General features: G+C 67.9%; 53 protein-coding genes (1 of these 53 cut by a window edge). 24 read left to right on the forward strand and 29 right to left on the reverse strand.

What is annotated here, in order from left to right; translation table 11 throughout:
- Positions 1 to 155 precede the first annotated feature (155 nt).
- From Q0Z44_RS00005 to Q0Z44_RS00015, 3 genes are all read left to right on the forward strand, one after another.
- The gene (locus tag Q0Z44_RS00005; RefSeq protein WP_298008262.1) at positions 156 to 500 is read left to right on the forward strand and encodes a DUF2845 domain-containing protein; all 345 of its coding nucleotides are present in this window, start codon (positions 156 to 158) and stop codon (positions 498 to 500) included.
- Positions 501 to 827: 327 nt separating this feature from the next.
- The gene (locus Q0Z44_RS00010; protein ID WP_298008264.1) at positions 828 to 1823 is read left to right on the forward strand and encodes a substrate-binding domain-containing protein; all 996 of its coding nucleotides are present in this window, start codon (positions 828 to 830) and stop codon (positions 1821 to 1823) included.
- On the forward strand, positions 1820 to 5008 hold the full coding sequence (locus Q0Z44_RS00015) for a response regulator (protein ID WP_298008266.1): 3189 nt from the start codon (positions 1820 to 1822) through the stop codon (positions 5006 to 5008). The genes Q0Z44_RS00010 and Q0Z44_RS00015 overlap by 4 nt, the downstream gene beginning before the upstream one ends.
- 18 nt (positions 5009 to 5026) lie before the next feature.
- Here Q0Z44_RS00015 and Q0Z44_RS00020 read toward each other — a convergent pair whose 3' ends face one another.
- From Q0Z44_RS00020 to Q0Z44_RS00060, 9 genes are all read right to left on the reverse strand, one after another.
- Positions 5027 to 5368, reverse strand: a complete 342-nt coding sequence (locus Q0Z44_RS00020) for a hypothetical protein (RefSeq protein WP_298008268.1) — start codon at positions 5366 to 5368, stop codon at positions 5027 to 5029.
- Between the two features lie 121 nt (positions 5369 to 5489).
- A complete protein-coding gene (locus Q0Z44_RS00025; protein WP_298008270.1) occupies positions 5490 to 6107 on the reverse strand; it encodes a MarC family protein in 618 nt (205 codons plus the stop codon).
- Positions 6108 to 6130: 23 nt separating this feature from the next.
- On the reverse strand, positions 6131 to 7054 hold the full coding sequence (locus Q0Z44_RS00030; RefSeq protein ID WP_298008272.1) for a DMT family transporter: 924 nt from the start codon (positions 7052 to 7054) through the stop codon (positions 6131 to 6133).
- Between the two features lie 25 nt (positions 7055 to 7079).
- Positions 7080 to 8555 (reverse strand): DcaP family trimeric outer membrane transporter, encoded by a 1476-nt coding sequence (locus tag Q0Z44_RS00035; protein WP_298008274.1) that lies wholly within the window; start codon positions 8553 to 8555, stop codon positions 7080 to 7082.
- A gap of 36 nt (positions 8556 to 8591) precedes the next feature.
- A complete protein-coding gene (locus tag Q0Z44_RS00040) occupies positions 8592 to 9335 on the reverse strand; it encodes an amino acid ABC transporter ATP-binding protein (protein ID WP_298008276.1) in 744 nt (247 codons plus the stop codon).
- The gene (locus Q0Z44_RS00045) at positions 9332 to 10117 is read right to left on the reverse strand and encodes an amino acid ABC transporter permease (RefSeq protein ID WP_298008278.1); all 786 of its coding nucleotides are present in this window, start codon (positions 10115 to 10117) and stop codon (positions 9332 to 9334) included. Before Q0Z44_RS00045 ends, Q0Z44_RS00040 begins: the two co-directional genes overlap by 4 nt.
- Positions 10118 to 10135: 18 nt before the next feature.
- Positions 10136 to 10912 (reverse strand): ABC transporter substrate-binding protein, encoded by a 777-nt coding sequence (locus Q0Z44_RS00050; protein WP_298008280.1) that lies wholly within the window; start codon positions 10910 to 10912, stop codon positions 10136 to 10138.
- A gap of 138 nt (positions 10913 to 11050) precedes the next feature.
- On the reverse strand, positions 11051 to 11977 hold the full coding sequence (rocF, locus tag Q0Z44_RS00055; protein ID WP_298008282.1) for an arginase: 927 nt from the start codon (positions 11975 to 11977) through the stop codon (positions 11051 to 11053).
- Positions 11974 to 13068 (reverse strand): ornithine cyclodeaminase, encoded by a 1095-nt coding sequence (locus tag Q0Z44_RS00060; protein WP_298008286.1) that lies wholly within the window; start codon positions 13066 to 13068, stop codon positions 11974 to 11976. The genes rocF and Q0Z44_RS00060 overlap by 4 nt, the downstream gene beginning before the upstream one ends.
- A gap of 123 nt (positions 13069 to 13191) precedes the next feature.
- Between Q0Z44_RS00060 and Q0Z44_RS00065 the strand changes: the two genes are divergently transcribed.
- Positions 13192 to 13617, forward strand: coding sequence for an Lrp/AsnC family transcriptional regulator (locus tag Q0Z44_RS00065; RefSeq protein WP_298008289.1), 426 nt, complete (start codon positions 13192 to 13194; stop codon positions 13615 to 13617).
- Between the two features lie 66 nt (positions 13618 to 13683).
- Here Q0Z44_RS00065 and Q0Z44_RS00070 read toward each other — a convergent pair whose 3' ends face one another.
- From Q0Z44_RS00070 to Q0Z44_RS00095, 6 genes are all read right to left on the reverse strand, one after another.
- Positions 13684 to 14238 (reverse strand): hemerythrin domain-containing protein, encoded by a 555-nt coding sequence (locus Q0Z44_RS00070; protein WP_298008292.1) that lies wholly within the window; start codon positions 14236 to 14238, stop codon positions 13684 to 13686.
- 99 nt (positions 14239 to 14337) lie between these two features.
- Entirely contained in the window at positions 14338 to 15069 is a 732-nt protein-coding gene (locus tag Q0Z44_RS00075; RefSeq protein ID WP_298008294.1) for a hypothetical protein, read from the reverse strand.
- 118 nt (positions 15070 to 15187) lie between these two features.
- The gene (locus tag Q0Z44_RS00080; protein ID WP_298008297.1) at positions 15188 to 15883 is read right to left on the reverse strand and encodes a hypothetical protein; all 696 of its coding nucleotides are present in this window, start codon (positions 15881 to 15883) and stop codon (positions 15188 to 15190) included.
- A gap of 299 nt (positions 15884 to 16182) precedes the next feature.
- Positions 16183 to 16875, reverse strand: coding sequence for a hypothetical protein (locus tag Q0Z44_RS00085; protein ID WP_179950617.1), 693 nt, complete (start codon positions 16873 to 16875; stop codon positions 16183 to 16185).
- Between the two features lie 199 nt (positions 16876 to 17074).
- Positions 17075 to 17539 (reverse strand): DUF1854 domain-containing protein, encoded by a 465-nt coding sequence (locus Q0Z44_RS00090; RefSeq protein WP_298008302.1) that lies wholly within the window; start codon positions 17537 to 17539, stop codon positions 17075 to 17077.
- A gap of 18 nt (positions 17540 to 17557) precedes the next feature.
- Positions 17558 to 19852, reverse strand: coding sequence for an ABC transporter ATP-binding protein (locus Q0Z44_RS00095; protein WP_298008304.1), 2295 nt, complete (start codon positions 19850 to 19852; stop codon positions 17558 to 17560).
- 139 nt (positions 19853 to 19991) lie between these two features.
- Here Q0Z44_RS00095 and cphA (Q0Z44_RS00100) point away from each other — a divergent pair, with 139 nt between their 5' ends.
- From cphA (Q0Z44_RS00100) to modC, 4 genes are read left to right on the forward strand one after another with little or no spacing between them, the layout of a single operon-like run.
- A complete protein-coding gene (gene cphA / locus Q0Z44_RS00100) occupies positions 19992 to 22193 on the forward strand; it encodes a cyanophycin synthetase (RefSeq protein WP_298008306.1) in 2202 nt (733 codons plus the stop codon).
- A gap of 36 nt (positions 22194 to 22229) precedes the next feature.
- On the forward strand, positions 22230 to 24806 hold the full coding sequence (gene cphA / locus Q0Z44_RS00105; RefSeq protein ID WP_298008309.1) for a cyanophycin synthetase: 2577 nt from the start codon (positions 22230 to 22232) through the stop codon (positions 24804 to 24806).
- A 19-nt stretch (positions 24807 to 24825) separates the two neighbouring features.
- On the forward strand, positions 24826 to 25524 hold the full coding sequence (modB, locus tag Q0Z44_RS00110; protein ID WP_298008311.1) for a molybdate ABC transporter permease subunit: 699 nt from the start codon (positions 24826 to 24828) through the stop codon (positions 25522 to 25524).
- 7 nt (positions 25525 to 25531) lie between these two features.
- Positions 25532 to 26614, forward strand: coding sequence for a molybdenum ABC transporter ATP-binding protein (gene modC / locus Q0Z44_RS00115; protein WP_298008822.1), 1083 nt, complete (start codon positions 25532 to 25534; stop codon positions 26612 to 26614).
- On the opposite strand, the gene Q0Z44_RS00120 is transcribed toward modC, so the two are convergent.
- Positions 26589 to 27242, reverse strand: coding sequence for a TetR/AcrR family transcriptional regulator (locus Q0Z44_RS00120; RefSeq protein ID WP_298008315.1), 654 nt, complete (start codon positions 27240 to 27242; stop codon positions 26589 to 26591). The two genes, modC and Q0Z44_RS00120, sit on opposite strands and share 26 nt — an antisense overlap.
- A gap of 116 nt (positions 27243 to 27358) precedes the next feature.
- On the opposite strand from Q0Z44_RS00120, the gene Q0Z44_RS00125 reads away from it, so the two are divergent.
- Positions 27359 to 27985: a hypothetical protein gene (locus Q0Z44_RS00125; protein WP_298008318.1), complete on the forward strand. Its 627-nt coding sequence runs from the start codon at positions 27359 to 27361 to the stop codon at positions 27983 to 27985.
- On the opposite strand, the gene Q0Z44_RS00130 is transcribed toward Q0Z44_RS00125, so the two are convergent.
- Positions 27948 to 29129: a cyclic nucleotide-binding domain-containing protein gene (locus tag Q0Z44_RS00130; RefSeq protein ID WP_298008321.1), complete on the reverse strand. Its 1182-nt coding sequence runs from the start codon at positions 29127 to 29129 to the stop codon at positions 27948 to 27950. The genes Q0Z44_RS00125 and Q0Z44_RS00130 overlap by 38 nt on opposite strands.
- A 240-nt stretch (positions 29130 to 29369) precedes the next feature.
- Here Q0Z44_RS00130 and modD point away from each other — a divergent pair, with 240 nt between their 5' ends.
- Entirely contained in the window at positions 29370 to 30218 is an 849-nt protein-coding gene (modD, locus tag Q0Z44_RS00135; RefSeq protein ID WP_298008324.1) for a ModD protein, read from the forward strand.
- Between the two features lie 31 nt (positions 30219 to 30249).
- On the opposite strand, the gene Q0Z44_RS00140 is transcribed toward modD, so the two are convergent.
- From Q0Z44_RS00140 to Q0Z44_RS00155, 4 genes are all read right to left on the reverse strand, one after another.
- Positions 30250 to 30930, reverse strand: a complete 681-nt coding sequence (locus Q0Z44_RS00140; RefSeq protein WP_298008327.1) for a PEP-CTERM sorting domain-containing protein — start codon at positions 30928 to 30930, stop codon at positions 30250 to 30252.
- Between the two features lie 23 nt (positions 30931 to 30953).
- Positions 30954 to 33140 (reverse strand): phosphocholine-specific phospholipase C, encoded by a 2187-nt coding sequence (locus tag Q0Z44_RS00145; RefSeq protein WP_298008330.1) that lies wholly within the window; start codon positions 33138 to 33140, stop codon positions 30954 to 30956.
- Positions 33141 to 33282: 142 nt separating this feature from the next.
- On the reverse strand, positions 33283 to 33837 hold the full coding sequence (locus Q0Z44_RS00150) for a PEP-CTERM sorting domain-containing protein (protein ID WP_298008333.1): 555 nt from the start codon (positions 33835 to 33837) through the stop codon (positions 33283 to 33285).
- Between the two features lie 54 nt (positions 33838 to 33891).
- Positions 33892 to 35130: a M20 aminoacylase family protein gene (locus Q0Z44_RS00155; RefSeq protein WP_298008336.1), complete on the reverse strand. Its 1239-nt coding sequence runs from the start codon at positions 35128 to 35130 to the stop codon at positions 33892 to 33894.
- Positions 35131 to 35293: 163 nt separating this feature from the next.
- On the opposite strand from Q0Z44_RS00155, the gene Q0Z44_RS00160 reads away from it, so the two are divergent.
- Positions 35294 to 35602: a polyhydroxyalkanoic acid system family protein gene (locus Q0Z44_RS00160; protein ID WP_159098871.1), complete on the forward strand. Its 309-nt coding sequence runs from the start codon at positions 35294 to 35296 to the stop codon at positions 35600 to 35602.
- Between the two features lie 3 nt (positions 35603 to 35605).
- Here Q0Z44_RS00160 and Q0Z44_RS00165 read toward each other — a convergent pair whose 3' ends face one another.
- The gene (locus Q0Z44_RS00165; RefSeq protein WP_298008343.1) at positions 35606 to 35872 is read right to left on the reverse strand and encodes an acyl-CoA-binding protein; all 267 of its coding nucleotides are present in this window, start codon (positions 35870 to 35872) and stop codon (positions 35606 to 35608) included.
- 155 nt (positions 35873 to 36027) lie between these two features.
- On the opposite strand from Q0Z44_RS00165, the gene Q0Z44_RS00170 reads away from it, so the two are divergent.
- The 12 genes from Q0Z44_RS00170 (at position 36028) to Q0Z44_RS00225 (ending at position 46416) form a co-directional block, all read left to right on the forward strand.
- Positions 36028 to 36960 carry an ABC transporter ATP-binding protein gene (locus Q0Z44_RS00170; protein WP_298008346.1) on the forward strand — a complete coding sequence of 311 codons (933 nt, stop codon included), beginning with the start codon at positions 36028 to 36030 and terminating at the stop codon, positions 36958 to 36960.
- Positions 36957 to 37730 carry an ABC transporter permease gene (locus tag Q0Z44_RS00175; protein WP_298008349.1) on the forward strand — a complete coding sequence of 258 codons (774 nt, stop codon included), beginning with the start codon at positions 36957 to 36959 and terminating at the stop codon, positions 37728 to 37730. The genes Q0Z44_RS00170 and Q0Z44_RS00175 overlap by 4 nt, the downstream gene beginning before the upstream one ends.
- 36 nt (positions 37731 to 37766) lie before the next feature.
- Complete coding sequence (locus Q0Z44_RS00180; RefSeq protein ID WP_298008352.1) at positions 37767 to 38015, forward strand: BolA family protein; 249 nt, start codon at positions 37767 to 37769, stop codon at positions 38013 to 38015.
- Positions 38016 to 38152: 137 nt separating this feature from the next.
- A complete protein-coding gene (murA, locus tag Q0Z44_RS00185) occupies positions 38153 to 39451 on the forward strand; it encodes a UDP-N-acetylglucosamine 1-carboxyvinyltransferase (protein WP_298008355.1) in 1299 nt (432 codons plus the stop codon).
- A 5-nt stretch (positions 39452 to 39456) separates the two neighbouring features.
- A complete protein-coding gene (hisG, locus tag Q0Z44_RS00190) occupies positions 39457 to 40107 on the forward strand; it encodes an ATP phosphoribosyltransferase (protein WP_109035407.1) in 651 nt (216 codons plus the stop codon).
- A gap of 105 nt (positions 40108 to 40212) precedes the next feature.
- Positions 40213 to 41535: a histidinol dehydrogenase gene (hisD, locus tag Q0Z44_RS00195; RefSeq protein ID WP_298008359.1), complete on the forward strand. Its 1323-nt coding sequence runs from the start codon at positions 40213 to 40215 to the stop codon at positions 41533 to 41535.
- The gene (hisC, locus tag Q0Z44_RS00200; RefSeq protein ID WP_298008363.1) at positions 41535 to 42680 is read left to right on the forward strand and encodes a histidinol-phosphate transaminase; all 1146 of its coding nucleotides are present in this window, start codon (positions 41535 to 41537) and stop codon (positions 42678 to 42680) included. Before hisD ends, hisC begins: the two co-directional genes overlap by 1 nt.
- The gene (gene hisB, locus Q0Z44_RS00205; RefSeq protein ID WP_298008366.1) at positions 42677 to 43297 is read left to right on the forward strand and encodes an imidazoleglycerol-phosphate dehydratase HisB; all 621 of its coding nucleotides are present in this window, start codon (positions 42677 to 42679) and stop codon (positions 43295 to 43297) included. The genes hisC and hisB overlap by 4 nt, the downstream gene beginning before the upstream one ends.
- 30 nt (positions 43298 to 43327) lie before the next feature.
- On the forward strand, positions 43328 to 44014 hold the full coding sequence (hisH, locus tag Q0Z44_RS00210) for an imidazole glycerol phosphate synthase subunit HisH (protein WP_298008369.1): 687 nt from the start codon (positions 43328 to 43330) through the stop codon (positions 44012 to 44014).
- 78 nt (positions 44015 to 44092) lie between these two features.
- Entirely contained in the window at positions 44093 to 44839 is a 747-nt protein-coding gene (gene hisA, locus Q0Z44_RS00215) for a 1-(5-phosphoribosyl)-5-[(5-phosphoribosylamino)methylideneamino]imidazole-4-carboxamide isomerase (protein WP_298008372.1), read from the forward strand.
- Positions 44839 to 45618, forward strand: coding sequence for an imidazole glycerol phosphate synthase subunit HisF (hisF, locus tag Q0Z44_RS00220; RefSeq protein ID WP_109035417.1), 780 nt, complete (start codon positions 44839 to 44841; stop codon positions 45616 to 45618). The genes hisA and hisF overlap by 1 nt, the downstream gene beginning before the upstream one ends.
- A gap of 213 nt (positions 45619 to 45831) precedes the next feature.
- A complete protein-coding gene (locus Q0Z44_RS00225; protein WP_298008376.1) occupies positions 45832 to 46416 on the forward strand; it encodes a CBS domain-containing protein in 585 nt (194 codons plus the stop codon).
- A 24-nt stretch (positions 46417 to 46440) separates the two neighbouring features.
- On the opposite strand, the gene Q0Z44_RS00230 is transcribed toward Q0Z44_RS00225, so the two are convergent.
- The 3 genes from Q0Z44_RS00230 to Q0Z44_RS00240 all read right to left on the reverse strand — a co-directional run bounded on the left by Q0Z44_RS00230 (position 46441) and on the right by Q0Z44_RS00240 (position 51342).
- Positions 46441 to 48888: a CHASE2 domain-containing protein gene (locus Q0Z44_RS00230; RefSeq protein ID WP_298008379.1), complete on the reverse strand. Its 2448-nt coding sequence runs from the start codon at positions 48886 to 48888 to the stop codon at positions 46441 to 46443.
- Between the two features lie 27 nt (positions 48889 to 48915).
- Entirely contained in the window at positions 48916 to 50532 is a 1617-nt protein-coding gene (locus Q0Z44_RS00235) for a FecR domain-containing protein (protein ID WP_298008382.1), read from the reverse strand.
- A 78-nt stretch (positions 50533 to 50610) separates the two neighbouring features.
- Positions 50611 to 51342 (reverse strand): Nif3-like dinuclear metal center hexameric protein, encoded by a 732-nt coding sequence (locus tag Q0Z44_RS00240; RefSeq protein WP_298008825.1) that lies wholly within the window; start codon positions 51340 to 51342, stop codon positions 50611 to 50613.
- A 47-nt stretch (positions 51343 to 51389) separates the two neighbouring features.
- Here Q0Z44_RS00240 and Q0Z44_RS00245 point away from each other — a divergent pair, with 47 nt between their 5' ends.
- Complete coding sequence (locus Q0Z44_RS00245) at positions 51390 to 52556, forward strand: trypsin-like peptidase domain-containing protein (protein WP_298008385.1); 1167 nt, start codon at positions 51390 to 51392, stop codon at positions 52554 to 52556.
- A 48-nt stretch (positions 52557 to 52604) separates the two neighbouring features.
- Here the strand turns inward: Q0Z44_RS00245 and tatC are convergent, their stop codons facing one another.
- The 4 genes from tatC to Q0Z44_RS00265 all read right to left on the reverse strand — a co-directional run.
- Positions 52605 to 53414 carry a twin-arginine translocase subunit TatC gene (gene tatC / locus Q0Z44_RS00250; protein ID WP_298008387.1) on the reverse strand — a complete coding sequence of 270 codons (810 nt, stop codon included), beginning with the start codon at positions 53412 to 53414 and terminating at the stop codon, positions 52605 to 52607.
- Between the two features lie 6 nt (positions 53415 to 53420).
- Positions 53421 to 53915 carry a twin-arginine translocase TatA/TatE family subunit gene (locus Q0Z44_RS00255; protein WP_298008390.1) on the reverse strand — a complete coding sequence of 165 codons (495 nt, stop codon included), beginning with the start codon at positions 53913 to 53915 and terminating at the stop codon, positions 53421 to 53423.
- A gap of 51 nt (positions 53916 to 53966) precedes the next feature.
- Positions 53967 to 54194 carry a Sec-independent protein translocase subunit TatA gene (tatA, locus tag Q0Z44_RS00260; RefSeq protein ID WP_298008829.1) on the reverse strand — a complete coding sequence of 76 codons (228 nt, stop codon included), beginning with the start codon at positions 54192 to 54194 and terminating at the stop codon, positions 53967 to 53969.
- Between the two features lie 137 nt (positions 54195 to 54331).
- Positions 54332 to 54526, reverse strand: the 3' portion of a protein-coding gene (locus Q0Z44_RS00265; RefSeq protein ID WP_298008393.1) for a phosphoribosyl-ATP diphosphatase. Its footprint extends 186 nt past the window's final position; only the last 195 of its 381 coding nucleotides appear in the window; its start codon lies off the right edge, out of view — the gene reads right to left on this strand; it ends in the stop codon at positions 54332 to 54334.

Consider the following 54526-nt stretch of genomic DNA (forward strand, 5'->3'; position numbering starts at 1 on the left):
CCAAATTTGCTGTGTTGCACTGCATGCTGCAGCACAGATGCAAAAGCAGTTAAAAGCCACCCGACGGGTGGCTTTTTTCTTTGGCGCGCGACCTGCAGCGGCGTGATCTTGTAGAAACGCGAGCGTGTCTGAACAGACGTGCAAGTGAGGTCGACATGCGGTGCGGTTGGTTGAAGCTCGTGGCGCTGGGGTGGCTGGGCGCCCTGCTGCAGCCCGCCAGCGCCGAGTCGCTGCGGTGCACCGGTGGCAGCGTGACCGAAGGCGATCTGCGCATCACGCTGATGGACCGGTGTGGCGCCCCCCGGCTGAGCGATGCCTACTGCGCCCCCGTCGCAGGCCCCGGCTTTCAGCCCGTTCCGCCCTGGCTCGGGTCGTTCGTGGCGCCCTGTGTGGTGACGGAAGAGTGGCTTTACGACCGCGGACCCGGTAATCTGCCTGTGACGGTGCGTTTGCGCGCGGGGCAGGTGCAGTCCATTCATTACGGGCACTCCTCGCGCTGACCTCGGCAGGCCCGAGGGCATGGCACCGTCCGGCTGCGCAAGGCTGCACACTGGCGCGAACCAGGGGCTTCGGCCCTGTCACGACACCAAGGAGGCAGACCATGGGGGGTTCATCCCGACAGGGCATGACGCCTGCGCAGCAGGAGGATCGGCCAAAGCCGCACGAGGGGCCAGCGCCGGGCTATGTGCCAGGTGAATCGGCTGCCGGTGAGGAAGACCCTGGCGCTTCGCTCGACACCCCGCCTGACGAGCCGGAATCGGTTCCGCCGGTGCCCGATGCGGATGCATCCACAGGCCATGGGGCAGGGGCCCTGCGACGCTGATGGAATGAGCATGACACGGCGGTGCCTGTGGCTGATGCTGACGCTGCTGTGCTGGGCGGCGGGAATCGCCCCCGCCGGGGCGGCCGGGATGGTGTTCGGGCTGGCGGGCAAGCGGGTGGACGATGCCAATTTTCAGGCGGCGTGGCGGGGGTGTGAGGCGGAAGCCCGTCGCCAGGGTGACCGGTGCCTTCATCTGGGTGAGCCGGGCCCGGCCAACGTGCGGGTGCAGGACGCCGCCATTCGGCAGGCGCTGGAAGAAGGTCTTCATGGGCTTGCGGTGTCGGTGACGCACTCGGCGTACCTTGCGGAGCACGGTCTGGCGCGCGCACGAGCGGATGGCGTGCCCGTGGTCACGTTCGACTCCGACCTTGATGCATCGCACCAGGCGCTGCGCCGCAGCTACATCGGGCCGGATAACGAGGCCTTCGGGCGCACGCTGGGTGATCTGGTGCGCCAGCGCCTGCCGCGCGGCGGCAAGGTCTGCCTGATGAGTGCCGACGCCCATGATCCCAACCTCGATCTGCGTCTCAAGGGCGTGCGTCGGTCGCTCGGGCAGGACGCGAGTGCCGGTGCGGCGCCGCTGCGGGGGCAGGCGGGCTGGACGGAGTTGGCGCGCTGCCCCTGGTTCAACGGCGATCAGCCCGAGCGGGCCCGCCGGCAGATGGTGCTCTCGCTTGACACGTTGAAGGCGGACGTGCTGATTTCGGTCGGGCACTGGCCGGTGGCCGACGTGGCCGCCTATGAAGCTGCGATACAGGGCCTTGCGCCCCGGAAAGAGAACGCGGGCGAGGCGGTGTTCGTCGGCATCGGCACGATGACAGCGGGGCAGGTTTTGCTGCTGAGGCGAGGGCTGCTGGGTGGGGCGGTCGAGCTGGATTTCGACGCCATGGGTCGCGCTGCCTACCTCGCCATGAAGCGGCTGGCCGGCGGCGGGCGTGTGGACGCGTTCGTTCGCACCCCGTTCAAGGTTCACGTGGGCGCGGCGGGAGGCACGCCATGAGTGCATCCCGACCGGAGCCGGGACCGGACCGCATCACGCCGCTGTCGAGGGTGTTGCTGTGGCGGGTGATTGGCTTCAGCCTGCTGTTGTCCATCGGGGCGGCGTTGCTGGTGGCCCATCTGCAGAAGAACCACGAGGCGGCGCAGCAGCGCGCCTTGCTGGACGCCGTGGTGTCCGTGCACCGGGTTGCGCTGTCCCGGGCCTTGTGGGAGCTCGACGACCAGGCGGTGGCCGCGCAACTGGCCGCGCTGCACCGTTTCCCGGTGGTGTTGTCGGCCGAAGTGCAAGGTGGCGGCCTGAGTCAGCGCTATGCCCGCGAGGGCGTGGCCGCGCGGGGCAGCGTGCAGACCGTGCGCGAGCCGCTGCACGCCCCGGGCAGCGACGAGGTCATCGGCATCTGGCATCTGACGCTCGATGAGGCCGCTCTGCAGGGTGAGGTGTGGACTCAGACCCGACGCTTCCTGATGCTGGTGGTGCCCTTGCTGCTGCTGATGGGCGGGCTGGTGTTCTGGCTGGTGCGCAGGCGGGTCGGGCATCCGGTCTCGGCGTTGTCGCACCACCTGGGCACGCTGCTGTCGGGGAACCTGGCCACGCCAGCGCCCGAACCACGGCATCGCCCCGCCACGGAGTTGCACCGGCTGGCCAGGGGCATCACGGGACTTCAGCAGGCGCTGGCCCAGGAACTGGCCCATCGGGACGCGGTGGCGCGCGAACTGGCCACCCAGCGTGACGAGCTCAACATGGTGCTGGCGCGTCAGACGCAGCGCCTTGACGGCGTGCTGAGTCACATGGCCGACGGCGCCGGCCTGCTGGACGAGGCGGGCAGCATTGTGCTGATGAACCCGGCGTGGGCCCAGATGCTGGGTTGTGGCGCGCCGCACGAGGCCACGCCCATGCCGGTGGAAAGCTGGCTGCGGTCGCCATCCTGGCCCGAGGTGTGCCAGATGCTGCGCGAGCAGGACCGGGTGGTGGGCTGCGAACTGACGATGTCGCACCAGGGGGGCGTGTTGCCGGTGGAGGCCAGCCTGTCGGTGATCGAGCGGGGACACGCGGGGGCGGTGGTGCGGGTGCAGATCGTGCTGCGCGACCTCAGTCAGCGGCGCCAGACCGAGCAGGCCCTGATCGACGCGCGGGAGGAGGCCATGGCCATGGCGCGCGCCAGGAGCGCCTTCCTGACGAACATGAGCCACGAGATCCGCACCCCGATGAACGCGGTGCTGGGCATGACGGAGCTGGCCCTGCGGACCAGCCTGTCGCCCCAGCAGCGTGACTACCTGCAGAAGTCTCGGCAGGCGGCCACCTCGCTACTGGCCATGCTGGACGACATCCTCGATTTGTCCGGCATCGAGAGCGGGCGTCTGACACTGCAGCATCAGCCCTTCCTGCTGGACGACGTGCTGGACCAGGTCATGGGCGCCGTGGCCCTGCCGGCCCAGCAGAAGGGGCTGGTTCTGGTTCTGGATGCGGTGTTCGACCAGCCGCAACGGCCGGTGGGCGACGGGCCCCGGTTGGCACAGGTGCTCACCAAGCTGTGCCACAACGCCGTGAAGTTCACCGATGCGGGCGAAGTGAGCCTGACGGTGCGCATGACCTCGCCGCCCGGCGCGCAGACGAGCTGGCTGGTGGCCGCTGTGCGGGACACGGGGGCGGGCATCCCACCGGAAGACCAGGCTCGCGTGTTCCAGCCGTTCCAGCAGGGCGACGACTCGGCGACGCGGCGGCATGGGGGCGGGGGACTGGGGCTGGCCATCAGCCGCCATGTGGTCGAGCGCATGGGCGGCACACTGACCTTGCGCAGCGACGTCGACACCGGGTGTGACGTCACGGTGCAACTGCCGCTGAGCCTGGATCCCGTGGATGGGGCGGGCGAGAGCCCCGCAGCCTGGCCGGAGGGGCCGTGGCGAAGCTGGCGCGTGCTGGTCGTGCATGCTCACCCGGAAGCGGCCCACGTGTTGCAGAGGCAACTGGAAGTCCTCGGGTTGACGGCGTCGGTGGCGAGCGGACGAGAGGCCGCCTTGCGCGCGCTTTCCGAGGCCGATGCAGCAGACGCCCCCTGGGACGCCGTTGTCCTGAACTGGTTGATGCCCGATGCCGATGTGCTCGCACTGGCCCGAGACGTGGCGCAACTCGGACTGGCGCAGGTGCCATTGCGGCTGCTCGCGTGTGCGCCGGGCAGCGAGGCGCCGCTGCTGGCGGCCGGCGGCAACCTGTTCGATGCGGCGCTGCCCCAGCCAGCCTCGACCACCGCGCTGGCACACGAGCTGGCCCGCCTGGCCGAGCGGGCGAGATCGGCCAGCGCGCCCGGCGAGGCGGCGGCGCGGACGCCGTCGGCTGCGCCCACGGTTTCCTCGAGCGTGAAAGGAGCGGCACTGTCCGGGCTGCGTGTGCTGCTGGTCGAAGACAACCCCTTCAATCAGCAGGTGGCGGCTGAGTTGCTGATGGATGCGGGTGCCCGGGTGACGGTGGCCGAACAGGGCCAGGCGGCGCTGGACCACCTGGCACGTGAACCGGTCGACGTCGTGCTGATGGACATCCAGATGCCCGTGATGGACGGCCTGGAGGCCACCCGCCGCATTCGAGACAACCCGGCGTGGGCCGATCTGCCCGTGCTGGCGGTGACCGCCCACACCCAGGCCAGCGACCGCGAGGCCGCGCTGGATGCCGGCATGGACGAGGTGCTGACCAAGCCGCTCGGCGTGGCGATGCTGATCGATGCGCTGTGTCGCTGGCGGCATGGACGCCGCCAGGCGGCCCCGGTTCAACAGGCCGCACCCGCACCAGTGCCGGCTGCGGCGCCAGTGGCGGCAGCTGCACCCCCCGACTTGCCAGGCATCGACCGCGCGCTGGGAGAGCTGCACTGCGGTGGCCGCCCTGCGCTGCACCAGCACCTGCTGGACATCTTTTTCAAGGCTCACCGGGACGTGGCCCGGCGGCTGTCCGATCAGATCGCGGCACCAGACTGGCCTGCCGCTGCGCGAGTGCTTCATGTGCTGAAGGCCGACGCGGCCACGGTGGGGGCCACGCGGCTGGCCGATGTGGCTCGCTCACTGGAAACCGCCTTGCTTGGCGAAGACCAGGCGGCCGTTCAGCTGCACAAGGCCGAACTGGACCTCGCACTGGACGAGGTGCTGCGCGGGCTGGCGCGCCGGCCGGCCTCCGGTGCCCCGAGCCCGGCACCGGCCTGAAAAGCCGTCCGCCGATGCTCAGCGGGCGTCCGGGCAGCGGTAAACCTGAGCCGACAGGGTGGTGCGGCGGTCTCCCACCACGGGCTTGTCCCAGACGACGTGGGTGCCACCCAACCGGTCGGCCTGCCACAGCAGGGTCTGGCGCGCATTCTCGGCGCCCTGCGGCCCCAACAGGCCCACGAGGCCCGAACTGGTTTCGATGCGTTCCAGGAACGTGCAGCCCTGGGGGGCATCGCCGGCAATGACGCGCACGGGGCCGCTGTAGCGGTCGGGCGTCATCGGGTTGCTGGCACAGCCGGCGAGGCCGACGAGGATGGCGCCGGCGATCAGCGCGCGCGTCAGGGTGGTGCAGGTCGTCATGATTCTTGTCCTTCTGCTCACCATTGAGCCACCTGCACACTCTATTACCACCGGGGCGCGGGTGGGGGCCTGCATCCCTGATGCGGATCAGGTCGAGTGCGCTCGGCGTGGTGCCGGCGCCTCATTGCGCTGCGATGGGCGCCAGGGCGGGAAAGGCGCGATGCAGGCCCGAGATCAGCATCTCGACCGCCATGGCCGACAGCAGCAGCCCCATGAAGCGTTCCAACGCCACGAGGCCCGAGGGCCCCAGTCGCCGCGACAGGCGGTCGGCCGAAGCAAGCACCACCCAGCCCACCGCCATGGCCAGCACAATGGCGGCCGTCCATGACCAGGCGCGATCCGGCTGCCGTGAGGCCAGCAGCACCACCGTGGCCAGCGCCGAGGGGCCGGCGATCAGCGGGATGGCGAGCGGCACCAGCATGGGTTCGCCCTCGGTGGTCTGCGACGCGAAGCTCACGCCCATGCTGGGAAAGGCCATGCCCAGGGCGATCAGGAAGAGGATGACGCCGCCTGCGATCTCGAGCGACACGTTGGTGAGGTGCATGGCCTGCAACAGGCGCTCGCCCACCAGCATGAACAGCAGCAGCATCACCGTGGCGATGAGGCATTCCCGCGTGATGACGAGCAGGCGTCGCTCGCGCGGCACATTGCGCAGCAGGCTGATGACGACGGGCACGTTGCCCAGCGGGTCGGTCACGATCAGCAGCACGATGAAGGCAGAGAGGAAATCGTGTTCCATGGTGCGCTCGGCAAGAAGGAGGGTCAGACGCGGGCCGCTTCGGCATCCGGCGCCCGGGCCGGCCACTGCGACAGCATCACGCCGAGCACGATGAGCGCCGCGCCGATCAGCGCGCGCCCGGCCAACACCTCGTTGATGTACCAGATGGCCGTGAGCGAAGCGAAGACCGGCTCCAGCCCGTAGATCAGGGCCGCCTCGACCGCCCGCACCCGCGCCTGGCCCCACGCCTGCAGCCACACAATGCCGGCGCTGGCCAGCAGCCCCAGGTAGATCAGCGGCAGGAGGTGGTCTTCGGCACGCGCCAGCACCTCGGCCGGCACACCGCCTTGCCAGGCCACGCCCACACCACCCAGGCCCAGCATGACGACCGCCTGCACGGCGGCCAGCCGCTCGGGACGGCACCGCACGGGCGATCGCGCGCAGTACTCGAACAGCAGCACGTACACCGCGTAGACAAAGGCGCTGGCCAGCGTCAGCGTGTCGCCGAAGCTCCAGGGTGCGGCCTCGTAGAAAAGGCCGTACATGCCCACCACGCTGAGGGCCGCCCCAGCCAGCACGGGCCAGCCCAACCGCTGCCCCAGGCCGGCAGCCAGCAGGGGCACGATGACGACGTTCAGCCCGGTGATGAAGGCGTTGCGGTTGCTGCTGGTGAGCCCCAGACCGCTGACCTGCAGCGCCGTGGCACCGAACATCACCGCCCCCATCAGCAAGCCCCAACGCAGCTCATGCGCCTGCACGCCCCGCAGGAAGGGCCACAGCACGGCACAGGCCACTGCAAAGCGCAGCGAGATGATCTCGAGCGCCTGCAGGTCGCCGCTCATGGCCTTCATCGCCGGGAAGGTGGTGCCCCATACGACGGTGACGAGCACCAGCGCCGCAATGCCGACGCGGTGGCGAGAGCCCGCGCGCACGGGCGATGCAGGCTGAAGGGAAGACGTCTCACTCATGCGCGCGATGGGGCGGGTTGGCAGATCAGTTGAAGGTGTAGCGCGCCATCAGGTTGAAGCGCGACAGCGAGCCCTTCTCGCCGGCCAGCGTCTCGCGCTCGCCCCAGATGTACTCGGCGCCCAGGTCCACGTTCTTCACCGGGTTGTAGATCAGACCGGCGTGCAACTGGTACATCCGCTTGTTGATGCCGTACTGGCCCGTGCCGAAGCCGTTGGTCAGCGCGTACTCGGTGTAGGCGTTGTTGAAGTTCTTCTGCCAGCCGCCCACGAAGTTGGCGCGCAGCGTGTCGCTGGCCTTGTACTGGTAGCCGATCACGGTGCCCAGGGCGCGCTCCATCAGGATGCGGTTGGCCTCGGTGTTGACGATCGCGCCTTCCAGGTAGTTGAAGTAGCGGCCCACGCCGTCGCCATAGGTCAGGCCCACGCTGAGGGTGTCCTGACCGCCGCGCAGCTTGATCAGGCCGGTGCCGGCGATGCCGTAGCCGCGCTTGTCGGCGTTGATGCCCGCATCATCGATGACCTTGACCTGCTGGGTCACGCCGCGCACGCTGGCAGCGCCCCAGTCGAAGCCCTTGTCCCAACGGAGCACCAGATCGGGCGTCTTCGAGAAGCCAGATGCCGTCGTGCCGCGGGAGATTTCGCCCGTGTCAGGATCGACCGTCTTGGCGAGCGCATAGCTCACCGGGTTCTCCACGGCCACCGTGAAGCCACCCAGGTCTGGCGTGGCGTAGGTGTAGCGCACCACCGGCTGACGGATGAAGGTCGAACCGATGGGGCCGTTGAAGTCGACCGTCTCGGGCGCGTTGTCCACGTCCATGAAGGTCGACCAGGTCTGCCCCACCGTGAAGCCGGCGAACGTGGCCACGGCCTGACGCAGTCGGAAGTTGTACGAGTTGGTGGCCTGCTGGGTGTAGATGGCCTTCACGTCGCCGCTGACGGCCGAGCCACCCAGGCGCGGGTCGTTGTTGAAGTCGCCTTCCAGCTTGATGCCCAGCGGGCCGTACGCCGTCGGGGTCGAGGTCTCGATGCCGATGCGCGACGTGCGGGCGTGCAGGTACGTTTCGCCCTTGCGCGCGGTGCTGCCGTTCAGCGGGGCGTAGGGGAGGAAGGTCGAGTAGTCGTTGCCGCCATTCGCGCCCTTGAATTCGCGCACGGCGTTCACTTCCACGTAGCCGTACAGCTTGATGGACGTGTCCGAGCCCGGCAGACGGAAGCTGCCCGGGATGTCGCCGGCCACGACCGCGTCCTTCTGCTTGAGCTCGACCTGCTCGATGCGCTCGGTCAGTGCGGCGGTGTCGGCGGCTGGCTGGGGCGCGGCCACCACGGCAGGTGCGGGCGCCGGCTTGGCGGCCTGCTGGCCCTTGAGCTCGTCCAGTTCCTTGCGCAGGCGCAGCACTTCGTTGCGCAGCAACTCGAAATCCTTGGCCGACTGGGCCAGGGCGGGCAGGGACGTGACGGAGGCGGCCAGCAGGGCCAGGCTCAGGGCGCTACGTTTCATCATGGTGTGCCTTTGCATGGGGAAAGTGGGGAAGGAAGCTCAGTGCGCGATCTGGCCGAGGAAGGCCCGGATGCGTGGGTTGTCCTGTTGGTCGAAGAAGGCCTCGGGCGGTCGGTCCTGCAGGATCTCGCCCTGGTTCAGGAACAGCACCCGGTCGGCCACCTCGCGGGCAAAGCCCATTTCGTGGGTGACGATGATCATCGTCATGCCACTGCGTGCGAGCTGCTTCATCACGTCCAGCACCTCCTTGACCATCTCCGGGTCGAGGGCCGACGTGGGCTCGTCGAACAGCATGACTTTGGGCTCCATGGCCAGTGCGCGTGCAATGGCCACGCGCTGCTGCTGCCCGCCCGACAGGGCGAACGGGTGCTTGTGCGCATGGGCTTCCATGCCCACCTTGCGCAGCAGCTCCATGGCCTTGGCTTCGGCTTCGGCCTTGGGCGTGCCTCGCACACGGCGCGGCGCGCGCGTCACGTTGTCGAGCACGGTCAGGTGCGGAAACAGGTTGAACTGCTGGAACACCATGCCGACCTCGCGGCGCAGCGCGTTCAGGGCCTTCGCGTCGTCGCTCACCTCGATGCCATCGACGGTGATGGTGCCGCTGTCGTGCTTTTCCAGTCGGTTGAGCATGCGCAGCAGCGTGCTCTTGCCCGAGCCCGATGAGCCCAGGATGACCGTGACCTTGCCCGCATCGAAATGCGTGTTGACGTTGCGCAGCACCTGATGCGCCCCGAAGGCCTTCTGCACCTGCTGCACGGTGATGAACGGTTGCGGGGGGCTCATGGCCGGCGGCCCTCCACGTCGTAGCGGTGCTCGATGGCGTCCGAGATCTGCGTGAGCATGGTGGTCAGCACAAGGTAGATGCAGGCCGTGGTCACCAGCGTGGCCATGGGCTGGAAGGTGGCCGCCTGGATGCGGTTGCCGACGTTGGTCAGCTCAACCACACCGATGGTGTAGGCCAGCGACGAGTCCTTCAGCAGCGACACGATGTTGTTCACCAGCGAAGGCAGCGAAATCTTCATCGCCTGCGGGAAGACGATGTCGAGAAAGGTGTGCCACGCGGACATGCCCAGCGAGCGGGCGGCTTCCGTCTGCCCCTTGGGCACGGCCTGCAGACCCGAGCGGATTGCCTCGGCGTTGTAGGCGCCGATGTTGAGCGCGAGCGCAATGCAGGCCGAGGTGAAGTCGCTCAGCCGCAGCGAGGGAATCAGCGCGGGCAGCGCGAAGTACACGAACAGCACCTGCACCAGCAGCGGCGTGCCCCGCACGACCCAGATGTAGAACGAGGCCAGCCAGCGCACCGGGGCCACGCGCGAGAGCTTGCCCATCGCGGCCACGAGGCCGATGGCGATGCCCGCCAGGCCGGAAACGATCGTGAGCTCGACGGTGATCAGCGTGCCGTCGGCGAAATCGCGTGCGGCCGGGCCGATCGGCTCGGGCGCCCACGACAGAGGAATGGCCATCAGCCAGAGGAACAGGACGAGCGCAGCACTCGCCACCACCATGGTGGCGTTGCTACGCGTCGACCTGCTCCAGCCGGCGGGCCAGCCAGGCAGGGTCAGCATGGTGTCAGGCCCTCGGGCTTACTTGCAACGAACGTCTTCGTTGAAGTACTTCTTCGAGAGCGCGGCATAGCTGCCGTCGGCCATCACCTCGGCCAGGGCCTTGTTGTAGCCCGCGGCCACGCTTTGGTTGCCCTTGGCCACGGCAGCGGCAATGCGCTCGATGAAGACCATCTCACCCGCCTTCATGCCAGCGTTCGGGGCGGCGGCCAGAGCCTGCTTGGCCACAAAGCGGTCGCTCACCCAGGCATCGACCCGCTGGCTCAGCAGGGCAGTGCGTGCGTCGGTGTCCTTCGGGAAGTTCTTCACTTCCTTGATGCCGGGCAGCTTCTTGACGCTCTCGAGGTAGGTGGTGCCCGTCTGCACGGCCACCACCTTGCCGGCGAGGTCGGCACCGGTGCGGATGGCCGGGTCGAGCGCGATCACCTGACCGCCCGAGCAGTAATGCGGGTTCGCGAAGGTGACCGCCTTGGCGCGTTCTTCGGTGATGCCATGCGAGGCGATGACCAGATCCCAGCGGTCCTGACGCAGGCCCGCCAGCAGCGCGTCAAAGCCCAGTGCCTTCCATTCGATGGTTACGCCCATCTTGTGCGCCACCAGTTCGGCCAGTTCGACCTCGAAGCCGGTGAGCTTGGTGCCCTGGAAGTAGTTGAACGGAGGAAACTGACCCTCTGTGGCGACGAGGATCTTGCCGTCCTTCTTGATGTCATCGAAGCTGCGGGCCTGTGCGCCCATGGCGGCCATCAGGCTGACGGCGATCAGCACGCCGCGTCGAATCCACTTGCCGGGTTGCGTCATTGTCGGGTCCTTGGGGGAAAGGTAGTCGGTCAGGCAAGGGGCGGTAATAGCATGAACCGTGCCTGGCTTCGTCGGACACTTCAGCGGGGGACAGACGCGCGGGATGGGGCCTCGCAGCGTGTGGAAAGGCAGAAGGCGTCAACGCCGCATCAGCGTGCTCTTGCCGAACAGGCTCTCGATCAGGTCGACAGCCAGTTGCGCGGTCTGGTTGCGCACGTCCAGCGCTGGGTTCAGTTCGACCACATCCAGCGAAGCCAGCCGACCCGTGTCGGCAATCATCTCCATGCACAGCTGCGCTTCGCGGTAGTTGGGCCCGCCGCGCACCGTGGTGCCCACGCCCGGCGCGATGTCCGGGTCGAGGAAATCGACATCCAGGCTCACGTGCAGGTGGGTGTTCTCGTCCAGATCAAGCAGGGCCTGCTCCATCGTGTGGCGCATGCCCATCTCATCGATGTAGCGCATGTCGAACACCTCGATGCCTGCCTCGTGCACAAAGCGCTTTTCGCCTTCGTCGACACTGCGGATGCCGATCTGCCGGATGTCGGCGGGCGACAGGGCCGGCACGTGACCGCCGATGTGGGTCAGCGCATCCGGGCCGTGGCCGCACAGGCACGCCACCGGCATGCCGTGGATGTTGCCGGTGGGTGTAAGGGCCGCGGTGTTGAAGTCGGCATGGGCGTCGAGCCACAGCACGCGCAGCTTGCGGCCCGTGGCGCGGCAGTGGCGGGCCACGGCGCTGATCGAGCCGATGCCCAGACAATGGTCGCCACCCAGCACGATGGGCAGGCGGCCGCTGCTTAGCTCGGCAAACACCGCATCGTGCAAAAGCTCGTTCCAGCGCACCACCTGCGGCAGATGGCGAAAGCCGTCCACGGCGGACTCCCAGGGGTTGTCGGGGCCGTGCAAATCTCCGGAATCCCGTACATCAAGTCCGAAATTTCGGATGGCCTGCGCGATGCCGGCCACGCGCAAAGCGCTGGGCCCCATGCGGGCGCCGATGCTGCCGGCGCCCACGTCGGTGGGCACGCCGACCAGGGTGACGCCCTGGATGTCGGGATGGATCATGCTGCGTGTTGCGTCTCGGGTTGAGGGGCCAGCGTCACGCAGCAAGCGCCGGGCCCGTCTGGGGCCAGCGTTCCGAAGAGGTCCTTCGGGTCATCTGGCGTGGGGATGAGGTCCAGCGGCTGCCCGATGCCGTGGCGCTGTGCGGCCTCCTGAAGATGGCGCAGCGCCGAGAAATCTTCCAGCGCAAAGCCCACCGAGTCAAACACCGTGATCTCGTCGGGGTTCTGGCGGCCGGCCGCCGCGCCGGTGAGCACCTGCCACAGCTCGGTCACCGCAAAGTCGGGCGGCATCTGCTGCAGGTCGCCCTCGGTGCGCGTTTGCGGCTCGTATTCCACGAACACGCGCCCGGCCCGCAGCACGTCAGCCGCCAGCTCGGTCTTGCCGGGGCAGTCTCCACCCACGGCGTTGATGTGCTGGCCGGGGGCCAGCATGTCGGCGTGCAGGATGGTGGCGTTGGTCTTGTCGGCAGTCAGCGTGGTGACGATGTCGGCGCCGCGCACCGCCTCGGCCGCGTTCTGGCACACCACCACCCGAAGCGCCGTGCCGGTCAGGTTGCGCACCAGCTTGGCGGTGGCCTGCCGGTCCACGTCGTACAGGCGCACGGTGTCGATGCCCAACAGGTGATGGAAGGCCAGGGCCTGGAACTCGCTCTGCGCGCCGTTGCCGATCAGCGCCATCACGCGGCTGTCGGGCCGGGCCAGCCGCCGGGCCGCCACCACCGACGTGGCGGCCGTGCGCAGGGCGGTGGTCAGCGTCAATTCACTGAGCAGGGTCGGGGCGCCGGTGGCCACATCAGCCAGCACGCCGAAGGCCATCACCGTGGGCAGGCCGAAACGCGTGTTGCGCGGGTGGCCATTGACGTACTTGAAGCTGTAACGCTGGCCGTCGGCGACCGGCATCAGTTCGATCACACCGTCGCGTGAATGGCTCGCCATGCGGGCCGATTTGTCGAAATCCGGCCAGCGGCGGAAGTCTTCCTCGATGCAGCGAGCGATGCCTGACAGGGTGGGCGCCAGGCCGTCGCGGCGAACCAGCTCGACGGCATCGCGGGCGCTCAGAAAGCGGGTATCGAGGTGGGTGCGAAGGCGCATGGTCGAAGTGCGTCGGGGTGATGCACACAGTGTGACCAAAGGCGGTGGCAATGAAAATCGTCAATCCTGCGCGAGAACGCGAAGACAATTGCCAGATCGTCAGATCGGATTGTCGTTTTGCAGATGGACACCCTCGACCAGCAGATCCTTTCCCTGCTCCGGCAGGACGCCCGCTTGAATGTGGCCACGGTGGCCAGCAAGCTGGGCGTGTCGCGTGGCACCGTCACCAACCGCATCCGCAAGCTGGAAGACAGTGGCGTGATCGTGGGCTACACCGTGCGGCTGCGGCCCGACACCGAACCGAACGAGATCCGCGCGTGGATGAGCATTGCCGTGGAGGGCAACGACGTGCGCTCGGTGATCGGCAAGCTGCTGGGGGAGCCCGGCGTGGCGTCGCTGCACGACACCAATGGCCGCTGGGACCTGCTGGCCGAACTCCGAGCTGAAAACCTCGCCGGGTTGTCAAAGGTGCTGGAGCGCATTCGCCTGATACGCGGCATCAGCAGCACCGAAACCAGCATCCACCTCGAAACCTACCGCCTCGGCTGAAAACACAACGGCCGGCACCCGTCGCACTGGCAGCGGGTCCGGCCGTGGTGCGGCGGCGCAGGGGTGTCAGACCCTGGCGCGGCGGCGCTGGGCCATTTCGCGGCCCATGCCGTTGAGATCCCACTCGGCAATGCGGCTCCTGGCTTCGGGGTAGATCAGCGACTCTTCGAGCGCCAGGTGGTCCTGATAGAGCTGCACGAACACCGGCACGGCCAGGCTGAGCTGCTCGAGGTTGTACCAGTTGTAGCCGGCGGCGATCGATTCAATCTGCGGTGCAAGCTCCAGCCAGTCCTCTTCGATCCAGCCGTGGTCCTGCTGCAGGCGCAGCGTGTGACGGATCAGGTCGTCGTCGCCACTGCGCAGCATCGCCGGGAAAATGTGCTTTTCCTCGTCGATGTGGTGTTGGCGGGCCGTGTCCATGAAGAAGTGGAAGATGGCGCGCGCCATCTCTTGCGCCTTGCCGTCCACCCCCTTGTTCTCTTCAAGGTGGGCAACCAGATCCTGCAAGCGCTGCAGGGCCGTGACCATCTGCTGGTGGCAGGCGTCCAGCACATCGAACGGCTGAACGGGACGGCCTCTGGGTGTGGTGCTTTGTTCCGGGGCAACAACGGTGGCGGGCATGGGGCCTCCAGCAAGGGGTGGGTTAGAACACGCGAATCTGATTCGATTCTGCGTTTCACCCCGAGAAGAGCCTTGCGCCACGTCAAGGCAAGCGGGGGGTCACTCGTCCTCGGCACCGCTGGCGTACCAGCGCTGAGCGTCGTCCATGCCCTTGTCCAGCTTGTCCTGCGAGCGCTCGCCGGCCGGCAGCGCCTGCCACTCCAGGAAGGCCACCGCCCGCTTGCGCATGTAGGCGGTGTTGCGGTCCTTGTCGGCCAGTTGCCGTTCGTCGGTCGGTTGCGGCGCCACGGACGCCAGCTTCTGCGTCCATTCGTCGATGCGTTGCTGGCGGCGGGTTTCGTCGGGCTCCAGATCACCGAGCAGCACGGTGCCCATCAGCACCGCTTCCATGCCTGTGAACTCGCCCTTGGCCACCCGTTCGGGCAACTGCGCCATGAGCTGCTCTGCCAGCTGGTGCCGCGCGCGCACGTTCTTCGAATCGATGGTCGATTGCCAGAACTCGAAGTCATGCTGGTAGCGCAGGTAGCTGGCAATCCGCTGGGCCTCTGCCTGCGGGTCGGGCTGGCGGCGAAGGGCTGTGTTCAGCGCCTTCCAGTCTTCCGGCTGCACGTGCACGGGCCGCCCGTCCGCCGCCACGGTGTCCACGGCGGTGCCGAACGGGGCCGCCGTGCCCGACGTGCCGGCCTCAGCGCTGGGGCTGGCGTCGGCCGCTTGACCGGACGGGGGCGCATCCGGTTTCACCAGCATCCACACGCCACCGGCCACGATGGCCCCGGTCACGACGGTCAGCAGCAGACGCTGCGCGGGCTTGGCTTGCTTGTAGATGATCATGGCGGTCGTCAATGAAAATGATCCGGTCGCCCTGGGGGCGTCCCAGGATGAGCCGGATCACATTGTGTGCTGTCCCGTTGCGGTCAGCCGCAACGGCGTGACGTCAGCGTCGTGCCGCTCAGGGGGCCGGAACGTAGGGCTTGGTCGAGATCGGGGTCGAGCGCAGCTTGGTCGAGATGTCCTGCGTCAGGGTGCCGAAGCGCAGGGTGTCCAGCAGCGGCCACACGAACGTGGGCAGCTTCAGGGTCACCTTGTACAGGTTCTTGGCTTCCGGGGTCAGGGCCAGGTCGCCCAGCACTTCGTGGCCGGTGATGTTCAGAGGGAACTTGTACTTCAGGCCCAGCGGCGTCAGCGTCTGGAAGTTGAAGATGGGAACCTGCTTGGTGGTGGCGCCGCCCATCGGCGTGGCATCGGCCAGCACCTGCTTGGTGGTGTAGTTGATGGTGAAGTTGGCCAGCGTCAGGCGGGTCGGCACTTCTTCGCCGGTCTCTTCGTCTTCAGCGATGCGGTCGAACTGCAGCGCCGAGCCGACGGCCGTACCCGACAGGATCTTCAGCAGCGGGCTGATGGAAATGCTCGTGACCGGCAGGGTAAAGGAGTTCGTCTTGTCGGCGTTGGCGTAGGCCGTGCCCTTGGCCGACACCTGGATGCCGACCTGGCGGAAATTGGCGTTGGCTTCGATCGAGAAATCCTGGACCGAGTTCGCCACAAAGGCGTTCACGGGGATGGCGATGCCAGCGGCGGATGCCGAAACAGCGGTGCCGGCCAGAACGGCGGAAACAGCGACAGTACGGAAAGACAGAGACAAGCTCATGGTGCGCTCCTTTTGTATGCCGAGCCTGACAAACCGGCTCGTTCCATGGGCTCTATCTTCACCGGCGTGGATGGGACGCCCGCCCCCCTCGACTCGATGGCCTGACCGTGCAGATGGCACATTTGCTGCCATTCCGAGGGAAAGCCGCTAGCTTGTCCAAAGGGCGGTTTTAAGGGTTAACCGCATCCTTCGGGTTAACCGGGGTACGTTGCGGAACCCCCTTTTTCGGGTTAGTTCGGCTCGCCGACGGAAGGGGTCGTCGCCCCGTCCGTCAGCGCGACCGTATGCCGCTTGCAGGCTCACTGCACCACGTACGGTGCAGTCGGGACAGCCGGGGTGCGCGCCTTGGTGCTGATGTCGTTGACGATGGTGCCGAAGTCCGTCGTGTCCAGCAGCGGGATCACGAACGTCGGCAGCTTCAGCGCGCTGATGAACAGGCTCTTGGCTTCGGGGGTCAGGAAGAGCTTGTCGAGCACTTCATGGCCGGTGATGGTCAACGGGAACACGTACTTCAGCTTCAGAGCCTCGCTGACGTTGAACTTGTAAAGCGGCATTTGCGGGATCGTGGCGCCGCCCTTGGGCGTGGCGTCGGCCAGCACGACGTTCTGCGTGTAATCGATCTTGAAGTTGGCGAGGACCAGGCTCACGGCCACTTCCTCGCCCGTCTCCTCGTCTTCACCGACGCGGTCCAGCTTGAGCGCCGAGCCCACCGCCGCGCCGGATGCGACCTTCAGGTTGGAGCCAATGCTGATGGTGGTGATGGGCAGGTTGTAGGCGCCCGCCACACCGGTGACCGCCGTGGCATTGCCCAGCGCCGTGAAGGTGATGCCCACCTGGCGGAATTGCCCCTGGGCGAATGTCGAGAAGGTCTGGACAGAGTTTGCCTGCTTGTTGGCGACGTTGAGTGTCAGCCCGGCCGCAGAGGCAGCGCCAGCGCCGAAGACCAGGGCAGCCGAAATGGCCGCGTGGCGGAAGTGCAGAGACGAGATCATGCGGGACTCCTTTTGCGTTACCTGCCATACGGCAAGCGTTGTTGGTGTGGTGTTAATCGTGCACCGACTCGCAAAAGGCGTGTCCCCGCAAATCCGGGTATGTCGCGCGCTGCTCGCGCCAATTCACGTCATCTCGCGGGAAAACGCGCGGGACGCATTCCTGCCAGGGCCTCGGGCTTGCCCTAGGACCCCGCCCGAATCAGAGGAAACGCTCGAGCAGCCTGCGCGAAGCCCGGTCCAGCGCAGCCATGTCAGGAATGGCAAGGTTCAGGCCGTGGCTGGTCCCGATCAGCAGCCGGCCGTTGCCCAGGCGGCGGATGTCGTCCTCGCTCTTCAGCACGACGTCCGTGGGCCCTCGGTCGGTGTCGACGGACCAGGTGCTGGGCACCGAGAAGGTCGAGACCGCTCGCAGGCGGGTGATGGTCGGGGTGAACTCGCGCACTGCCAGTTCCGCTTCCAGCAGGGCGCGTTCGGGGTTGAGCAGGGCGCTCAAGCGCGGGATCCACGCCAGTTCGTGGCCGTCCGGGCCCACGATGGACAGGCCCTCGTCGGGTGCAGCGATCGGGAAGGCGCGTACGGGCACAACGCCCACGTGGGCCACGCCGTCGGCACCGGTGTAGACGAGCTTGCCGAAAGGGTCGCGGGTGATCTGAAAGTCGCTCATGTCGGGGTCGTGCAAGGTTCAGGCCGCGGTGTCGGCGTTGGGTGAGGGTGGCTCGGCATCCAGCAGGGCGTCCTGCTCGGCCTTGCGTGCCTGCGCCTCGTACAGGCGCCAGTAGGCCCCCTGGCGCGCCATCAGCTCGTCGTGCGGGCCGACTTCCACCACCTGGCCGCGGTCCATCACCACCAGGCGATCGGCCTTGCGAAGCGTCGACAGGCGGTGCGCAATCGCAATCGTCGTGCGGCCCTTGACCAGGTTGTCCAGCGCGCGCTGGATTTCCTTCTCGGTTTCGGTGTCCACGGCCGATGTGGCCTCATCCAGGATCAGGATCTTCGGGTCGATCAGCAGGGCCCGCGCAATGCTGATGCGCTGTCGTTCTCCGCCCGACAGGCCCTGGCCGCGTTCGCCCACCAGCGAGTCGTAGCCCTGCGGCAGGCGCAGGATGAACTCGTGCGCGTGCGCTGCACGGGCCGCGGCAATGATCTCGTCGCGCGTGGCGTGGGGTTTGCCGTAGGCGATGTTCTCTGCGATGGTGCCGAAGAACAGGAAGGGCTCCTGCAGCACCAGGCCGATGTGGCGCCGGTAGTCGGCCACGGCAATGCGGCGGATGTCGACGCCATCGACCTTGATCGCGCCATCGCTGATGTCATAGAAGCGGCAGATCAGGTTGACCAGCGTGCTCTTGCCCGAGCCGGAATGGCCGACCAGGCCGATCATCTCGCCGGGCTGGATGTCGAGGCTGAGGTTGCGGATCACCGAGCGGCTGCCGTAGCGGAAGGCAATCTCTTCCATCGTGATGCGGCCCTGAAGCGCAGGCAGCTTCACCGGGTTGGCCGGTTCCGGCACGTTGGAGACGTGGTCGAGGATGTCGAAGATGCGCTTGGCGCCGGCCGCTGCCTTCTGCGTGACGGACACGATGCGGCTCATGGAGTCGAGCCGGCCGTAGAAGCGGCCGATGTAGGCGATGAAGGCCGTGAGCACGCCCACCGTGATGTCGCTTTCCGACACCAGCCAGATGCCGAAGGCCCACACCACGAGCAGCCCGATCTCGGTCAGCAGCGACACGGTGGGCGAAAACAGCGACCACGTCTTGTTGAGCTTGTCGTTGACCTGCAGGTTGTACTGGTTGGCCGCGCGGAAGCGGTTGGCCTCGCGCTGCTCCTGCGCAAAGGCCTTCACCACGCGAATGCCGGGGATGGTGTCGGCCAGCACGTTGGTGACCTCGCCCCACACGCGGTCGATCTTCTCGAAGCCCGTGCGCAGGCGGTCTCGCACCAGGTGGATCAGCCAGGCGATGAAGGGCAGCGGGACCAGTGTGACCAGGGCCAGCCAGGGGTTGATGGACACCAGGATGGCGGCGGTCATCGCGATCATCAGCACGTCGGTGGCGAAATCGAGCGCGTGCAGCGACAGGAAGACGTTGATGCGGTCGGTTTCCGAGCCCACGCGGGTCATCAGGTCGCCGGTGCGCTTGCTGCCGAAGTAGTCGAGCGACAGGCGCAGCAGGTGCTCGTAGGTGGTGGTGCGCAGGTCGGCGCCGATGCGCTCGGACACCAGCGCGAGCAGGTAGGTGCGGGCCCAGCCCAGCGCCCACGCCACCAGCGCCGAGGCCAGCAGGCCGCTCAGCAGCAGCGTCACCAGGTCGCGGTCGATGGCCTGGCCGTTCTGGAAGGGGATGAGCACCTCGTCCATGAGCGGCATGGTCAGGTAGGGCGGCACCAGCGTGGCGGCGGTGGAGGCCAGCGTGAGCAGGAAGCCGGCCAGCAGCTTGCCCTGGTAGGGCCGCGCGAAGCGCCACAGGCGCAGCAGCACCCAGGTCGAGGGCGGCGTCTGCAGTTCGCGGTGGCACACCGGGCACTCGTCGCTGTCCGGGGGCAGCGGGGCCTTGCAGCTCGGGCACTGGGCCTTGTCCTCGTCCGGCGACACTTCGCCGGTGTGCAGGGTGGCCTGGCGCCGTTCGAACTGTTCGATCAGACGGACAACCTGGACCTGGTGCTCCAGCGTGAAGTGCCACTGGGCCAGTCGCCCCTGGGCGTTGAGCAGCTCCAGGGTGCCCACGCCGGCGTGATCGTGGTGCTGAAGCGCCAGATCCGGGGTCAGAGGCCACATTTCCCAGGGTGCCGAGGCCGCTTCGCGTGCGCCGAGACGCTGGTCAGTCAGGATAATGGGCGACGTCTGGAAACGGAGTTGTGCGTTCAGGTCAACCTCAAGGCGACATAAAACGTTTTCTCCGGGAGCCAGCGGCCAGTCCGTGCTGGCAAGATCTGTAACAGCCTGACGCCCCTGGGCGTCGTCAGCAGGATGGTGATGGTGCATGTTGATCTGTGGGCCCGACGCGGGGGCCAGGCTTCGGCCCCTTGTGCGAGGTGTCGCATTTTGACCGAAGCAGCCCGCGCCATGTCGATCCGCCCGTCTTTCTGCCCGTCCACGCCCCGCCTGTGACCCTTGTCGCCCCATGACCAAGAAGAACGACATCAAGCTCCTGCGCATCAATTACCTGCGCGGCCCCAACATCTGGACGTACCGCTCGGTGCTGGAGGTCTGGCTGGATCTGGGTGAACTGGAAGACTGCCCCTCGAACAAGTTGCCCGGCTTCAACGAACGGCTGACGGCCTGGCTGCCGGCGCTGATCGAGCACCACTGCGGCGTCGGGGAGCGGGGCGGTTTCCTGCAGCGGCTGCAGGAGGGCACCTGGTGCGGCCACGTGCTGGAGCACATCGTCATCGAACTGCTGAACCTGGCCGGCATGGCCACGGGCTTCGGCCAGACCCGCTCGACCAGCCAGCGCGGCGTCTACCGCATGGTGTTCCGCGCCCGTGACGAGCAGGTGGCCCGGGTGGCCCTGCAGCAAGGGCATGCGCTGATCATGGCGGCCATCAACGACGAGCCCTTCGATGTGAAGGCGGCCGTCGAACTGGTGCGCGAGCAGATCGACGACTGCTACCTCGGCCCGTCGACCGCGGCGATCGTGAACGCCGCCACCGACCGCGGCATTCCGCACATCCGGCTCAACGAGGGCAATCTGGTGCAGCTGGGCTACGGGGCCGCGCAGCGCCGCATCTGGACGGCCGAGACCGACAAGACCAGCGCGATCGCCGAAGGCATTGCCGGCAACAAGGACCTGACCAAGACCCTGCTGAAGGCCTGCGGCGTGCCCGTGCCGGAAGGCGAGGTGGTGGACAGCCCCGAGGCCGCGTGGGAAGCGGCAGAAGACATCGGCGTGCCGGTGGTGGTCAAGCCGCTGGACGGCAACCATGGCCGGGGCGTGTCGCTGGAGCTGACCGAGCGCGCCGACATCGAGGCCGCCTTCAAGGTGGCCGAGGCCGAGGGCAGCGACGTGATCGTCGAGCGCTTCATTCCCGGCGACGAGCACCGTGTGCTGGTCGTGGGCGGCAAGCTGGTGGCCGCGGCCCGGGGCGAGAGCCTCTGGATCATCGGCAACGGCCGCGACAAGGTCACCAGGCTGATCGACGACCAGCTCAACAGCGATCCGCGCCGCGGCGAGGCCGAGGAGTTCCCGCTCGAGACCATCGTGCTGGAGCGCGAACCCACCATGCGCCTGCTGCTGGAGCGCCAGGGCCTGAACGGTGAATCGGTGCCGTCCGAAGGCCAGCGCGTGCTGGTGCAGCGCAACGGCAACGTCGCCATCGACTGCACCGACGACGTGCACCCCGATGTGGCCTACCAGTGCGGCCTGGCTGCGCGCGCCGTGGGCCTGGACATCGCGGGCATCGACCTGGTGGTGCAGGACATCTCCCAGCCGCTCGCGCCCCAGCGTGGCGCCATCGTGGAGGTGAATGCCGGCCCCGGCCTGCTGATGCACCTCAAGCCGGCCGAAGGCCTGCCGCGCCCGGTGGGCAAGGCGATTGCCGACCACCTGTTCGACGAGACGGAAACCGGCCGCGTGCCCATCGTCGGCGTGGCCGGCTCGGTGGGCACCAGCCACATTGCCCGCCTGATCGCGTGGCTGCTGCACCTGGGTGGGCGCCATGTGGGTCTGGCGTGCCGCGACGGCCTCTTTCTGGGTACCCGCCGCGTGGAGGGCAAGGACCGCGCTAACTTTGCAGCCGGTCAACGCCTGCTGATGAACCGCGAAGTCAACGCCGTGGTGCTGGAAAACGGCGCCGCCAGCATCCTGAACGACGGCCTGGCCTACGACCGCTGCACGGTGGGCGTGGTGACAGACCTGTTGGGTGCCGAGCCGCCCGTGGCACCGGCCCTGGCGGAGCACGACATCCGCGAGCCCGAGCAGATGTTCAAGGTGCTGCGCACGCAGATCGATGTGGTGCTGTCCGAGGGCGTCGGCGTGTTGAACGCCGCCCACCCGCAGCTGGTCGAGATGGCCGAGTTGTGCGATGGCGAAGTCATCCTCTACGACGTGGACCATGCCAGCCCGGTGCTGGCCGCGCACCGCGCCCAGGGCGGCCGCACGGTGGCCGTCGAGGGCCACCATCTGGTGCTGGCTCACAATGGCCAGGTGGCCGTGCGCTGTGCCGACCTGGACAGCGCGGCAGCACGCCGCCTGGTGGCCGCGGGTGAGTCGGGGGCCGGCGTCAGCTGGCTGCTGGCCGCCGTGGCCGCGGCCTGGGCCCTGGGCATTTCGCCGGAACTGATCAGCGCCGGGATCGAGACCTTCGACCCGACACCCAAACAATAAGAAAACGCAGGCCTTCGCGCTAACGAGAGACCCCTCATGGACGTGTCCCGCATCCGGGCCCTGCGCGGCCCCAACCTCTGGAGCCGTCATACCGCCATCGAGGCGGTGGTGGCGTGTGAACCCGCAGAGCGCAACATCGATCAGCTGCAGGGCTTCGAAGCCCGGCTGCGCAAGCGCTTTCCGAGCATGGGGCCGCTGCGGCCCGATGGCCGTCCGGGCCACATCGGCCTGGCCCACGTGCTGGAGACCGTCGCCCTGGCGCTGCAGGCTCAGGCCGGTTGCCCTGTCACCTTCAGCCGCACGGCGGAGACGGTCGAAGAAGGCATCTACCAGGTGATCGTCGAGTACAGCGAGGAGGTCGTCGGCAAGAAGGCCTTCGACCACGCCATCGCGCTGGTCGATGCCGCGCTGAAGGACACCGCGTTCGACGTGGACGCGGCGCTCGCCGAACTGCGCGAGCTGGATGAAGACGTGCGCCTGGGCCCCAGCACCGGTTCCATCGTGGATGCGGCCGTGGCCCGGGGCATTCCCTATCGCCGCCTGACCCAGGGCAGCCTGGTGCAGTTCGGCTGGGGCAGCAAGCAGCGCCGCATCTGGGCGGCCGAGGTCGACAACACGAGCGCCGTCTCCGAATCGATCGCCCAGGACAAGGACCTGACCAAGCGCCTGCTGGCCGCAGCCGGTGTGCCGGTGCCCACGGGGCGTCCGGTGGTCGACTTTGAAGATGCGTGCAAGGTGGCCGAAGAAATCGGCTGGCCGGTGGTGGTCAAGCCGCGCGATGGCAACCAGGGCAAGGGCGTGACGGTCAACATCGTCAGCACCGAGCACCTGGAGATCGCCTACAAGGTCGCCGCCGAGTATGGCGAGGTGATGGTCGAGAGCTACTTGCCCGGCAACGACTTCCGTCTTCTGGTGGTGGGCGACCGTCTGGTGGCTGCGGCGCGCCGTGATCCGCCCCATGTGATTGGCGACGGCGTGCACACCGTGCGCGAGCTGGTGGCCAGGGTGAACGAAGACCCGCGCCGGGGTGACGGCCATGCCACCTCGCTGACCAAGATCCGCATCGACGAGATCGCCATTGCCCGCCTGCAGGTGCAGGGGCTGAGCCCCGACGATGTGCCGGAGCAGGGCCGTCGCGTCATCATGCGCAACAACGCCAACCTGTCGACCGGTGGCACCGCCACCGACGTGACGGACGACGTGCACCCTGAAGTCGCCGCCCGCGCGATTGCGGCCGCGCAGTGCATCGGGCTGGAGATCTGCGGGGTCGACGTGCTGGCCGAGAGCGTGCACCGCCCGCTCGAAGCCCAGAACGGCGGCATCGTGGAAGTGAACGCCGCACCCGGTCTGCGCATGCACCTGTCGCCGTCTTACGGCAAGGGCCGCAACGTGGGCGAGGCCGTGGTGGCCAACCTCTACAAGCCGGGTGACGATGGGCGCATCCCCATCGTGGCCGTGACCGGCACCAACGGCAAGACGACGACGGCGCGGCTGACTGCCCACCTGCTGGCCACGAGCGGGCTGCGTGTGGGCATGACCAACACCGACGGTGTGTACGTGAATGGCCGCCAGATCGACAGCGGCGACTGCTCGGGCCCCAAGAGTGCGCGCAATGTGCTGATGCACCCGGACGTCGACGCGGCGGTGTTCGAAACGGCGCGTGGCGGCATCCTGCGTGAAGGCCTGGGCTTCGACCGCTGCGGCACGGCTGTCGTCACCAACATCGGTGCGGGCGACCACCTGGGCCTGAACTACATCACCACCGTGGAAGATCTGGCGGTGCTCAAGCGCGTCATCGTGATGAACGTGGCGCCTGAGGGCTACGCGGTGCTGAACGCGGCCGACCCGATCGTGGTGGCGATGGCGCCCAAGTGCCCGGGCGGCATCATCTATTTTGCGCTCGATCCGCACAACCCCGTGCTGGCCGCGCACCGCGCGCAGGGCAAGCGCACGGTGTACGTTGATGGCGGCGCGGTGGTGGCCTCGGAAGGCAGCTGGCGCGAGACCCTGCCGCTGCGCGACATCCCGCTGACCCGCAATGGCACGATCGGCTTCCAGATCGAGAACGTGATGGCCTCGGTGGGCGCGGCCTGGAGTGCCGGCCTGGACTGGGAAGTGATCCGAGCCGGTCTGGCCAGCTTCGTGAACGACTCGGACAACGCGCCCGGCCGCTTCAATGTGATGGACTACCGTGGCGCGACCGTGATCGCCGACTACGGCCACAACCCGGATGCCATGAAGGCGCTGGTGGAGGCAGTCAACGCGATGCCGGCCAAGCGGCGCTCGGTCGTCATCAGCGGTGCGGGCGACCGCCGCGACGAGGACATCCGCGATCAGACTGCCATTCTGGGTGCGGCCTTCGATGATTTCATCCTCTTCCAGGACGCCTGTCAGCGTGGCCGCGAAGACGGCGAGGTGCTGGCGCTGCTGCGTGCTGGCCTGAGCCAGGCTGCGCGTGCACAGCACGTCGAAGAGATCCGCGGTGAGTTCCTGGCCATCGACACGGCCCTGGCCCGTCTGCAGCCGGGCGACCTCTGCCTGGTGCTGGTCGACCAGGTGGAAGAGGCCCTGGCGCACCTGGCCAGGCGGTGCGCCGAATCGCCTGCTGGGTGATGGCGGTACCGGCGTCGGCATGAGCGTGCTGTCGCACGACGACATTCAGGCGCTGGTGCTGACGGCCGAACTGGCCGGCATCACCACGCTGGCGCTGCTCGTCATCGGCACGCCGATCGCCTGGTGGCTGGCGCACACGCGTTCGATGCTCAAGGGGCCGGTGGCCGCGGTGGTGGCACTGCCGTTGGTGCTGCCACCCACGGTGCTGGGCTTCTACCTGCTGTTGCTGCTGGGCCCGAATGGCCCGGTGGGGCAGGCGATGCAGGCCATGGGCTGGGCGCTGCTGCCCTTCACCTTTCCGGGCCTGGTGGTGGCCTCGGTGCTGCACTCGCTTCCTTTCGTGGTGCAGCCCCTTCATCAGGCGTTCGAGGCCATGGGCCGGCGTCCGCTGGAGGTGGCCGCCACGCTGCGCGCCGGGCCATGGGATCGCTTCCTGAGCGTCGCGTTGCCCCTGGCGCGTCCCGGGTTCCTCACGGCGGCGGTGCTCGGCTTTGCGCACACCGTGGGCGAGTTCGGCGTCGTGCTGATGATCGGCGGCAACATCCCCGGCGCCACGCGCGTGCTGTCGATTTCGCTGTATGGCCATGTCGAGGCCAACGAACTCCAGCAGGCCCATGTGCTGGCCGGCGGCATGGTGCTGTTCGGCTTTGCCGTCATGTGGCTGCTGTACCTGGTGTCCGGACGCAGCCTGCTGGGCGGAGGGGCTCGCCGTGCATGACGCGGGGCTGGATGCCGTTCGCACGCTGCAGGCCGATCTGCGCGTGGCCTTTCCGGGTTTCGACCTCGACGTCCGTCTGCGCCTGCCGGCGCAGGGCGTCAGCGTGCTGTTCGGCCCCTCGGGGTGCGGCAAGACGACGGTGTTGCGCGCCCTGGCCGGTCTGGAGCGGGCCGAGGGCCGCGTGGTGTTCGCCGGAGAGGTCTGGCAGGACGGTCATACGGCGGTGCCCACGCACCGGCGGGCCATCGGGTACGTGTTTCAGGAGCCGAGCTTGTTTCCGCACCTGAGTGTGCTGGGCAACCTCGACTACGGCCGCAAGCGCGTGCCGCCGGTCCTGCAGCGCATGTCGCTGGACGAGGCTGTCGCACTGCTCGGCATCGGCGACCTGATGGCGCGCCGGCCGGATGCGCTGTCGGGAGGCGAGCGCCAGCGCGTGGCCATTGCCCGCGCGTTGCTGACCAGCCCCCGGCTGCTGCTGATGGACGAGCCGCTGTCGGCACTGGACGCCGCGCGCAAGGCCGAGATCCTGCCTTACCTTGAGCGCCTTAACCGTGAGGCCCGCATTCCCGTGGTCTATGTGACGCACGCGCTGGACGAGGCGGCCCGCCTGGCCGATCACCTGGTGCTGATGCAGGCGGGCCGCGTCATCGCCGAGGGCCCGGCCATTGACACCCTGTCGCGGCTGGATCTGCCCCTCAGCCAGCTGGACGACGCGGCGGCCGTGCTGGAGGCCGAGGTGGTGGCGCACGCGCCCGACTTCGGGCAGAGCCAGCTTCGTGTGGATGGCCAGCCCCTGTGGGTGGGTCTGTGCGTGCCGGCCCCGGGCGAGCGGGTGCGCGTGCGTGTGCTGGCGCGGGATGTCAGCGTGGCGCTCAGCCGCGCGCCCGACAGCAGCATTGTCAACATCCTGCCTGCGCGCATCGTGTCGCTGCGGGAGGGTGGGGCGGACACCGTCACGCTGCGCCTGGCGCTCGAAGGGGGCACCGCCCACCTCCTGGCGCGCATCACCCGGCGTTCCTGCGTGCACCTGGGCTTGCAGGTGGGCACGCCCGTGTTCGCACAGGTCAAGGGCGCGGCGTTGATGGCGTAGCCCGCGTCATCGCGTCGACGATGAGGTCCAGGCTTCGGCGCAGCGTTGCAGCCTGATCGGAGGGTGCAACGTGCCACTGTGGCAGCTGCCCGTCCACGGCCATGCGGGCCAGCCCATAGGCGCTGCCGCGCAGGGCCAGCGCCAGTTCGGCGGCGGGCTGCGAGATGGGCAGGGCACCTTCCCGCTGCGCCTGTTCGACCAGTTGCACGGTGAGCTCGCGCACCACGGCAAAGTGGCCGGCCAGGCTGGGCGAGGCCGTGAAATCGAACAGGGCGCGGTTGGACACCAGGCGGAACTGCGTGGGGTGCCCGGTGGCCCAGGCCAGGAAGCTGTGCCCGAGGGCTTTCAGCCGGTCGGCGGCGGTGCCGCTGCAGGCGTGCTGGTCGCGCTCCACCATCAGGCGCAACTGGCGGGTGGCCTCTTCGGCAATGGCGGTCATCAGGGCACGCTTGTCCGCAAAGTGCCGGAAAGGCGCGCCCGATGACACGCCGACCCGTTTGGCCACCTCGCGCAGGCTGACCTGCTCGATGCCGGTTTCCTCCGCCAGGGTGAGGGTGGCTTCGATCAGTGCCTGGCGCAGGTTGCCGTGGTGATACGGGCGCGGCGGGGTGCAAGGTGATCGCAGCATGGTTGCAAGCGGGCAATGTAAGCACTGCACATTTTGGCTGGCCGGCACGACGTCGTCTGCCTAGCATCGCCCCTCATGTCCGGTCTACGGATGTCGCGTCCACCAGGAGCCCCGCCATGTCCTCTTCTGCCTTGCCCTCCGCGCCCCTTGCCCGCTTTGGTCCCTGGTGGCCCGGCGTCGCGGTTCTTGTTCTGATGTGCACGGTGCTGCTGGCCAGCGGGATCACCGTCGACAACGTGCGTGCGGCCATCCGTGCCACCGCGCGCCTGTCGCTGGTGTGCTTCTGCCTGGCGTATGCGGCCAGCGCGCTCTGGCAGGTCCGGCCCACACCGCTGTCGGCCTGGCTTCGACGGCATCGCCGTCAGTGGGGGTTGCTGTTCGTGGCCTCGCACACGGTGCACCTCGTGTTCATCGGGATGCTGCGCCTTCTGGACCCAGCCCTGTTTGCCAGCCTGGTGCCGGCGGCCACCCTGGTCTCCGGCACGTTGGCTTATGCCGTGCTGTGGGCAATGGGCCTGTCCTCCAACGATCGGGTGGCCGCGCGCATGGGTGCGCCGGCTTGGCGGCGTCTGCATACCTGGGGCAGCCATTACCTGTGGCTCAGCTTTGCCGTGGCCTATGGCAAGCGGGTCCCGCTCGATGCGGTCTATGCCCTGCCGTTCGCGCTCCTGCTGGTGGTGCTGGGCCTGCGGCTGGGATGCGCCCTCAGGCGCCCTTCGTCATCAGTTCCTTCACGGCCTTGATGATGGCACCGCCGATCTGCTGTACCTCGATCGGGTCCACCGGCTTCATGTCCTTCAGGTCGCTTTCGATTTCTTCCCGCTTGCTACGCGACAGGGAGGCCACGATCTTCTGCCTGACGGCCTCTTCGCTGATGGACGAGAGGAGCTTGGCCAGTTCGAAGGTGTCGAACTTCGACACGACGGCAAAGACGGTCTTCTGATCGGCGAACTCGATGTCGAGGATGTCGGTGAACTCGTCCGGCGTCTTGATCTTGCGCTCGGCAAAGAAGCGGCGGCCCTTCTCGTCGAGCAGACGCATGATCTCGGTCTTGCGGAAGGTGAAAACGTCGTCGGAGAAGTCGCCGCCCGCGAGCTTGCGCAGCAACACCGGGCGTTCCACATCCACCATCGCGGCGAACTCGTCCACGCTGATGTATTCGTAGCTCAGCTTGTCGGCGTCGTTGGCGGTGCTGTCCGTCACCTTGCGGGCCTGGCTGACGATGTCGCGCGGCGAGAACAGCACCCGCTTGCCCGTGCCCTTTTCGTCTTCGATGCGGATGAGGTGGAGGTTCAGCAGCTTGGCCAGGCAGGTGCGGATGTGCTTGTCCGAGTGGGCAAACATGATGCGCGCATTCATCACGACGTCCTGCAGCAGCGGGCTGGCGAGCGCCTGCTTGCCGGCGGCCTCGGCCTTCACGACCGCCTGCTTGCCGATGTCGGCGATGCCCAGCAGGTAGAGCAGTTGCGCGTAGATCAGGATGTCGGGCTGGTAGTTGACGCGCGTGGCGATCAATTCGTGTGCGGCCGAGAGACGGTCCGACAGGGTGTGCAGCACGCTGCGCGCGAGTTCCGGCGTGGCCTGCACATGGGGCTCGATCGACTGGTTGTCGACCAGGTAGAGCTCGCAGTACGTGCGCGCCGCCGCATTGTTGATGCGCCGACCCTTGGGCAAGTGCGGCGTCATGCCGAAGCACTGACCGCGGCTCAGCGTCTCGACCACCACGCGCTTTTCCTCGCGCACCATGTAGATGTCGACCTCGCCCTCCTTGATCACGTACATGTGCGTGCCGGGCATGCCTTCCGTGTAGAGCACGTCCCCGGCGAAGGCGCGCATCTGAGAGAAATTGCCTTTCTCGGCAAACCGGAGGAGGGAGCTGGCGTGCATGGGGTGTGCCGGGCGCGGTCCGTGCGGCGCGTCCGGCGGGAGAAGCCTTGGGAAGAGGGCCCAAGCCTACGGTAACAATAAGTAACATTCAGCCGGCATGGCGGGTCGTTCCGTGCAGATTTCTCGCGGACCCAGACCGAGGACAGCGGCGGGCGTCCATGATGCGGATTGGCCCAGCGCAAGAAAGGGTGTCTGCCTCGGTGCGACCATGCAGGCGATGCATCGCCATGAGGAGGAACCATGCCCGCCGTGCTCCACGACGCCGCGCTGCAGGCGCTGCTGCTTGAAGACGCTCCGTACGGGGACCTCACCACGGACAGCCTCGGCCTGCAGGGGCTGACGGGCCGGGTGGTGTTCGCGGCGCGCCAGCCGATGACGGTGTGTGGCAGCGAGGAGGCCGTCCGGCTGTTCGAGTTGTGCGGGGCCGAGGCACACGTGCTGACCCCGACGGGGCGCCATGTGTTGGCGGGCGCCGAGTTGCTCACGGCGCACGGGCCGGCGCCCGCCGTGTTGCTGGCGTGGAAGGTGGCACAGGCGCTGGTGGCCTGCAGCAGCGGCGTGGCCAGTGAAGTGGCCCGCATCGTGACCGTGTTGCGAGCAGCGGGTTGCGGCCAGGCGCTGGCGTGCGCGGGCCCTGCCTTTCCGGGGACACGGGCCTGGATGGCCAAGGCGGTGCAGGCCGGTGGCGGCACCATGCATCGGCTGGGGCTGTCGGAGTCGCTGCTGCTGTGTCCCGAGCACCGGCTGTTCACCGACGAGCACAGCCTGGATGACACCGTGGGCCGCCTGCGCAAGCTGCAGCCGCAAAAGCGGCTCGTGGCCGAGTGCGGTGCGATGGAAGAGGCGCTGGCGCTGGCCGCCTCGGGCGCCGATGTGTTGCAGCTCGAGCGCTTTACTCCCGAGGCCGTGCGCGCCTGCAGGCTGGCCCTGCACACCAGCCGCCTGCATCCCATGCTGGTCGTGTCTGGCGGCGTCGACGGCGACAACGCGGTGGCCTATGCCGAGGCTGGCGCCGATGTGCTGGTGTCATCGGTGCCATGCCACGCACCCCCGCGCGATGTGGAGGTGCGCTTCTCGCGTGATGTGTGAGGCCGGTGCAGTGCGCGCCGGCCTGCTGCGATCAGGCGGCCTGACGACGCGCGCGGCGCATCACGCTGGCGACACCCATCACACCCAGCCCGGCGAGGGCCAGCAGGTGCTCGGACGGCTCGGGCACCGGGGCAGCTTGCAGCACGAAGGACAGGTTGTCGGCGTAGCCGTCGTTGTCGCCGCCCGACAGGCGCTCCATCGACAGCGAGAACATCACCGACATCGTGCCCACGGGCAGCAGACCGCTGTTTTCGCGGAAGAACAGGCCCGATTGGTTGTTGCGGTCGGCTGGCATCAAGGGGCCGAGTGCGGCGTGGCCGATCTCGGTCGAGGTGCTGTCCAGGAACGAGACGTACAGCAGCGCGTTGTCTTGCTGCGCCAGCCAGCCGCCCAGCCAGCCGCTCAGCGAGTACTGCAGGGGCTGACCCGACAGCGAACCCAGCTCGACCAACTGATACCCCGCGCTCTGCGCGCCGACACCAGCGAACATCTTGCTGCCGCGGTCTGCGGGGCCGGGCTGGGTCGGCAGGACCCAGTTGCTGCCGTAAGACACGGACTGGAAGAGGTCGTGGCCGTCGAACAGCTCCCAGCCGGCCGTGCCGGACTCGGCATCGCCGTTGACGATGAGGTTGCTGCCCAGTGTGGCGGCGGCCTGCGCGCTGAAGGCGGTGGCCAGCAGGCTGGCCAGGAAGAGGTGCTTGAAGTGCTTCATGGTGATTCGTGATGGAGTGAACGTCAGACCGTGTATTGATCGAGGATGGCGATGCCGCCCATGGCCGGGTCGCTGACCGAGGGCGCGCCCGTTTCCAAGTGGCCGGCAAAGCGGCGGCTCCAGCCCGCCAGCTGCGGCACGCGCACGCTGAGGTCGTACCAGCAGTGGTCAGGCAGCGGGCGGCGCAGCGTGTGGGTGCCGCGTGCGGGCACCGTCACCTCCTGGGCCGCGCCGTCTTCATAGCGCAGCGTGCGCAGGCTGAAGGTGGCGGGCACGGTGCCGTCGTTGCGCAGGGTGACGACGAGCTCGGCGTTGGTCCGGTCGCTGGACACCGTCACCGAAGGCACCGGCACGGCGGCGCTGGCGCCCGGCACCGTGCCTGTGACGTGGCGGTGCCAGCCGTTCGGGCCGAGGATCCACAGGTCGTATGGGTTGCCCGGGGTCACCACCCAACGGTCTTCGAGGTGACGGCCCGGCTCGACCGTGTAGCGGCGGGGCACCTCGGTCAGTGCGCGGCGGTTGTAGACATGGAAGACGGCACCGGCTTCGCCATGGTTCTCGAAGCGCAGCGTCACGCCCTGGTTGTTGACCGTGGCGTGGGCCTGCAGGTCGTAGGGCAGCGCGCGGGCCGGGCGCACGCCGCGGTCCTGCTCGGGGGCGATCAGCGTGGTGGGCGTGGCCGGTGTCTTGGTGCTCGGCAGGGCCAGGGCGCGCAGTCGGCGGGTCTCGGTGGCCGGCAAGGCGTTCACGAAGGCGCTGTCCTCCGGGTTGGCGAAGTCGAAGCAGCTGGTCAGGTCGCCGCTCACCGTGCGTCGCCACGCGGAGATCATCGGTTCGGCCACACCGAATCGCGCTTCGATGAAGCGGATCACCGAGGTGTGGTCTGCCACCTGTGAGTTCACCCAGCCGCCCTTGGTCCACGGCGAGACCACGTACATCGGCACGCGGGGGCCGAAGCCGTAAGGCCGATGGTGGTATTGCGGATCGGAGCCGTTGAGGTGATGGTGGTACTCGCCGGTGGTGTCGACGGTCGAGGCGCCCGCCAGCCGCGCCTGGGCCGGGTCGGCGTGGTAGCTCAGATAAGAGGGCGGTGCCGGCGGCGGCATGTGGTCGAAGAACCCGTCGTTCTCATCGAAGTTGATGATCAGGACCGTCTTGCTCCAGACCTCGGGGTTGGCCGTCAGGGCGTCCAGCACCCGGGCGGTGTAGTCGGCGCCCTGTGCCGGGCTGGAGGGACCCGGGTGCTCCGAGCCTTCGGCCGTGGCGACGATCCAGCTCACCTGCGGCAGGCGGTTGGCCAGCACGTCGGCCTTCAGCATGTCGAGGTCGCGCGTGCTGACGCCGCGGTCACGCAGGGCCTGCGAGTAACCGGGGCGCATGTACCAGGCGTCGCGGAAGGCGCGGAAGCCTGCCAGCGAGTTGTCGGTGAAGTTGTCGGCCATGTTCTGGTAGACCTGCCAGCTCACGCCCGCATCCTGCAGCCGCTCGGCGTAGGTCATCCAGGTGTAGTCGGTGGTGGGGTCCGAGTTGAACCAGTCGTGGCTGTTGTCCGTCGAGGGGCCGCCATCGCGCGCCAGCGGGTCGTTGTGCGCCGTCCAGAGGAAGAGACGGTTGGTGTTCGTGCCGGTCTGCGTGGCGCAGTGGTAGTGGTCGCACAGCGTGAAGGCGCGTGCCAGGGCGAACTGGAAGGGCAGGTCGCTTTCCTTGAAGTAGCCCAGCGAATGGTTCTGTTTGGCCTTGGGCCAGTTGTTCATGCGGCCGTGGTCCCAGGCGGCCTGGGCATCCGTCCACGAGTGCGGCGTGCCGGACACGCGCATCACCGAGAAGTCCTGCTCGGTGTTGAGGTGGAAGGGGGCGATCGCGGCGCGGTTGCTGCCCCAGTTCGGGCGGCCGGGCACAGGGGCGCCACCACCAATGGGCTGCACGAAGACCGATTTGCGCGCGAAGGTGCCCACGCGGTCGACGACAGGCACCGGGAACGGGTCACCGAAGCCGCGCACGCCGGCCAGGGTGCCGAAGTAGTGGTCGAACGAGCGGTTTTCCTGCGTGAGGATCACGATGTGCTCGACATCGTGGATCGTACCCGTGCGCTGATTGGCCGGGATGGCCAGGGCGCGCTGGATGGCAGGCGGAAAGCTGGCAAGGGCGGCACTGGCGCCGACGGCCGAGCCGATGTTGCGCAGAAAACTGCGGCGGTCTTGCTGATTCATGAAAGTCGGTCCCTGGAGGGGCTGGAGGAAGGGAACCCGCCTTCGAGGCGGGGCTTCCTGCCACTCTAGAAACCGACCTTGAAACGCCGATGGATGGCGTCTGGGCCGATCGACCTGGGGGAAGATCGGTCAGTGAGGCACGTCAGGCAGCGGCCGCCAGACGACGGCGCTGGCGCCAGCACACCGCGCCCAGGCCAGCGACGGCGAGGGCAATGCTGCCCGGTTCGGGCACCGGGGTGGTCAACGTGATGTTGCCCGCCCAGTGAACGTAGTTCTCGACCGGGATGTTCAGCTCTTCGTACAGGCCTGTGAGCGTGAGACCCGAGAGGGTGCCGCTCAACCGGGCGGCCGTCCCATCGAAGAGTGAGGGATAGGCGATGTCGATCTGAACGGCGCTCCCCGGAGCGTCCGGCCCGATCGCCGTGATGACGCCCGTGTAATCGTCGCCGATCGCATCCGGCACGTCCACGCTCACCGTGCCGTAGGTGCCCCCGACCAGTCCGGTCACCACCAGGGTGACGGCCGCACTGAACGGATCACCTTCCACCTTGGTCTCACCGTCGTACCAGTCGGTGATGTTCCAGGTTCCGGTCCAGGTGCCCTGAAGGTCGGCGGCCGTGACGGCATGGGCATTGAATGCGGCGGCCACGCCCAGCGCGGCCAGGCTGGTGCGAGCCAGCTTGGAGACAAGCGTCATGTGAATCCCCTGTGATGTTGATGCGCCCCTCGAATCAGGGGCGACTTCACCGTATCAGGGTGAGGTCGGCTTGCCAACCCCCAAACTGAGCCAACGGCGGGCCAATGCCACCCAGAACGTCGCGCCCACCGGGATCAGCGCGTCGTTGAAGTCGTAGCTCGGGTTGTGCAGCATGCAGGGCCCCAGGCCGTGCCCGCCTTCGCGGTGTGCGCCGTCGCCATTGCCGATGACGAAGTACGCCCCGGGCTTGTGCTGCAGGAAGAAGCTGAAGTCCTCGGCACCCATCGTGGGCTCGAAGGCCTGCACGCGTTCCGGCCCGACCACCTCGGCCATCACCCGCCGCGCGAACGCCGTCTCCTGGGGATGGTTGATGGTGGGCGGGTAGTTGCGGTCGAAGTCGAAGTGCGCCTGTGTGCCGAAGGCGGCGCACAACTGCGTCGTGATCTCGCGCATGCGCTGCTCGATCAGATCAAGGGCCTCGTGCGTGAAGGTCCGTACCGTGCCCCGCATCGTCACCGCTTCAGGGATCACGTTGGTGGCTTCGCCTGCTTCGATCATCGTCACCGAGATCACGCCCGTTTCCACGGGCTTCAAGTTGCGCGTGAGGATGGTCTGGAAGGCCTGCACCAACTGGCACGCCACCGGTACGGGGTCGATCCCCAGGTGCGGCATGGCGCCATGGCAGCCCTTGCCCTCGATGCGGATGGTGAAGTCGTTGCTCGATGCAAAGCAGGGGCCATCCTTGATGGCGAACGTGCCGGCCGGCAGGCCCGGCCAGTTATGCATGCCGAAGATGGCGTCCATCGGGAAGCGCTCGAACAGCCCGTCGCGGATCATCTCGCGCGCGCCTCCGCCGCCTTCCTCGGCCGGCTGGAACACCAGGTACACCGTGCCCTCGAAGTCGCGGTTCGATGCCAGATGGCGCGCGGCTGCCAGCAGCATGGCCGTGTGTCCATCGTGGCCGCAGGCGTGCATGCGGCCGGGGTGGCGACTGGCGTGCGCAAACGTGTTGTGCTCGGTCATGGGCAGCGCGTCCATGTCGGCGCGCAGGCCGATCGCACGCGGACCAGGCCGGCCCTGAATCACGCCCACCACACCGGTCTTGCCCAGGCCGCGGTGCACCTCGACGCCCCAGCCCGTCAGCGTGTCGGCCACCAGGTCGCTGGTCCGCACCTCTTCAAAACACAGTTCCGGGTGTGCGTGCAGGTCGCGGCGCAAGGCCTGGATGTCGGCCGAGTGGCGGGCCACATCGGGCAGCAGTCGGTCGGCAAGGTCGGGCAGGGTGGTGGACATGGTCTGGACAGCAGGCGACGCGATGCGGGAATCTTACCTGCCGGGCCGAGGCTGGCGCGCTGCGTTCAACGCCCGGCGGCGCCGTGGCACGTCCGGATCTCCGTATAGTGTGTTCGCCGGGGCGATGTCTGCCCCGGTGATCCCACAGAAGGAGACCCTCACGATGAGCGAAGTGCGTTACGAACGCGACCACACCCTCGGCCTGGAGAAGGCGCGCGAGCTGGCCAAGGAATGGGCCAATGGCGCGGCGCGTCAGATGGGGCTTGAGTGCCAGCACGCCGAAGGCGCCGAGCAGGACGTGCTGACCTTTGAGCGCATGGGGGTCACGGGCACGATGACCGTCACCGGCACGCGGTTCGAGCTCGTGGTGAAGCTGGGCCTGATGATGGCCGCCTTCAAGCCCATGATCGAAGCCGAGGTCGCGAAGAACCTCGGCCGCATCATCGACAAGGCGTCGGGCGCCCAGGCATGAAGCTCAGGCCTGACGGGCCTTGAGCGAGGCGATCAGGTCGATGTAGGCCTGCTGCGCCTCCGCCTGGCCCTTGCCCTTGAGGGCCGCCCAGGCGTCGTACTTGGCGCGGCCCACGAAGTCCATCATGCCGGGGCGGTCGCCCTGCACATCGCCGGCGCTGCCCTGCTTGAACAGCGAGTAGATCTGCAGCAGGGTGTTGTTGTCGGGCTTGCTGGTCAGTTGCTTGGATTCGACGACGGCCTGTTCGAAACGGGCTTGCAGGTCAGACATGGCGGAACTCCTCAGGTCAGCATGGAATGGAAACGGCGCGATGTTAAAGCGCTGTACCAGTAAGTACCACTGGTTTGTCCCGTGCCGAAGGACTGCTCCCCTCAAAACAGTGGTTCAGCGCGGGGCAAGGGGCTGCGCCTAGAATCGGCCCCCTCATGAGCGCCGTTTCCTTTCAGCACATCAGCAAGTCCTTCGTGTCGGCCGGTCGCACCGTCCACGCGCTGCGGGACGTCAGCTTCGACATCGGCGAAGGCGAGTTCTTTGGCCTGTTGGGCCCCAACGGCGCCGGCAAGACGACGCTGATCAGCATCCTGGCCGGCCTCGCCCGTGCCAGCAAGGGCACTGTGCGGGTGCAGGGGCACGATGTCGTGAGCGACTACGCCGCCGCCCGCCGTGCCCTGGGCGTCGTCCCGCAGGAGCTGGTTTTCGACCCTTTCTTCTCTGTGCGAGAGACGCTGCGCCTGCAGAGCGCCTACTTCGGGCTGCGCCGCAACGACGACTGGATCGATGAACTGCTCGCCCACTTGGGCCTGAGCGACAAGGCCGACGCCAACATGCGCCAGCTGTCGGGTGGCATGAAGCGCCGGGTGCTCGTGGCGCAGGCGCTGGTGCACCGCCCGCCCGTCATCGTGCTCGATGAGCCGACGGCCGGTGTCGACGTGGAACTGCGCCAGACGCTGTGGCAGTTCATCGCCCGCCTCAACAAGCAGGGGCACGCCGTGCTGTTGACCACCCACTATCTGGAGGAAGCCGAGGCCCTGTGCCAGCGCATCGGCATGCTGAAACAGGGCCAGCTGGTGGCGCTCGACCGCACCTCGGCCCTGCTGGCCCGCACGGCCTCCACCATGCTGCGCTTCAAGACCGACGGCGCCTTGCCGCCTGCGCTGGCCGACAGGGCCCGCATCACCGGGCGCATCGTGCAGATCCCGGCCCGCGACGCCGTCGAGGTCGAGTCCGTGCTGGCCGCGCTGCGTCAGGCCGGCTGTCCGGTCGAAGACCTCGAAATGGGGCGGGCCGATCTGGAGGACGTGTTCCTCGCCATCATGCATGGCCGCGGTGCCGAGGCCTCGCAGGAGGTGCACGCATGAGCTGGCTCGACACCGTTCAGGGCGCTCGCCCGCTGTTCGTCAAGGAAGTGATGCGGTTCTGGAAGGTCAGCTTCCAGACCGTGGGCGCGCCGGTCCTCACGGCCGTGCTTTACCTGCTCATCTTCGGCCACGTGCTGGAAGACCACGTCGAGGTGTTCGAAGGCGTGGGCTACACACGCTTCCTGATCCCGGGGCTGGTGATGATGAGCGTGCTGCAAAACGCCTTCGCCAACAGTTCGTCCTCGCTGATCCAGAGCAAGATCACCGGCAACCTGGTGTTCGTGCTGCTCACGCCGCTGTCACACCGGGCGTGGTTCCTGGCCTATGTAGGAGCCTCGCTCGTGCGCGGGCTGGCCGTGGGTGCCGGCGTGTTTCTGGCGACGGCCTGGTTTGCGCCGCCGGGGCTGGCCGAGCCGGTGTGGACCCTCGTGTTCGCCCTGCTGGGCGGCACGCTGCTGGGCGCGCTCGGCCTGATTGCCGGGCTGTGGGCCGACAAGTTCGACCAGATGGCCGCCTTCCAGAACTTCATCATCATGCCGATGACCTTCCTGTCGGGCGTGTTCTATTCGGTGCATTCGCTGCCGCCGTTCTGGCAGGGCATTTCGCACCTCAACCCGTTCTTCTACCTGATCGACGGCTTCCGCCGCGGCTTTTTCGGCGTCAGCGACGTCAGTCCCTGGCTCAGCCTGGCGGTGGTCGGCGGTGCCGCATGTGGCGTCTCCCTTGTGGCCCTGCGCCTGCTGCGCACCGGCTACAAGATTCGCAACTGAGCCGTTTCTCCATTCCAGATCCTGAAGGTGCCCGACATGGCCAATCCCACGCCCACCGAAGTCCGTGACTACATCGCCGAAGGCCTGCCCTGCGAACACCTTGAGGTGGACGGCGACGGACAGCACTTTTTCGCGACCATCGTCTCGACCGAGTTCGAAGGCAAGTCCCGCATTGCACGCCACCAGCGGGTCTACCAGGCCCTGGGCGATAGAATGCGGGCTCAGATCCACGCCCTGTCGATGAAGACACTGACCCCGGCCGAGTGGGCAACCCCGGCCAAGTGAGCCGCTCCGCGCGGTCCGGGCCAGCAGGCTGACACCGACTGACGCGGATCCGAACACAGGCTTCGGCCCTTCATCGACCACTTTTCTGCAAGGCGCGACCTCCGCATGGGCGGCGGCTTCGCGCCCTTTGTGCTTTCATGGACAAACTCCTGATCCGCGGCGGCCGCCGCCTGCAAGGCGACGTCATCATCTCCGGTGCCAAGAACGCGGCCCTGCCTGACCTGTGCGCCGTGCTGCTCAGCGCCGAGCCGGTGGCGCTGGCCAACGTGCCGCAGTTGCAGGACGTCAACACCACGCTCAAGTTGTTGGCCAACATGGGCGTGACGGCCGAGCGCCGGGCCGATGACGCCAGCACGATGGTCCTGGATGCAGGCAAGGTCGACAACCCCGAGGCGCCCTACGAGCTGGTCAAGACCATGCGTGCCTCCATCCTGGTGCTGGGCCCGCTGCTGGCGCGCTTCGGCCGCGCCCGCGTGTCGCTGCCGGGTGGGTGCGCCATCGGCTCGCGCCCCGTCGACCAGCACATCAAGGGTCTGCAGGCCATGGGCGCGCAGATCACGGTCGAGCACGGCTACATCGAGGCGCGTACGCCGGCCGGCGCAGACGGCCAGCCCGGTCGCCTCAAGGGCGCGCGCATCACCACCGACATGGTCACGGTCACGGGCACCGAAAACCTGATGATGGCTGCGACGCTCGCCGAGGGCGAGACCATCCTCGAGAACGCCGCGCTGGAGCCGGAAATCGTCGACCTCGCCAACCTGCTGATCGCCATGGGCGCGAAGATCGAAGGGCAGGGCACGCACCGCATCCGCATCCAGGGTGTCGAGCGCCTGCACGGGCTGCCGCTGGCGCAGGCCCACCAGATCATTCCCGACCGCATCGAAACGGGCACCTTCCTGTGCGCCGTGGGCGCGGCCGGCGGCGACGTGACCCTGCGTCGCACCAACGGCGATCTGCTCGAGACCGTGATCGACAAGCTGCGCGAAGCCGGCGTCACCATCGATGTGGGGGCTGACTTCATCCGCGTGCAGGGCACCGGCCGCCCGAAGGCCGTGGGCTTCCGCACCAAGGAGCACCCCGGCTTCCCGACCGACATGCAGGCCCAGTTCATGGCGCTCAACTGCGTGGCCGATGGCACGGCCGCCATCCACGAGACCATCTTCGAAAACCGCTTCATGCACGTCAACGAGCTGATCCGCCTGGGCGCGAAGATCGAGGTCGACGGGCACAGCGCGGTCGTCACCGGCGTGCCCAAGCTGTCGGGTGCCACCGTGATGGCCACCGACCTGCGCGCCTCGGCCAGCCTCGTGATCGCTGGCCTGGTGGCCGAAGGCGAGACGCTGGTCGACCGCATCTACCACCTCGACCGGGGCTACGACCGCATGGAAGCCAAGTTGCTCGCCATCGGTGCCGACATCGAACGCGTGAAGGGCTGAAACACATGATCACCCTCGCGTTGTCCAAGGGCCGCATCTTCGAAGAGACCCTGCCGCTGCTGGCCGCCGCCGGCATCCAGGTGACCGAAGACCCGGAGAAGTCCCGCAAGCTCATCCTGCCCACCACCCGTGACGACGTGCGCGTGGTGCTGGTGCGGGCCACCGACGTGCCCACCTACGTGGCCCACGGCGGCGCCGACCTGGGCGTGGCCGGCAAGGACGTGCTGATCGAGCACGCCGCCGGCGAAGCCGACACCGGCCTGTACCAGCCGCTGGACCTGAACATCGCCAAGTGCCGCATGAGCGTGGCCGTGCGCGCCGACTTCGACTACGAAGCCGCCGTGCGCCAGGGCTCGCGCATCCGTGTGGCGACCAAGTACACGACCATCGCGCGCGAGCACTTTGCCAACAAGGGCGTGCACGTCGACCTCATCAAGCTGTACGGCTCGATGGAGTTGGCGCCGCTGACCGGCCTGGCCGATGCCATCGTCGACCTGGTCTCCACCGGCAGCACGCTGAAGGCCAACAAGCTGGTCGAGGTCGAGCAGATCATGAACATCAGCTCGCGGCTGGTGGTCAACCAGGCTTCGCTCAAGCTCAAGCGTGAGCCGCTGCGCGCCATGATCCAGGCCTTCGAATCCGCTATTCCGCGTTGATGCGGGCCGTGGGGCAGGGGTGTTCGGTTTCCGCTAAGGCGCTGATCGAGACAAGCCATCGCCAGCCCCGTCCCCAGCCGGTCGTTTTCTGAGATCCTCGAGACCATGACAGTCCAGATCCGCCACCTCGCCACCACCCAGTCCGACTTCGAAGCCGCCTTCAAGCAGGTGCTGCACTGGTCGGCCGAGACCGACACGGCCATCGAAGACCGCGTGGCCGCCATCCTGGCCGATGTGCGCCTGCGCGGCGACGAAGCCGTGCTCGAGTACACCGCCCGGTTCGACGGCCTGAGCGTACCCGGCATGGCCGCGCTCGAACTGGGCCAGTCCGAACTGAAAGCCGCCTTCGACAGCCTGCCCGCCGAACAGCGCACCGCGCTCGAATCGGCCGCGCAGCGCGTGCGCAGCTACCACGAGCGCCAGAAGCAGGCCTGCGGCCTGAGCTGGGCCTACCGCGACGAAGACGGCACGCTGCTGGGCCAGAAGGTCACGCCGCTGGACCGCGTCGGCATCTACGTGCCCGGCGGCAAGGCCGCCTACCCGTCGTCCGTGCTGATGAACGCGATCCCCGCCCACGTGGCCGGCGTCGAAGAGATCATCATGGTTGTGCCCACGCCGCGTGGCGAGAAGAACCCGCTGGTGCTGGCCGCCGCCTACGTGGCGGGTGTCAGCCGCGCCTTCACCATCGGGGGCGCCCAGGCCGTGGCCGCGCTGGCCTACGGCACGCGCACCGTGCCCAAGGTCGACAAGATCACCGGCCCGGGCAACGCCTACGTGGCCAGTGCCAAGCGCCGCGTGTTCGGTGAGGTCGGCATCGACATGATTGCCGGCCCCAGCGAGATCCTCGTGCTGGCCGACGGCACCACGCCGCCCGACTGGGTCGCCATGGACCTGTTCAGCCAGGCCGAGCACGACGAGCTGGCGCAGAGCATCCTGCTGTGCCCCGATGCGGCCTACATCACCCGGGTGCAGGAAGCCATCGACCGCCTGCTGCCCACCATGCCGCGCGCCGAGATCATCCGCGCCTCGCTGGAAGGGCGCGGCGCGCTGATCCACACCCGCAGCATGGAAGAGGCCTGCGCCATCAGCAACCGCATTGCGCCCGAGCACCTGGAAGTGAGCAGCAACGAGCCCAGCAAGTGGGAGCCGCTGCTCAAGCATGCCGGCGCCATCTTCCTGGGTGCGTACACCAGCGAATCGCTGGGCGACTACTGCGCCGGCCCCAACCACGTGCTGCCCACCTCGGGCACGGCCCGCTTCTCGTCGCCGCTGGGCGTCTACGACTTCCAGAAGCGCTCCAGCCTGATCGAGGTGAGCGAAGCCGGCGCCCAGACCCTGGGCAAGACGGCGGCGGTGCTGGCCTATGGCGAAGGCCTGCAGGCCCACGCCCGTGCCGCCGAACTGCGCCTGAAGGACGGCGGTCAGTGATGGCCCTCGCTTCGCAGACTCCGGTGCAGGCCGACGCCCTCCAGGCCGTCTTCCGCGATGACGTGCGTGCCATGCACGCCTACCACGTGCAGGATGCGGCCGGCTACATCAAGCTCGACGCGATGGAAAACCCGTTCGCCCTGCCGCCCGCGCTGCAGGACGAGCTGGGTCGTCGCCTGAGCCCGCTGGCCCTGAACCGCTACCCCGGCCCGCGCATCAACGACCTGCATGCCGCGCTGCGCGCCCACGCCGGCATCCCGGCCGACATGGGGCTGGTGCTGGGCAATGGCTCGGATGAACTGATCAGCCTGCTGTGCACCGCCTGTGCCCGCCCCGGCGCCACGGTGCTGGCGCCCGTGCCCGGCTTCGTGATGTATGCCGTGTCGGCGCAGATCGCTGGCATGCAGTTCGTGGGCGTGCCGCTCACCGCCGAGTTCGAGCTCGATGCCGACGCCATGGTGGCGGCCATTGCACAGCACCGCCCGGCGCTGACCTTCATCGCCTACCCCAACAACCCCACAGCCAACCTGTGGGACGATGCTGCGATCGACCGCGTGGTGCAGGCCGTGGCCGACAACGCCGCCGCCGGCCACCCAGGCCTGGTCATCATCGACGAGGCCTACCAGCCCTTTGCCTGCCGCAGCTGGCTGCCCCGCGTCGCGGCGCACCCGCATGTGCTGCTGATGCGCACACTCAGCAAGTTCGGCCTGGCCGGTATCCGCCTGGGCTACATGACGGGCCGCGCCGACCTGATCGAGCAGGTCGACAAGGTGCGCCCGCCGTACAACATCAGCGTGCTCAACACCGAGGCCGCCTTGTTCGCGCTCGACCACGCCGACGAGTTCGCGCGCCAGGCCGAGGTCATCAAGGCCGAGCGCCAGCGCCTCATGGCCGCGCTGGCCGCGATGCCGACGGCCCGTGCCTTCCCCAGCGAAGCCAACATGATCCTCGTGCGCGTCCCTGACGCGGCCGCGGTCTTTCAGGCTCTGAAAGCGCGTGGGATCCTGATCAAAAATGTCGCAGGCCTGCATGGTTTGCTGGCAAACTGTGTCCGGTTGACCGTGGGCCTGCCCGCGGAAAACGACGCGCTCATCGCCGCGCTGCGCGAGGTGCTGAGCGAACCCCTGAACGCCCCTCAAGCATGAACGCTCCCGACCAGGTGCCTGCCTGCACCGACCGCGTGGCCGAAGTCACCCGGAACACCGCCGAAACCCAGATCACCGTGCGCGTCAACCTCGACGGCACAGGGGCGGCCAAGCTGCACACCAGCATCGGCTTCTTCGACCACATGCTCGACCAGATCGCCCGCCACGGGCTGATCGACCTCGACATCCATGCGGTGGGCGATCTTCACATCGACGGCCACCACACCGTCGAAGACGTCGGCATCACGCTGGGCCAGGCCTTTGCCAAGGCTGTGGGCGACAAGAAGGGCATCCGCCGCTACGGCCACGCCTACGTGCCACTCGACGAGGCCCTGTCGCGTGTGGTCATCGACTTCTCCGGCCGCCCGGGTCTGCACATGCACATCCCGTTCACCGCGGGCAGCATCGGCGGCTTCGACACCCAGCTCACGTTCGAGTTCTTCCAGGGATTCGTGAACCACGCCGGCGTGACCCTGCACATCGACAACCTCAAGGGCACGAACGCGCACCACCAGTGCGAGACCGTGTTCAAGGCCTTTGCCCGGGCCCTGCGCGGCGCGCTCGAGCGCGACCCCCGCATGGCCGGCATCATCCCGTCCACCAAGGGCTCGCTGTGAGCCTGTCTGCCCCGATCGCCCTCTGACCCCATGAGCCAGACCCCGACCGTTGCCGTCATCGATTACGGCATGGGCAACCTCCGTTCCGTGTCCCAGGCCGTCGAGCACGCGGCCAAGGACCTGGACCTGAACGTCGTCGTCACCAACGACCCGGCTGTCGTGAAAGCCGCCCAGCGCGTCGTGCTGCCGGGCCAGGGGGCCATGCGCGACTGCATGCGCGAACTGCGCGAAGCCCACGGTGGCGACCTGTTCGGCGCCGTGCTGGATGCTGCGGCCACCAAGCCGCTGATGGGCGTGTGCGTGGGCATGCAGATGCTGCTGGACCACTCCGAAGAGCAGGACACGCCCGGCCTGGGGCTGATCCCCGGCAAGGTGATCCGCTTCCGCCTCGGAGGCCAGACCCAGCCCGACGGCAGCCGCTACAAGGTGCCCCAGATGGGCTGGAACCGCGTCTACCAGTCGCGCCACGCGGGCGTGTGGGGCGGTGAGCCGCATCCCGTGTGGGCCGGCGTGCCCGACGGCAGCTACTTCTATTTCGTCCACAGCTACCATGCTGTTGTCGACAATCCCCAACACAGCGCCGGTGAAACCGACTACGGTGTGCGCTTTACCTGCGCGGTGGCCCGGGATAACATTTTTGCCACGCAGTTCCACCCGGAAAAGAGCGCCGAACACGGCCTGGCCCTGTACCGCAATTTCCTTCTCTGGAAGCCGTGACGTCGCTCCCTGCCGAGTGGCAGGGATCTTCGCCCACAATGTGCTCCGTTTTCTTCCCTCCACTCTGGCACGACTGCCATGCTGCTGATCCCTGCGATTGACCTCAAAGACGGCAAGTGTGTTCGCCTCAAGCAAGGCGACATGAACGACTCCACCACCTTCGGAGAGGACCCGGCCGCCATGGCGCGGCGCTGGCTGGATGCCGGCGCGCGCCGTCTGCACCTGGTGGACCTGAACGGGGCGTTTGCCGGCAAGCCGGTGAACGAGGCCGCGATCAAGGCCATCATCAAGGAGGTCGGTGACGAGATCCCCGTGCAACTCGGCGGCGGCATCCGTGACCTCGACACCATCGAGCGCTACCTGGATGACGGCCTGAGCTACGTCATCATCGGCACGGCGGCCGTCAAGAACCCGGGCTTCCTGAAAGACGCCTGCTCGGCGTTCGGCGGGCACATCATCGTGGGGCTGGATGCCAAGGACGGCAAGGTCGCGACCGATGGCTGGAGCAAGCTCTCCGGCCACGAGGTGGTGGACCTGGCCAAGAAGTTCGAGGACTACGGCGTCGAAGGCGTGATCTACACCGACATCGGCCGCGACGGCATGCTCTCGGGCATCAACATCGAGGCCACCGTCAAGCTGGCCCAGGCGCTCACCGTGCCCGTGATTGCCTCGGGCGGCCTGTCCAACCTGGCTGACATCGAGCAGCTCTGTGCCGTCGAAGGCGAGGGCGTCGAAGGCGTGATCTGCGGCCGTGCCATCTACAGCGGTGACCTCGATTTCGCGCTGGCCCAGAAGCGCGCCGACGACCTCAACGGCGGCCTCTGATGCTGGCCAAACGGATCATTCCCTGCCTGGACGTGACGGGCGGGCGTGTCGTGAAGGGCGTCAACTTCGTCGAGCTGCGGGATGCCGGTGACCCGGTCGAGATCGCGGCGCGCTACAACGAGCAGGGCGCCGACGAACTGACCTTCCTCGACATCACCGCCACCAGCGACGGTCGCGACCTGATCCTGCACATCATCGAGGCCGTGGCCTCGCAGGTCTTCATCCCGCTCACCGTGGGTGGGGGCGTGCGCACGGTTGAAGACGTGCGTCGCCTGCTGAACGCCGGCGCGGACAAGGTCAGCTTCAACTCGGCTGCCATCGCCAACCCGCAGGTCATCCGCGATGCGTCCGACAAGTACGGCTCGCAGTGCATCGTCGTGGCCATCGACGCCAAGAAGCGCCAGGGCGATGACCTGGCTGCGCGCGGCGAGGGCTGGGACGTCTACAGCCACGGCGGACGCAAGAACGTCGGGCTCGACGCTGTGGCCTGGGCAAAGCAGATGGCCGAGCACGGCGCCGGCGAGATCCTGTTGACCAGCATGGACCGCGACGGCACCAAGTCCGGCTTCGACCTGGCCCTGACCCGCGCCGTCAGTGACGCGGTGGGCGTGCCAGTGATCGCGTCGGGCGGCGTGGGCAACCTCGACCACCTCGCTGATGGCGTGCAGCAGGGCGGTGCCGATGCCGTGTTGGCCGCCAGCATCTTCCACTACGGTGAGTACACCGTCGGTGAGGCCAAGGCCGTGATGGCCCGGCGCGGCATCCCCGTGCGCCTCTGACGCTCCACGGGCCTCGCCGCTGTGGTGAGGCCGACCGCGCAGCGGACGTGCAGTCCGTCACGTTGTCCGTTTCTCTCATGGTTTGCCTGATGGCGGCGCCGGCATGGTCGGCGTACGGTCCACTCAGGCATCACCGGTGTCCTGTGCCACAGGCCCTGTCAGGCTGGCAGGTCAGGCCGCCAGAACACCGGACCAGCGTGGAAGGAGCGTGACATGCCAGCTCGTCATGGTTTCAAGCCGCTTGAGCTCTCGGGCCTTTCTCAGGCCCCGACCTTGCCGCGCGTCGTGCGCGCGGCGCGCCCGGAAGACCCGGCCCTCAGCCTGATCACCGACCTGCACCACGGCCCCTGTGTGGTCGCCAGTCACCTCGATGGTCTTCCGCAGACCCTGCATCTGATGATGCGCGCGGGGGTGCGGATGGTGTTCGTGTCAGGCGCCGACGGCAAGCTGGTGGGCATGGCCACAGCCGAGGACATCCAGGGTGAGCGTCCCGTGCTGAGGGCGTCCAGCCACCACGTGCCACACCGTGAACTCACCCTGGCCGACGTCATGACCCCGGTGCACCTCTGGGAAACGGTGGACCTGCACCGCGTGCGTCATGCCAGCCTGGGCGACGTGGCCGCCACCCTTCAGGAGCATGGTTTGCGCTACCTGATCGTCACGCAGCGCAAGGGCAGCGAGGTGACCCTGCGGGGCCTGTTCTCGGCAAGCCGGCTGGAGATGGCCATGCGCACCGCCATCGAGCCGGACCGGCACTCACGCAGCTTTGCGGAACTGGAGCAGGCCCTGGCGCACTGAGATGGCCAGCTGCTGTCCCACCGTTCAACCCGCGGCGGTGGGGGCGGCTGAAGCGACAGGCAGCCACAGCGCGAAGCGGGCGCCGGAGCCCGGCCGGTTGTCGACCACCACGCGTCCGCCATGGCGCCGGGCCACCGTGTCGATGAACACGAGCCCCAGGCCGATCCCGGGTGGCAGACGCGCCGGGCGCCCTTGTTCGCCCCGCTCATAGCGCCGGAACAGGCGGCCCAGTTCGGAGGTCGGGATGCCGGGGCCCTGGTCCTCGACGGCGATCACATGGTGGCCTTCCTGAGTGGCGATGCTCACGGTGACAGTGCTGTGCGCCGGGCCGAATTTGACGGCATTGCCCAGGAGGTTCACGAGGGCGCGGTGCACCAGGTAGTCGTCCACCACAGCCGGCTGGCGGCGTTCTCCGTCCCAGGTGCGCTGCAGCGTGATGTCCTTCAGCTGCGCGCGCAGGCTCACTTCGTCGATGCACTCGTCGGCCAGAGAGTGCAGGTCGGTGCGCTGCAGGGTGACGGGGCGGTTCTCGGCGCGCATCACCTGCAGCAGCTCCTCGCACAGGTCCAGCGTACTGCGTGCCAGGCTTTCGATGTGCTGCAGCGCCTCGTCGGGGCTGGGCCCATGCCCCATCTGCTGCAGTTCGACCAGGGCGAGCAGCGAAGCCTGGGGCGAGCGGATGTCATGCGCGATGAAGGCCATCAACTCCTGGCGCTGCATCTCGGCGTGGCGCAACTCGGTCACGTCGGTGGCGCACACGATCACCCCGCCAAGGCGTGGGACCTCATCCGGCCAGACGTCCTCGTCGTCCGGTCCTGCAGGCGCGCGCATCGGCACGAGGTGAACCAGGTACTGGCGACCATGGGGGCCGCTCGCCTCGGTGGTCACAGGAGACGGCTGGGGCATCTCGTCGTCTGCGATGCCGCGGCCCGGTTGGGACGCCACGCGCTGGAACAGCAGGTCCCACGAAGGTGCCTCGACCGGCGTCAGGGCGGCCAGCACCGCAGTGAGCGGTCGACCGAGGATCGCGGTCGATCCATCGAGACCCCCCATCACCGCGGCCTGGTGGTTGGCCTGCGTCACGCGGCCATCGGCATCGGTCACCAGCACGGCATCGGGCAGGGCGGTCAACGTGTCGGCCAGCAGTTGCCGCGCTTCACGGAGTTGGGCGCCGGCCTGGCGCAGCGCCGCGGTGCGCTGGTCCAGCAGATCCCCTGCCTTCGGGGCGGGGCGCTGTCCCGTTGTCCCGAGGGGGGCCTGCGCGATCAGGTCGAGCTCGTCCTGCAGGGCGTGCGCCGTCGCCTCCAGACGCCGCCAGCTCCAGACGGGGTAAGCCAGCATGGCGACGAGCACGGTGCTGAAGGGCGCCCACCAGATGTCGAAGGCCATGAGCAGCCACGACCCCGTGAGTGCGCCCGCCGACAGCGCGACGGCGTGGGCCAGCGCCTTGCGTGGGGTGACGGTCTGAAACGACCAGCCGAGCAGCAACACCAGCGTGGCTGCGATCGCGGCCTGAATGGGGCGGGGTACCGTGAACAGGGCGCCGTCGTGGCGCAGGTTGGCCAGCAGTTGGCCCGTCACCTCGACGCCGGGCATGCCGGTGCTCTGGCTGGTCACAGGGGTCAGAAAGGTGTCGGCCAGGCCGCGTGCCGTCACCCCGATCAGCACATCGCGCCCGGTGAAGGTGCGGGCAGGCACCTCGCCGCGCAGCAGGGCCGCCATGGACACGTGCCGGATCCGACCCGGCGGGCCGAGAAAGCGGATGGCCATGCGGTCCGTGTGCAACCATCCCGCCTCGGGCGCAGACTCCGTTGGCGCGGGGTGCAGCGTCTGTGGCGTGTCTGCGCGCTGAAGGCGGGAGGTGCCCTGATCGCCGGCGCTGCCGACCTGCATCAGCGCCAGGGCAGGGTGCGGGTAGCCGGCGCTGCGGGTGCCGGCATGCAGCCACGCGTGCCGCAGCACGCCATCGACGTCCAGCGTCACGTCGGCGTGCGCCAGCAGCGCATGGGCGCGGAAGGCGGGCAGGGGGAGCAGTTCGTGCCCCTGGCCCAGGCTGTTCACGGCGTGGCCGACAGGCAGGACCACCCGGGCGCTGCGGGCCAGGGCCTCGCTCATCAACTGGTCCTGCGCGGGGTCGCTGTCAGGCTCGGTCATCAGCAGGTTGTAGAGCACCGACCGAGGGCGGGCCTCGGTGATGAGGGTCAGCGCCTGGGCGTGGATGGCCCGGCGCCACGGCCAGCGGCCGATCGCTTCGAGGCTGGCGTCGTCAATGGCGACGATGACGATGTCGTCCGGCGCGCTGCGTGTCCACGTGAGCTGTGCGGCGTCGTGCACCGTCTGGTCCAGTCTCCAGGTCCAGTGGCCCCAACTGGCCCAGCCTGCGAGGACGGCCAGCACCAGGCTCAGCCAACGCCATTCACGCTGCCACGTGGGGTCGGCGGTTCGCGCTGCCCGGTCGATGGCGGGCGTCATGCTGTGCGGCAAGGCAGTTCAGGCACGTCAGGGCGGCGACACGGCGAAACGACCGCTGGCGCCAAGGCACTCGCCCGTTCCGCTGCGCACACAGGCGGGCAGGACCAACTGCTGAGGGGCCGTCCACGGTCCGATGAAGCCGTCGGGGTCGATGGCGCGGTAGCGCACGTGAAGCAGCCCCCCTTCCTGGGGTTTGGGCAGCACGATGCGGGCGTCGCCACTGCGCTGCGTGGCTGCGAGCGACTGGAAGCCGGTGTCGCGCCCGAGTTGCAACTCGAACACCTGGCCCGGTTCGCCCTGCATCTGGAAGGCCAGGGTGTCGTCGGTGACCTGGGGGGCCGGCAAGGCGGCGGGCTGGGGCCGCACCGAGAACCGCAGTGGATCGCCCCAGGGCCCCCGGTCGGAGCCGGCGGCCGTGGTTGCCACGCGCCAGTGATAGTCACCCGGCGGCAGGGACACGTCCAGCGCGGTCTCGGTCAGGTCCTCCCGGTCGAGCAGCGGCGACTGGAAGTCGGCCGCGGTGGCCACCTGCACACGGTAGCGCCAAGCCTTCGGGTGGGCGGCCCATGCCAGCGGCACCGAGGCCGTTCGCCACTTCGAGCCAGGGGCCGGCGTGGCCGCAATCGGCGCCTCGGGGCGGGCCTTCAACTTGAATCGGTGGATGGCGTCAGGGCTCTCCAGGCCTTGCGCGTCGATGGCGCGTGCACGCAGCACGTAATCGCCGTCGGGCAGATCGGCGAAGCGAAGTTGCGGGGTGTCGCTCGTCACCTCGCCCCGGACGATCTGGAACTGCTCGTCTTCGGCCACCTGTCCCCGGTAGGCCACGGCCTGGGGCACCGAGGGCAACTGAAAGCGCACGAGGATGCGTTCCTGAAGCGCAGGCAGGCCCGCAACGTCCGGTGCCACTGGCAGAGGGCGGGCTGGGACCGGCGCCATGCCCGCCTGGGCCACGGTGCCGAAGCCGGCACGCACCAGCGTTTCGCCCCGACCACCCTGTACGGCAACGGCCCCGGTAAGGGTCTCGCCACGTGTCTGGCCGCGGGTCGCATCGGCGTCCACGCGGAACTCCGTGCCGCGCACGCCCAGCACGGCCTGCGGTGTCTTGACCTGAAAGCGCGGTTCGCCCCCGGTCATGTGGGTCACCAAGGCTTCGACACGGCCGCGAACGACCTCCCACACCGAAGCGAAGAAACCGGCTTGCTGGTACTGACGCGAGGTGTCGAGCCGCGCCTCGGTGTCGGCCTGGATGCGCAACACCGAGCCGTCGGCCAGCTTCACCGTGACATAGCCATTGCCCGCTGTGCGCACCACGCTGCCCGGCGGCAAGGCATCGCCCTGGCGGATGCTGCGCGGTGCGCCGTCCGGGGCCTGCAGGCTCGCGTCACCCACGGCCGCCAGCACCGTGCCGTCACGCGGCTCGTGCTTCAGCAGGCGGACAGGGAAACGCAGGCGCGTGCCCACCGGAATGCGACGCGGGGCCTCGATCCGGTTGAGCGCGGCCACCTGGCGCCAATCCTGCGGTCTGGCCAGCAGGCGCTCGCCGAGCGCGATGAGCGTGTCGCCTTCGCGCGTTTCGTAGATCAGCGTGTCGGCAGTCGGGGCGGGGGGGGTGGCCTGGCTGCACGGAGCCAGTGCCAGCAGCATTCCCGCCAGCGTCAGGACCCGGCCGGGGAGGGGGTGGAAATACGCCATCTGGCGAGCTTAGCGGATGCCCAAGGACGCTCAGGCCGGATTGGGCACGTCGATGAACACATGGGTGAGGTCGAAACGTTCACTCAGGTGGGTACCGAGCGCCTGCACGCCGTACCGCTCGCTGGCATGGTGGCCGCAGGCGAGAAAGGCCACCCCGGTCTCCCGCGCGTAGTGCGCCTGCGGCTCGGACACCTCGCCCGTCAGGAACACATCGGCGCCGGCGCCAATGGCCTGCTCGAAGTAACCTTGCGCGCCCCCGCTGCACCATGCCACCCGGCGCAGCGGGCGCCCGTCGCCTGGCAGCACGACCGGCTCCCGGTCCAGCGCAGTCCTGACCCGGCAGGCCAGTCCGTCCAGCGTCAGCCCTTCGGGCGCCGCGCCCAGGAAGCCCAGATCCTGATCGCCGAACCGCGCATCGGCCGCCAGGCCCAGCTTTTGCCCCCATTGGGCGTTGTTGCCCAGCTCGGGGTGGGCGTCCAGCGGCAGGTGGTAGGCAATCAGGTTGATGTCGTGCGCGAGCAGCTGGCCCAGGCGCTGGCGCATCCAGCCGGTCACGCGGCCGTCCTGGCCCCGCCAGAACAGGCCATGGTGAACCAGAATGGCATCGGCTCCCTCGGCCACGGCGGCTTCGATCAGCGCCAGGCTGGCCGTCACACCGGTGACCAGTTTGCGGATGGACGGTCGCCCCTCGACTTGCAGCCCGTTCGGCCCATAATCCTTGAAACGGCCTGCGTCCAGCAGCATCTGGGTGTAGCTGACCATCGAGTCTCTGTCGATCACGGCAGTCCCTTTCTGGACGGTGATGTTGAATGCGTAGAACCTGGTTGATTTTCTCCCAGACCGTGACGGTCGCCGTGGCAGTGCTTTTTGTGCTGTCCACGTTCAAGCCTCAGTGGATCCAGTCTCTGACCTGGCGCCAGGGCCTGCCTTCGCCCACCGTGCTGTCGGCCCCCACGGCCCGGTCGGCCAGTAAAACGCAGCCAGGTGGCTTTGCCGATGCGGCACGCCGTGCGGCGCCCACCGTCGTGAGCGTCATCACCAGCAATTCCGGCGCGCGCCACCCGCACAGCCGCGATCCATGGTTCCGCTACTTCTTCGGCGATCAGGAAAGCCAGCCGCAGTCGGGCGTGGGCTCGGGTGTCATCGTGTCGCCGGAAGGCTACGTGCTGACCAACAACCACGTGATCGACCGCATGGAAGACATCGAAGTCATGCTGGTCGATGGCCGCAAGGCCCGCGCCAAGGTCATCGGCACCGATCCGGATACCGATCTGGCCGTGCTCAAGGTCGACCTCGACCGCCTGCCGTTCATCGCCTTCGGCAACTCGGATGAGCTACAGGTGGGCGATGCCGTGCTGGCCATCGGCAACCCCTTTGGTGTCGGCCAGACCGTCACCTCGGGCATTGTCAGTGCGCTGGGCCGCAACCAGTTGGGCATCAACACTTTCGAAAACTTCATCCAGACGGATGCCGCCATCAACCCGGGTAACTCGGGCGGGGCGCTGGTCGACGGGGTGGGCAACCTGATCGGCATCAACACCGCCATCTACTCACGTTCGGGGGGCAACATGGGCATCGGGTTCGCCATCCCGGTCTCCACGGCCCGCCAGGTGCTAGACAGCCTGATTCAGGAAGGCCAGGTCACACGCGGCTGGATCGGTGTCGAGCCGCGCGACCTGACGCCCGAGATCGCGGAGACCTTCAACCTGCCGGTGCGTGACGGTGTGCTGATCACCGGGGTGCTGCAGAACGGCCCGGCCGCCCAGGGCGGCTTGCGTCCCGGCGACGTGGTGTTGAAGGTGGGCAAGACCGGGGTGGCCAACACCGCCCAGCTGCTCAATGCCGTGGCGGCACTGAAGCCGGGGCAGGCCGCACCGGTGGAGGTGCTGCGTGAAGGGCAGGTGGCCCGGCTCACGGTGGTGCCCGCGCGCAGGCCCAAGCAGCCGCTGCGCCCGCAGGAAGACGACGAGGATTGAACAAAGGGCCCCGCAGGGCCCTTTTTCATCGCCGCGCCGGAAGGGGCGTCATGCGGAAGGCGGCTCGGACGAAGAGGCGCCCGCGGAGTCGGCGTCGGGTGCCTGCGTGTGCTTGACGAACAGGATCGCGCCCCAGATGCCCAGTTCATACAGCAGGCACATCGGGATCGCGAGCGCCAGCTGGGACACCACATCGGGCGGCGTCACCACGGCGGCAATCACGAAGGCAATGACGATGAAGTAGCTGCGGAAAGCGCGCAGCTTCTCGATCGTGACCATGCCCATGCGGGCGAGGATGATCAGCACCACCGGCACCTCGAACGCTGCGCCGAATGCCAGGAACATGTTGAGCACGAAGCTCAGGTAGGCCTCGATGTCCGGTGCTGCGGTGATGCTTTTGGGGGCAAAACTCTGGATGAACTTGAAGACCTGCCCGAACACGAAGAAGTAGCAGAACGCCACGCCGATGAAGAACAGCACCGTGCTCGTGATGATCAGCGGGTACACCAGGCGCTTCTCGTGGGTGTAGAGGCCGGGCGCCACAAAAGCCCAGATCTGGAACAACACGACCGGCAGGGCCAGCATCAGTGCGGCCAGCATCGTCACCTTGATCGGCACCATGAAGGGCGAGATCGGGTTGGTGGCGATCAGGGTGGCCCCCTTGGGCAGGTGCGACACCAGCGGCGCCGCCAGCAGATCGTACAGACCCGAGGGTGAGGGGTAAATGGCCAGCACGGCGAAGGCGATGCCCACCGCGATCACGCACCGGATGAGCCGGTCGCGCAGTTCGATCAGGTGGGAGACAAACGGCTGCTCGGCGCCCGTGGGCTCTTCCGGGCGTTGGGAGGGGTCACTCACGGTGGATCACGGATGGCGAGAGGCGCCCGAAGCGGGACGGAAGCGCGCCACGCGGGCCGCGCCAGACTGCACGTGACGGCGAACGCCGTGACGCTGCTTGTACCAGAGGGGCGTGGCGCCGCGCTTGAGGCGCCAGTTCTTGCGCTCGGGCAGCGGATTGCCGTAGTAGGGCGTGTGCGTCAGGTCGTTGTAGAAGCTGCCACCTGCTGACGACGCTTCGTTGACGTCCTGACCCGACAGGGCCTGGCTGGCCTCGTTGAGACCTTGTTGAACCTGGCTGCCCAGATCGCGCGCCGCGTCGCTGATGTCGGTCTGCATCTTGCGCAGTTCCTCGACCTCGATGGAGCGGTTGACCTCGCTCTGGACCTGCTGCACGTAGCGCTGCGCCTTGCCGAGCAGCACGCCCACCGTGCGTGCGACGCGAGGCAGCCGCTCCGGGCCGAGCACGATCAGCGCCACAGCCCCGATCAACGCGATCTTGTCGATGCCGAAATCAATCATGGCGCGGAACCCCGGCCGCCTTCAGCAGGCGGCCACCGCGGGGTGTGAAGATCACGACTTGGTCTTGGCGTCAACGTCGACCGTGTTGGCATCGGTGCGGTGGGCGCCGGTCACCTGCTGAGGAGGCTGCTCGGGGCTGCCGCCGTCCTTCATGCCGTCCTTGAAGCCCTTCACGGCAGCGCCGAGGTCGCTGCCAACGTTCTTGAGCTTCTTGGTGCCAAACACCATCCCCACCAACACCACCACTAAAAACCCGTCCCAGCTGCTGAATGAACCCAGGTGCTCTCTCCAACGCGGCCTCCGGCCGCAACGACTACAGGAAAAATGACGCTCCTCGGCTGGGCCGGGGCACCGTGCATGCGCGAATGGTAGACCTGCAGGCTGTCAACTGTATGACGACCGCCCCTCGGCATCACTCACACCACAGGTTTGTTGCCGGGAGCCGACCTCCGCGCGAACTCTTCGAGGCCCGAAAGCCCCTCGCGCCGCGCCAGCTCGGCGACCACATCGTGCGGACCGAGCCCGAGGTGGGCCATCGCCACCATCGAGTGAAACCACAGGTCGGCCAACTCACCCACCAGCGCCTGGCGTGCCGTGGCCGAGTCCGGTGC

This window comes from uncultured Aquabacterium sp. (assembly GCF_947366995.1).
Classification (GTDB): Bacteria; Pseudomonadota; Gammaproteobacteria; order Burkholderiales; family Burkholderiaceae_C; genus Aquabacterium.

Excerpts from the sequence above, each read along its gene's own strand:
- Q0Z44_RS00225 (WP_298008376.1), top strand. The coding sequence starts at position 45,832 with ATGCCAGCTCGTCATGGTTTCAAGCCGCTTGAGCTCTCGGGCCTTTCT.
- hisB (WP_298008366.1), top strand. The coding sequence starts at position 42,677 with ATGAACGCTCCCGACCAGGTGCCTGCCTGCACCGACCGCGTGGCCGAA.
- modD (WP_298008324.1), top strand. The coding sequence starts at position 29,370 with ATGCCCGCCGTGCTCCACGACGCCGCGCTGCAGGCGCTGCTGCTTGAA.
- Q0Z44_RS00235 (WP_298008382.1), bottom strand. The coding sequence starts at position 50,532 with ATGCTGCTGGCACTGGCTCCGTGCAGCCAGGCCACCCCCCCCGCCCCG.
- Q0Z44_RS00255 (WP_298008390.1), bottom strand. The coding sequence starts at position 53,915 with ATGATTGATTTCGGCATCGACAAGATCGCGTTGATCGGGGCTGTGGCG.
- modB (WP_298008311.1), top strand. The coding sequence starts at position 24,826 with ATGAGCGTGCTGTCGCACGACGACATTCAGGCGCTGGTGCTGACGGCC.
- Q0Z44_RS00090 (WP_298008302.1), bottom strand. The coding sequence starts at position 17,539 with ATGAGCGACTTTCAGATCACCCGCGACCCTTTCGGCAAGCTCGTCTAC.
- Q0Z44_RS00180 (WP_298008352.1), top strand. The coding sequence starts at position 37,767 with ATGGCCAATCCCACGCCCACCGAAGTCCGTGACTACATCGCCGAAGGC.
- hisF (WP_109035417.1), top strand. The coding sequence starts at position 44,839 with ATGCTGGCCAAACGGATCATTCCCTGCCTGGACGTGACGGGCGGGCGT.
- Q0Z44_RS00040 (WP_298008276.1), bottom strand. The coding sequence starts at position 9,335 with ATGAGCCCCCCGCAACCGTTCATCACCGTGCAGCAGGTGCAGAAGGCC.
- Q0Z44_RS00065 (WP_298008289.1), top strand. The coding sequence starts at position 13,192 with ATGGACACCCTCGACCAGCAGATCCTTTCCCTGCTCCGGCAGGACGCC.
- Q0Z44_RS00140 (WP_298008327.1), bottom strand. The coding sequence starts at position 30,930 with ATGAAGCACTTCAAGCACCTCTTCCTGGCCAGCCTGCTGGCCACCGCC.
- Q0Z44_RS00165 (WP_298008343.1), bottom strand. The coding sequence starts at position 35,872 with ATGTCTGACCTGCAAGCCCGTTTCGAACAGGCCGTCGTCGAATCCAAG.
- Q0Z44_RS00120 (WP_298008315.1), bottom strand. The coding sequence starts at position 27,242 with ATGCTGCGATCACCTTGCACCCCGCCGCGCCCGTATCACCACGGCAAC.
- Q0Z44_RS00020 (WP_298008268.1), bottom strand. The coding sequence starts at position 5,368 with ATGACGACCTGCACCACCCTGACGCGCGCGCTGATCGCCGGCGCCATC.
- Q0Z44_RS00005 (WP_298008262.1), top strand. The coding sequence starts at position 156 with ATGCGGTGCGGTTGGTTGAAGCTCGTGGCGCTGGGGTGGCTGGGCGCC.
- hisA (WP_298008372.1), top strand. The coding sequence starts at position 44,093 with ATGCTGCTGATCCCTGCGATTGACCTCAAAGACGGCAAGTGTGTTCGC.
- cphA (WP_298008306.1), top strand. The coding sequence starts at position 19,992 with ATGACCAAGAAGAACGACATCAAGCTCCTGCGCATCAATTACCTGCGC.
- Q0Z44_RS00060 (WP_298008286.1), bottom strand. The coding sequence starts at position 13,068 with ATGCGCCTTCGCACCCACCTCGATACCCGCTTTCTGAGCGCCCGCGAT.
- Q0Z44_RS00015 (WP_298008266.1), top strand. The coding sequence starts at position 1,820 with ATGAGTGCATCCCGACCGGAGCCGGGACCGGACCGCATCACGCCGCTG.
- hisH (WP_298008369.1), top strand. The coding sequence starts at position 43,328 with ATGAGCCAGACCCCGACCGTTGCCGTCATCGATTACGGCATGGGCAAC.
- Q0Z44_RS00145 (WP_298008330.1), bottom strand. The coding sequence starts at position 33,140 with ATGAATCAGCAAGACCGCCGCAGTTTTCTGCGCAACATCGGCTCGGCC.
- Q0Z44_RS00080 (WP_298008297.1), bottom strand. The coding sequence starts at position 15,883 with ATGAGCTTGTCTCTGTCTTTCCGTACTGTCGCTGTTTCCGCCGTTCTG.
- Q0Z44_RS00150 (WP_298008333.1), bottom strand. The coding sequence starts at position 33,837 with ATGACGCTTGTCTCCAAGCTGGCTCGCACCAGCCTGGCCGCGCTGGGC.
- rocF (WP_298008282.1), bottom strand. The coding sequence starts at position 11,977 with ATGATCCATCCCGACATCCAGGGCGTCACCCTGGTCGGCGTGCCCACC.
- Q0Z44_RS00095 (WP_298008304.1), bottom strand. The coding sequence starts at position 19,852 with ATGCACCATCACCATCCTGCTGACGACGCCCAGGGGCGTCAGGCTGTT.
- Q0Z44_RS00245 (WP_298008385.1), top strand. The coding sequence starts at position 51,390 with ATGCGTAGAACCTGGTTGATTTTCTCCCAGACCGTGACGGTCGCCGTG.
- Q0Z44_RS00035 (WP_298008274.1), bottom strand. The coding sequence starts at position 8,555 with ATGATGAAACGTAGCGCCCTGAGCCTGGCCCTGCTGGCCGCCTCCGTC.
- Q0Z44_RS00155 (WP_298008336.1), bottom strand. The coding sequence starts at position 35,130 with ATGTCCACCACCCTGCCCGACCTTGCCGACCGACTGCTGCCCGATGTG.
- Q0Z44_RS00175 (WP_298008349.1), top strand. The coding sequence starts at position 36,957 with ATGAGCTGGCTCGACACCGTTCAGGGCGCTCGCCCGCTGTTCGTCAAG.
- Q0Z44_RS00125 (WP_298008318.1), top strand. The coding sequence starts at position 27,359 with ATGTCCTCTTCTGCCTTGCCCTCCGCGCCCCTTGCCCGCTTTGGTCCC.
- Q0Z44_RS00045 (WP_298008278.1), bottom strand. The coding sequence starts at position 10,117 with ATGCTGACCCTGCCTGGCTGGCCCGCCGGCTGGAGCAGGTCGACGCGT.
- Q0Z44_RS00130 (WP_298008321.1), bottom strand. The coding sequence starts at position 29,129 with ATGCACGCCAGCTCCCTCCTCCGGTTTGCCGAGAAAGGCAATTTCTCT.
- hisD (WP_298008359.1), top strand. The coding sequence starts at position 40,213 with ATGACAGTCCAGATCCGCCACCTCGCCACCACCCAGTCCGACTTCGAA.
- Q0Z44_RS00010 (WP_298008264.1), top strand. The coding sequence starts at position 828 with ATGAGCATGACACGGCGGTGCCTGTGGCTGATGCTGACGCTGCTGTGC.
- Q0Z44_RS00160 (WP_159098871.1), top strand. The coding sequence starts at position 35,294 with ATGAGCGAAGTGCGTTACGAACGCGACCACACCCTCGGCCTGGAGAAG.
- Q0Z44_RS00230 (WP_298008379.1), bottom strand. The coding sequence starts at position 48,888 with ATGACGCCCGCCATCGACCGGGCAGCGCGAACCGCCGACCCCACGTGG.
- Q0Z44_RS00085 (WP_179950617.1), bottom strand. The coding sequence starts at position 16,875 with ATGATCTCGTCTCTGCACTTCCGCCACGCGGCCATTTCGGCTGCCCTG.
- Q0Z44_RS00240 (WP_298008825.1), bottom strand. The coding sequence starts at position 51,342 with ATGGTCAGCTACACCCAGATGCTGCTGGACGCAGGCCGTTTCAAGGAT.
- hisC (WP_298008363.1), top strand. The coding sequence starts at position 41,535 with ATGGCCCTCGCTTCGCAGACTCCGGTGCAGGCCGACGCCCTCCAGGCC.
- murA (WP_298008355.1), top strand. The coding sequence starts at position 38,153 with ATGGACAAACTCCTGATCCGCGGCGGCCGCCGCCTGCAAGGCGACGTC.
- Q0Z44_RS00025 (WP_298008270.1), bottom strand. The coding sequence starts at position 6,107 with ATGGAACACGATTTCCTCTCTGCCTTCATCGTGCTGCTGATCGTGACC.
- Q0Z44_RS00070 (WP_298008292.1), bottom strand. The coding sequence starts at position 14,238 with ATGCCCGCCACCGTTGTTGCCCCGGAACAAAGCACCACACCCAGAGGC.
- hisG (WP_109035407.1), top strand. The coding sequence starts at position 39,457 with ATGATCACCCTCGCGTTGTCCAAGGGCCGCATCTTCGAAGAGACCCTG.
- Q0Z44_RS00050 (WP_298008280.1), bottom strand. The coding sequence starts at position 10,912 with ATGACGCAACCCGGCAAGTGGATTCGACGCGGCGTGCTGATCGCCGTC.
- cphA (WP_298008309.1), top strand. The coding sequence starts at position 22,230 with ATGGACGTGTCCCGCATCCGGGCCCTGCGCGGCCCCAACCTCTGGAGC.
- Q0Z44_RS00170 (WP_298008346.1), top strand. The coding sequence starts at position 36,028 with ATGAGCGCCGTTTCCTTTCAGCACATCAGCAAGTCCTTCGTGTCGGCC.
- Q0Z44_RS00075 (WP_298008294.1), bottom strand. The coding sequence starts at position 15,069 with ATGATCATCTACAAGCAAGCCAAGCCCGCGCAGCGTCTGCTGCTGACC.
- Q0Z44_RS00030 (WP_298008272.1), bottom strand. The coding sequence starts at position 7,054 with ATGAGTGAGACGTCTTCCCTTCAGCCTGCATCGCCCGTGCGCGCGGGC.